We start from the raw sequence: 57671 nt of genomic DNA on the forward strand, positions 1-57671 counted from the left end.
CGTTGAAGTAGGAATGAAACATAGAAGTTTGTAACTTTTTATAAGTTTTCAGTAACGGTGGATCGGTATGGACATTGCAACAATGGTTGCAATCAATAATCTGAATATGATGACAATGATGCAGGCCATGCAGCAGAGACAGAATGTAATTACGATTTTAAGCAATGGAAAGGAAGAGCGGATTATGGAAGGTTCAATGTTAGATCAGTATATGGGAAAAAGTTGTACAGTAAGTCTTTTTAACGAAGTAGGTGCAATTAAAGGAACACTTATGGAAGCTGATTCCCAGTGGATCAAAGTGGATGCAGGGAAAAAGGGAATACAGCTGATCAACCGGAATATGGTCAGAAATATTACATTTGATAACAAATAAAAATATGCTATACTGTTCTTGAACTTTGAGTAAGGAGGAACAAACAGATGGGAAATGTACACAGTATAGACGTAGAAGAGGATCAGTTTGCATACCGTTATGATACGCAGCTTTTGATTGACAGAAGAGATGAAGATCTGGATGAAGATGAGATTGCAGAATATATATCCGAACATTTTGAAGGAAACTGTCTGATCGCGGTAGGAGATGAAGATCTGATCAAAATTCATTTCCATACAAACGAGCCATGGAAGATTCTGGAATATTGTAATAGTATTGGCGAGATTTACGATATCGTAGTGGAAGATATGATCCGGCAGTCAGCTGGGCTAAAAGGATAGTATGTACCTGATATCACTTTATTTTGACGAAGGGACAAACAAGAAGATCCAGTTATATATGGAACAGATTGCGCAAAGAACGGGCAATATGGCGATGATTGACGGAAAGGTTCCGCCACATATTACCTTGTCGGCATTTGATATGGCAGAAGAAGAGAAAGCAATCGCCGGCTTTACGGCAATGGAACAGGAATTTGAAAAAGGACAGATTTTCTGGTGCTCGGTAGGGATGTTTCTGCCACATACAATTTATTTGTCACCGGTTTTAAATGCATATCTTCAAAAGCTGTCAGAGTCTGTTTTCTCAAAGATCAGATATCTGGAGGAGGTACGGATCCAGATCAGATACCAGCCGTTTTCCTGGTTCCCGCATACAACACTGGGAAAAAGACTGAACCAGGCGGAAATGCGGGAGGCATTTGTTGTGATGCAGAACCAGTTTGCACCGTTTACAGGTGAAGCGGTTGAGATTGGGCTTGCGAGGACGAATCCATACAGGGATTTATGTAAGATAAAGTTAAAATAAAAAGAAGATTTTCGCGGATCTGAATCGACACGTGAAAATCTTCTTTTTCGCTATCAGAGGAACTATCCGAGCACAGTTCTACTAAAGTTTTCCCTCTGGAACCCTGGAAATGATCGTCCGGTTGATCCGTACCAGGAAGAAGGAGGATACCATAAGTGAAATGACCTCCGCAATCGGGAAGGACCACCACACTACATGAAGACCGCCAAGCTTTGCAAGGATATATGCGGCAGGAATCAGTACAAATAACTGACGCATAATGGAGACGATCATACTGAAAAATGCTTTTCCAAGAGCCTGAAATACTGTTCCTGATACAATACAGAACCATGCGATCAGATAGTGGATTCCGATGATCCGCAGGGCAGGAACTCCGATGGTGAGCATCTCGTCCGATGCATTGAACATACCTAAAAGTATCTGTGGGATTCCTTCAAAGCAGAGGAATCCGATGAAGGTGAGGCAGAAGGCAACCAGCATACTGAGCTTGATCGTCTTGAGCATACGTTTTCTCTGACCGGCACCATAATTGTAGGCAATGATCGGAGTAATCCCATTGTTGAGACCGAATACCGGCATGAAGAAGAAACTCTGTAGCTTAAAGTAAACGCCGAATACAGCAGTTGCGGTTGATGAAAACTCGATCAGGATGCGGTTCATGCAGTAAGTCATAACCGATCCGATGGACTGCATAATAATCGTTGGAATTCCAACTGCATAAATGGTGCCGATAATATGGAAATCGAGTCTGAACCCATGAAACTTCAGTTTCACATCATGATTGTACCGGTGGTTACAAAATCCGGCGACAAGTGCGGCAACGCATTGTCCGATCACGGTTGCAACAGCAGCTCCGGTCACACCCATTTTTGGAGCTCCGAGAAGTCCGAAGATCAGGATTGGATCAAGAATGATGTTAGTGATTGCCCCTGTCAGCTGGGAAGTCATACTGAAGATGGTTCTTCCGGTTGAAGTAAGAAGACGCTCAAAGAAGACCTGTGCAAGCAGCCCGAAAGAAAAAATTATGACGGTGCTTAAGTACTCAATTCCGAGTTTCATAATCTCCTGGTCAGCATTTCCAATCTGACTTGCGTAAAAAGGACGGACGATCGTAAAGCCAAGAATGAAAAATACGAGATAGCTGAAAAAATATAAAACGGCAGCGTTGCTTGCAGTTGCATTTGCTTTTTTGAAATTTTTCTCTCCAAGTGATTTGGAAAGGAGTGCATTCATGCCGACACCGGTTCCGGTTCCAACTGCAATAAGCAGTGTCTGGAGTGGAAAGGCAAGTGAAACGGCGGTCAGTGCATTTTCCGATAATTTAGCGACAAAAATACTGTCTACGATGTTGTACAAAGCCTGTACCAGCATAGAAATCATCATAGGCAGAGACATATTAAATAATAGTTTTCCGATGGGCATGGTACCCATTTTGTTTTCTGCAGGTGCAGATGTATTTTCCTGATTCATTTTCTCATTCCTTTCTGTTCTGATAAAAGAGTAAAAATATTGTAAAAACAGCCACTAAACACATATGATATAGGAAAATACGAAGATAATCAAGTGGAATAAGGGAGTATAAATTGACTTCTTTCGGACAGACGGGTATAATTCTTGTTATATGGAGAAATAGGAAAGGGATATACTAGAATGAGTAATACAAATCAGAAAATCGAAACTTTAAATAAACTGCGTACTACAGAGGCAATTTATGTACTGATGTCATCCTGTACAAGAATGCCATATGTGGTCTGCGACCCGGAGACATTTGATGATGAGATCCTTCTTTACTACACAGAAGCGGAAGCGAAAGAAGAGGCTATGAAGCTTCAGAAGGAGGGAAATCCAATGCAGCTTGTCAAGGTGGATGAAAATTCCCGCCTGTCATTTTTTACCGGGTTGTTTCCGATGGGAGTCAACTGTATTCTGGTGGACAAAGGGTTGGACGGACAGATTACTGTGCAGCTTGACGAATTGATCACGAGACCGAAGGATGAAGAACTGCCAGAAGGAAAAATACGTGTAGAGAATCCGGAACTGGTGCTGACTGCAGCGTATTTTATGCAACAGATGAGAAAGCCGGATAAACCGGAGATGACGGATGAGTTAAAAGAACTGAACGAAGAAATGCTTGCCCATTATCAGGAGGGGCGTTATATTGTGACTGTTCAGGAGGACAAAGGAATTCCGATTTTGAAACAGAAAGATGGGAAAGTGTATCAGCCAATCTTTACGGATGTGCAGGAAGTTAAGAAATTCCAGAACCTGAACAAGGGTGTGACATTGAAAACCGCTGTTGTAGAAGGAAGTAAGATTCCGGAAATTCTTTCACCGGAAGCATTTGGCGTTGCAGTCAATCCGTTTGGGGTGAACCTGCAGTTGCAGATAAACAGAAAACCGGCGAAAACGAAAGAAAACGAAAATAAAACACAAGAATAATCGAAAATAAAAAAGAAAAAATGAAAATTGCAAGAGGAATCCTGATCTGCGGAACAGGTATCGGGGTAAGCATTGCTGCCAACAAAGTTCCGGGAGCTTATGCAGCACTGGTTAACAATGTATATCAGGCTCAGAGAGCACAGCTCAGTAATAATGCCAACATTATCACACTTGGTGCACAGGTTACAGGAATTGAGCTCGCAAAATGCCTCGTAAAAGAGTACTTAAGCGTAACTTTCGATCCGGAATCCCGTTCTATGCCAAAGGTGGCAAGAATTACAGAATACGAAAAAGAAGGTAAATAATCTGAGTTATTCAGAAAGCGTAAAGGGCAGTCCATCAAGGGCTGCTTTTTGCTATAGAAAAACACGATAAGGATATACAATTATAGTATAAATGTATTTGAGATAGAAGGGAAAATGTGATAACATTAGATAGCAAAATTCAAAAAGGGGAAAAGGAAAAAGAGATGAAAAACAAGAAGCTATGGATATTTGGGGGAATCATCCTTTTGATTGTGATCCTGAATCATATTTTTGACTGGTCTTCTTACATAAGTACTGCAGAAAATCTTGAATTTATGAAGCGGATAGTGCAGAATAATCTTCCTCTGGCAATTCTATTGTATATGGTATTGACAGTTGTTGGGTGTGTGGTGCTTGCGCTTCCGGGAGTGACGTTTGCGATACTGGCAGGACTTCTCTTTGGACCAGTAATCGGTACGATTTGTTGTTCTCTGGCAACAACGATCGGGGCGGTTCTTGCATTTATTGCAGGACGTTTTTTCTTGAAAGACAGTATTGGACCAGTGGTTGCAAAAAACCGTATCTTGAAAAAATGGTTGTTTGACGATACTGGCTGTAATGAATTATTTGTTCTTATGATTACACGTCTGGTTCCGGTATTTCCATTTAATCTGCAGAATTTTGCGTATGGTATTACAGATATCCGTTTTAGTACGTATGCAATTGGTTCGTTGATATTTATGCTACCTGGTACAGCGATGTATACGGTTGGTACAGCAGGCCTTGCGGATAAGGAGAATAGGTTGCTTTATATTGGAATAGCAGTAGTGCTGGCAGTTGTAGTCACGATAATCGGGATAATCCTGAAAAAGCGTTACCTGAAAGATGACCTGGAAGAAAATAAGGAATAAGGAGTAAAAAGTATGGAAAAAAAGAAAAATATTTGGGTGGGGAAAATAGTAGTGATCGTTTTGATTATTGTATCAATCGGAAGTTATTATGTATTTCCGTCCGTAAAACATGTGATGAATCAGGTATTTAAGATGTTTGCTAGTGGAGACTTTGCAGTGGTCAGAGACTTTGTAGCATCTTATGGGGCATATGCGGCATTGATTTCATTTTTGCTTATGATTTTTCAGTCGATTGCAGCGCCACTTCCGGCATTTCTGATTACATTTGCAAATGCGAATCTTTTTGGATGGTGGCAGGGAGCTATTCTGTCATGGAGCAGTGCGATGGCAGGAGCAGCGGTATGCTTTTTCATTGCAAGAATACTTGGACGTGATGTGGCAGAAAAGCTTACGAGTAAAGCTGGAATGCAGCAGATAGATACATTTTTTGAAAAATATGGAAAGAATACAGTTCTGATCTGTCGTTTGCTTCCGTTTGTTTCGTTTGATATTGTAAGTTATGCAGCAGGACTTACTTCGATGTCGTTTATATCTTTTTTTGTGGCAACTGGTGTAGGACAGCTTCCGGCAACGATTGTATATTCTTATGTTGGAGGAATGCTGACAGGAGGAGCGAAGCTTCTGGTGACAGGACTGCTGATCCTGTTTGCTCTGTCGGCACTGATTTTTATGGGGAGAAAGATCTACATGGACAGACAGAATAAAAAAGCAAAATAAATGATATAAAAAAGTCATTATCTATGGATAGGATAATGACTTTTTCTGTACAATCTTTAGAAAAAATTTACACAATCTTTCTTGAATCCCATTTCATCAGGTACTATAATGGACGTTATTAAGGAAATTTGGAGGATGCTATGCTGTTTCAAAATACAGGACTGACCAGGGCGATGTATCAGTTTTTTCAGACACTCATTTATGTTGCCCCTGCCACACTATTTGCTGTTTCGCTGCATGAATTTGCACATGGATATGTGTCATATAAACTCGGGGATATGACACCAAAATATGACGGAAGACTGACCTTGAATCCATTTAAGCATCTGGATGTGTGGGGAACGTTATGTCTGCTTGTCTTTCATGTGGGATGGGCAAAGCCGGTAAGGATCAATACCAGGAATTATAAGAATAAAAAAAGAGATACAATTCTTGTGGCAGCAGCGGGAGTAGTCATGAATTTCCTGCTTGCGTTTGTCTGTATGATTCTGCACGGGCTTTTGTATAAGTATGGATCGAGTGGGTTGATTCTGAATTATCTTTATGTGCTTACTTATTATGGAGCAGTGCTGAATATTGGACTTGGTGTGTTCAATCTGATTCCGATTCCGCCCCTTGACGGATCGAATATTCTTGCTGAGATTTTTCCGAGGGTAGCAGAGTTTTACTGGAAGATCCGACCGTATAGTATGTGGATTCTGCTTCTGTTACTTGGAACAGGAATTCTGGATGTGCCGATCAGTCTGCTGAATTCTGTAGTAATCAATGGAATGTGGAGTTTTGTGAAAGCAATTCTGAGAGTTGGATTTGTGACGACCGGTGGAGGAACGGTGATTTAAGAGAAAGGTGAAAAAGAGCCGGGAAACGGTGTAAGTGAAAATAGAAAATTGCGTATAGGAAAATGCAGGTAGTCGAGAGGATTACCTGCATTTTTTGTATACATTGTAAAACTGAAAAGAAATAAGGAAATATTACGAAAGACATTCAATAAAAATGTCTTTCGTATAATATGTAAGGCATTTAGAATGGAACATCCATTTCATTTTCGGATGTATCGCTTTTGGATTCATCAGACGCATCAGGGGTGGAAGACTTTGGAAGTCCTCCGGATACGGCAGTCTTTGCACTGATTCCGTTGATCTCAACGCGGTCGTCAACGACAATGACCAGGCATTTCTGACCATCGATAATACGTGTTTCTACAAGATCCGCGCATTCCGGGTTTACCTGAATGGTGATGTCCGGAGTTTTGATCTCGAATTTTTTGAGGTTTGCAATATTGGAGGCAAGGAGTGTACTGTGCTCTCCGGCAGCAGAATCGTACTGCTCATCGAATGTTTCCAACTTTTCTTCTTCGACACCGCTTTTGGCAAGGAGGTATTTAACTTCTGCTTTGTCAAGGGCAAGTGGTTCCGGATTTTCAGAATTCTGTTCAATCATTTCATTTAAGTTTTCGTGGATATTTTTGACCGTATCGTAGTCGCAGTCATCACCGAGCGTTTCTTCGATTAGTGTACGGAAAGTATCCTTCTGATCTCCGGCGGTGAGTGGCGGAACACATCCAAGAAGCAGATCGGTCAGACCGTTTCCGAGATTCTCTGCATTTTTTGAATAATAAAGCAGATTGTGAATATCGGTGCTGCGGTCATTAAAAGCAGGGAAGAGGAAACCGGCATCCGGCATCTCTACGATCCAGTCACGGATACGCTCATGGAAGCTGTTTTCTTCTGCGTGATAACTGAGTCCTGGCTTGGAAAGCTTGACCGGACAGAAGGTACACATGATGTAATCATAGACTTCATCGGATGCATCGAACATTTCACTTCCGTCCGTTGATTTTCCCGGAATATCGTAGGCTGCATGGATGAGCAGGATCAGATAGTTCTCGGCATAATCATAGGAATCGATGACGCGATTATAGAATTCTTCCAGAAGAGCGTCGTCAGTAAGCCGGCTGTTTCTTAATTTGAGAAGAAATTCCTGTGTACCACCTTCCGATTCGGTCTCCAGAGGAAATTCCATATTCAGAAGATTTTTTCCGATCGTACCAGACAAGGACTTTCTGAAAATGTCAAAATACTTGAACATTTCCTCTTCCGGAAGAGAAAGGAAAGCATCTTTCATCTCCGTTTTTTTCTCTTTTTCACCATCTACATAGCATCCGCAGATACGGGTGATCGCACAGTTGGATGGTGTGAACTGCTTTTTGATTTCAGTAACTTCTTTTTTATTCATAGTAAGTAAATCCCCTTTTGGTAATTGTGATTTTGTAAAAGACTGATGCTTATGAATTATAACATATTTTGAGGAAGAGTGTGATTAGGAGAGAAAAATATTTGATTATTTCCAGAACAATGTATATACTAAGTATATACATTATATGGAGGTGAATTTTATGCAAACACAGGTAAAAGCATGGGGAAATAGTCAGGGAATCAGACTTCCAAAAGATATTTTACAAGAGGCCAATGTAGAAATAAATGATATGCTGGAAGTAAAAGTATCGGATGGTATGATTATGCTTGTTAAGACCTTCAGGCATCAAAAATTAGAAGAAAGAGCTGAAAAGTTTGGTGGTAAGTTAAATCTTGATGGAGAATATGAATGGGATAAGCCGGAAGGAAGAGAGGTGTGGTAGAAAATGGAGATACAGCAGGGGGATGTTTTAAAAGTGGAAAAAATTAAGGATCCTGTATTTGTTGCAAGTAAAAATTTTTTTAATCAGTCGGGAGAAATAATTGGCTGTCCAATATTAGGAGAGAGTACAGAAAGCCCACTTCACATTTATGTTGAAATGGATGAAAATAAAGGTTATATCCAATGTGAACAAATGAAAATGTTAGACTTGAGAGTCAGGGGGTATAAAATAATAGATCGTGTAAAAATGGCAGATGTAATTAATGTAACAGACGCAATACAGAGTATATTCGACTATATATAAATGCAGGGAACCAATCCGGAACCCTGCATTCATAATATCTGTTATTAAGCCATCATTCCTGTGAGAATATCATTCACAAGCTTTCCGTCAGCTTTTCCTTTTACTTTCGGCATCAGTTCTTTCATGATACGTCCTTTATCCTTTGGTGTCGGAGCATCAATTCCAAGACCGGAAAGGACACCTGCGATCACTTCTTTGATCTCAGCTTCGTCCATCATCTTCGGAGCATACTGTTCAAGAACAGCGATACGTTTCTCGCATTCTTCAATAATGTCCGTACGATCAGCAGGAGTCATCTCCAGAGTTTCTTTTGTCTGTTTGATCTCTTTTAAGATAACCTGAACTTCTTCTTCTTCGGTAAGATCGGCACGTTTGTCGATGGCTTTGTTCTTAAGGGCTGCAAGAAGAGCAGATAATGTCTCTTTTGTGTCCTTATCCTTTGCTTTCATGGCTGCGACCATAGCGCTTCTTACTTCATCAATTTTACTCATTGTATATTCCTCCAAACTTGAGGCAAAATGCCTGTCTGCACTTTATTGTAGCAGATGGGAAAAGAATTTTCAATCTCTGGAAGAGGAAAACTTGGGTGGCTATTTTTCAAAAAGTGCGGTATACTGATAGGAATGAATTAGGGATAGATGAGAGGTTACGCGATAGGATGAGTGGCTGTACATTATGTCCGCGGATGTGTGGGGCGGACAGGGAGAATGGGAAGACAGGTTTTTGCGGAGAGACAGGGGAGATCCGGGCGGCGAGAGCGGCGCTTCATATGTGGGAGGAGCCCTGTATTTCCGGAAAGGAAGGATCAGGGACGGTCTTTTTTACGGGATGTACTTTAAGATGTGTGTTCTGTCAGAACCATGAGATTGCGGGAAGCAAGGTTGGCAAAGTGATTTCAGAAGAGCGGCTGGCGGAGATCTTTCTGGAACTTCAGGGGAAAGGTGCGAATAATATCAATCTTGTGACGCCGACGCATTTTGTGCCGCAGATCATCCGGGCGCTTCAGAGTGCGAAGGAGCAGGGGATGTATTTGCCGGTTGTTTATAATACAGGCGGTTACGAGAGAGTGGAAACCTTGAAAATGCTGGATGGTCTGGTGGACATTTACCTGCCGGATTTCAAATATTTAAATACAGATCATGCGAAAAAATATTCGATGGCGGAGGATTATCCGGAGGTTGCGAAGGCGGCTATTGCTGAGATGGTAAGACAGGCAGGGAAGCCGGTATTTGATGAGCGCGGAATGATGAAGCGTGGCGTGATCGTGCGTCATCTGCTTTTGCCGGGATGTCTTGCGGATGGAAAAAGAGTGGTGAAATATTTGCATGAAACTTATGGAAACCGGATTTATATGAGCCTGATGAGCCAGTATACGCCACTTGAGAGTCTGGATGCGGCAAAATATCCGGAGCTGAATCGAAAAGTGCCGGAGTATGCGTATGAGAAACTGGTGGACTATGCGATCTCGCTTGGTGTGATGCAGGCGTTTATACAGGAAGGGGATACGGCAAAGGAGAGCTTTATTCCACCGTTTACACTGGAAGGAGTATAGGAAAGGAGATTGATATGAAAAGACAGGTGACAATGGAAGAAATTTCAGATGGAAAATTATATGCCAGCAATGATCTGGTAAAAGCAGACTGTGGCGATTGTGAGGGATGCCACGCCTGTTGTACGGGGATGGGAAGCTCGATTGTGCTGGATCCGCTGGATATTGTCCGGATTTGCAGGGGAACAGGAGCGGCTTTTGAGACTTTGCTTGCAGGAAAGATTGAACTGAATGTGGTAGACGGAATCATTTTGCCGAATCTGAAGATGGCAGGAGCGGAAGATGGCTGTGGTTTTCTGACTGAGGAAGGAAGATGTGGAATTCATCCATTTCGTCCGGGAATCTGTCGGCTTTTCCCACTTGGAAGATATTATGAGGAAAATGGTTTCCGCTATTTCCTTCAGGTACATGAATGTCAGAAAAAGAATCGGGCGAAAGTAAAGGTCAAAAAATGGCTTGATACACCGGATCTGAAAAAGTATGAAGCGTATATTGCCAGATGGCATGGATTACTGATTCAGTTACAGGAATACATTGCAGCACATCCGGAGAGTGCGAAGGCGGTCAGCATGGATGTACTGAAGAGATTTTACCTTACTCCGTATCGGACGGAAGAATTTTACAGTGAGTTTTTCCGGAGAATAGACGAGGCAAAAAAGGCATATTGTTAAATACAATTGAAATAATCGGCAGCCAGGGAGTATTGAGCTGTCAGAAATTCTGGAAAGGTGCCACGGAAACCGGAACCTTGCGGCAAAAGAGCTGGGGATCAGTACGACGACGCTCTGGCGGAGGATGAAGAAATATGGCGTGGAAGCAAAGTATGATGAATAGCTGATGAGAAATAAAGAATAAAAAAAGATAGGACAGACTTTTTAATACCCGTTGTGAGGGTGAAGGAAAGGCTGTCCTGTTTTTTGACGAAAATCTGTAAGTAAACTTATCTGTCAAGAATATTTTCTTATATAGGCAAAACTGTACACGGATATGGAAGATATGTGCACAGGAATCCGTGTCTGGGATTTAAAAATATCACAACTGCAAGGCAAGATATAAAAGCACCGCATCCTTGAAAACACGCGGATTCAGCCCGCATTTCTGGTAAATATGATTCAACTTGTACTGCACTGTGTTTTTGTGAAGAAACAACTTCTGGCTGGTTCCGAGAAGAGACATATTTGCTTCAAAGTAAGTCTGAAGCAGATTTCTTTCTTCATCAGAAAGTGCAGAGATCGTTTTTTGCAGATAAGCATTTTTTTCCTGCTCCGAGATGGAAGAGAGCAGAATTTCCAGTGTCATATCATCGAAAAAAGCAATCCCGTTTTCCGAACTCCGGCAGTATTTCAGCGCAGTGAGTGCAGACTGGTAAGAAAGAGAAAGCTGGAAAAGCTGACATTTCTTTCCGACTGCAATGGAGAGCAAAGCTCCACAGTCTGCGGTAAAATCAGCCAGTATCTGATAGAGAGCGGCTTTGCCGGAGTTTTCCAGCACGGCAAGATATTCATTTGGATAATAAAAGGTATAAAGAGTAATACCAAGCGTGCCGAAAAGTCCGATGATCTTCTGTTCAAGGGAAGAAGAGTTGTTGTGTCCATCCGGTGATGACTGGATGATTAGAAGCCGTTTCTTTGTCCCTGGATTTACCTGAAGATCTGAAAGGCAGGTGTCCAGATAATCCGGATCAGCAATCTCATTCCGGATCAGGGCATCGATAACAAAGTGTTTTTTATCTTCCAGAGAGCGGCTCAGTCGGTTCAGCTCTTTTTCACGGATCAGCAGATGGGTAATCCGGTCGGCAAGATGGACGTACTGGCGGACCTGGTCCGGTTCTCCGGTAATTCCGATCACTGCAAGAAAACTGCCGTGATAATAGAGTGGCATATTGATCCCTTTTTGTGTTCCGGGAAAATCATCATCTGAAAAAACTTCGATTGTCTGTTCTGTCTGGGCGGCTTTGTGACCGATGGCATGAAACGTACCAATCCGGTCGGCGTTGGTACTTGCAAAAATCATTCCCTGCTTATCGATAAAATTGATGTCCTGTCCGCAGGTGTCTTTGATCGTGTTTACTACCTGAAAGGCAAGTGATTTGTCTAACTTCATTTTAAACATCCTCCGATTCTGGAAAAGAAGTTGCGGGAATGATGCAGATGCTTATCCAGTATTTAACAGGATAAAGAGAACGGTATCATTACCACTTATTTAAGAATTGTAGCATTATTTGGAGAGAGGAACAAGGTCGAAAGGTACAAGGGGAAGATTGCATAAAAGAAGAACTGGAAAATGTATATGATTCACAAAAATGCAATATATGAATGAAAGATTTCAAAATATGAAATAAAACAATTGCTGAAAAAGTATAGATTGACAGAAAAATATCATGTTGAAATGAAAATGAAATGATTTTGAAAACTTCATTACGGTATATGAAAAATTGTAAAGAATACATAAAAAAAGTACATAGGTATTGATGAAAGAGTCAATAGAATTTATGTCTTTTTTTTCGTACAATAGCATTGTCAGATAAATGACAGCGCGCTGACATAATGAACGAGTAGAGGAAAGATTAGTAAAGAGGTAACCAAATATGAGCGAATCAACTAGAATGATGCTGGGACTGGCAATCGGTAAAAAGAAAGAAGAATGGGCACTTGCAATTCAGTTTGGAAAGTGTCCCTTTATGGATAATATGTAGGCAATTTGCGTTATGGAAGTTGCCTGCATATTTGTCATTGCTTAAAACTACATAGACGGATTGTTTACGGCAAAACTTAATCTGCAATATTTGCGATCACTGAGAGGTTTGCAGAGTCATCCAGAGAAATGGTAACAGAAGAACTGTTATCAATGGTTCCGGAGAATGTGTTAGAAAAGGATGTTCCCTTTGCAACTTTTCCGAAAACATGGATAGAATAAACACTGGATCGAGGAAGTTCTACGGTTTCGGAAGAACCGGTCTTCACAAGTGACAGCTTTTCATTTGATGAAGAATCATTGTTACAGATGAAATGAAGATCTGTCAGGTCGTAGATCGTTGTGTTATTGATGGTAAGTATTTTTGGCTGACTGGACAGATCTGTGCCGGTTGTTTTTCCACAGGCAAGGACGGTTAGTCCGATAAACATGGCTGCGACCACACAGATGATCAGTGTAGGAAAAGAAGAAAATCATAAAGAAAAGAGAGTATTTCTGTAAAAACTATACAAAAACACTCTCTGAAATTTGTAAATAATGTTAAAACTATAACAGACGGAATACCTGTTCTACAGCTGCTGTCATATTTGATTTTGCATTTTCGGGATCCATTGCTTCGGCTAGTGTTGTGATCCCACGGACGATCGGGAAGAATGCATCGATTCCGGCCGCATTGCAGGCTGTTGCTTCCGGGGTGACGCTTCCGGCAAAAGCAACGACTTTGGAGCCGTATTTTTTTGCAAGTCTTGCCACACCGACAGGAGCTTTTCCCATAGCGGTCTGGTGATCGAGGCGTCCCTCGCCGGTAACAGTGATATCTGTATCTTCTAATTCTTTTTCCAGTTCGACAGCGTTAAGAATCAAATCGATTCCAGGAGTCAGCGTAGCATTTAAATAACTGAGAAATGCAAAGCCAAGACCACCTGCAGCACCAGCACCTTCTGCAGATGCATAATCATTATGAAGAAATTTGGAGGTAACAGAAGCATAATGATTCATTGCCTGATCCAGTTCTTCTGCTATTTCCGGTGTGACACCTTTTTGCGGACCATAAATATAGGTAGCTCCGTTCTTTCCGCAAAGTGGATTAGTTACATCACAGGCAATATGAAAATTGCATTCTTTGAGAATTGGGTTAGCTTTTTCTTTTATAATAGAAGATACCCGTTCAAGCGCCTGTCCGCCTTCGCCGATATCCTGTCCATTTTCATCGGAAAATTGATAGCCAAGTGCCTTAAGCATTCCAATTCCACCATCATTTGTTGCGCTTCCTCCAATTCCAATAATGAAATTGCGGATACCGCGTTCCATGGCATCTGCGATCATTTCACCGACACCGTAAGTGGTTGCAGTAAGTGGATTTTTTTCAGATTCTCTTACCAGGATAATTCCGGCAGCGGCAGCCATTTCGAGGATGGCAGTATTTTTTTCTGCCAGATATCCGTAATGTGCATTTACCGGAGTACCAAGAGGACCAGTCACTGTAAGATCAATACGCTCACCACCAAGTCCTGCAATCAGGGCATCTGTGGTGCCTTCACCACCATCTGCAAGTGGTTTTACGACAACATTCGCATCCGGGTGTGCTTTTAAGATTCCTTCCTTTGCAGCCATTCCGGCTTCAATCGAAGTGAGACTTCCTTTAAATGAATCAATTGCAACTACAACTTTCATAATTTCTAATCTCCTTATCATTGAATTTATTTTATAATAAATCCAGTGTATCATGGATTGAAGAAAAAAAGAATGTTATAAGAAATAATAAAAAGAATAAATAAACATAAAAATATGTCCCTTATAACATTTGCAAAAAGTGGGATATTTCCTATAATATGATGTAAGTGTCAAAAGTATCAATTGCGTTTGTGCTCGCACAAATAAGCAATGAAGCAATCCGGTTACATCAGTGAGTGGCAAAATTTACTTTTGACACTCATATCATAAGATAGTAAAAACAGACAGTAAGGAACAGAAAAACAAAATGCAGGGAGTGGAAATCATGAATAAAAAGGAGATAAAACTGAGTAATGGATGTGATTGCCATTCCAAGAAGTGGAAAGGCAGAACATGTACTGCAGAACTTGGAGGCGGGAAAGGTTCATTTGACAGAGGAGGAATATGCCAGATTAGATGCTGCTTTTCCGGCACCTCGGAAAAAACATATCTTGATATTGTGTAAATCCAAGTGGAATGTGGACGGTGAGATACAAATTAAAAAAATAGAGAAAGACCACATTTATAGATAAACAAAATAAAACTTATTGAAAATTCAAAAAATTGTTTTGCATTCTTGTTCTTTTTATGATATTGTCTTTAGAGGTACAATAATTCAGGGAGGAACAAGAAATGAATAATTACATGTATCTGGTCCCGAGTGCAGCTGTTATTGCTTTATTATTTGCAGCATATCTTGCTGGTAAAGTAGGAAAACAGGATGCAGGTACGGACCGCATGAAAGAGATTGCAGGCGCAATCGCGGAGGGCGCAAGAGCTTTCCTCATGGCTGAATACAAGATTCTGGTCATTTTTGTAGTAGTACTTTTTGTACTGATCGGATTTGGTATCAGCTGGGTAACAGCAGTATGCTTTGTAATTGGAGCACTTTTCTCAACAGTTGCAGGATACTGTGGTATGACAGTCGCTACAAAAGCGAACGTAAGAACTGCTAACGCAGCAAAAGAAAGCGGAATGAATAAAGCATTATCAATCGCTTTTTCTGGCGGGGCCGTTATGGGAATGTGCGTAGCAGGTCTTGGAGCACTTGGCGTAAGCCTTGTGTACATTGTTACAAAGAACGTAGATGTGCTTTCAGGATTCAGCCTTGGTGCATCTTCAATCGCACTTTTCGCCCGTGTTGGTGGTGGTATCTACACCAAAGCAGCAGACGTTGGTGCAGACCTTGTTGGTAAAGTAGAAGCAGGTATCCCGGAAGATGATCCGCGTAACCCGGCTGTTATCGCTGACAATGTAGGTGATAACGTAGGTGACGTTGCAGGTATGGGAGCTGATCTTTTTGAATCTTATGTTGGTTCACTTGTATCAGCACTGACTCTTGGAGCAGCAGCAGGAGCTGTATCCGGAGTTCTTTATCCGCTTGCGATCGCAGGATGTGGTCTGATTGCTTCTATCATCGGAACCTTCTTTGTGAAAGGTGATGAGAATTCGAATCCACAGAAAGCTCTCACAAAGGGAAGCTATGCAGCTTCTAGCGTAGTTATTGTTGTAGCACTTGTACTGAGTAATGTACTCTTCGGAAAGATGAGTGCGGCAATTGCCGTTATCGCAGGTCTGGTTGTTGGTGTGATCATCGGTAACATCACAGAGTACTACACATCAGCAGACTACAAACCGGTTCAGGGAATCGGAGAACAGTCAGAGACTGGTGCAGCTACTACAATCATCAGTGGTCTTGCGGTAGGAATGAAATCTACAGCAATCCCGCTTCTCCTGATCTGTGTAGGTATCTTTGTATCTTACTCAGTTGCAGGACTTTACGGAATCGCACTTGCAGCAGTAGGTATGCTTTCTACAACAGGTATCACAGTTGCCGTTGATGCATACGGACCGATTGCAGACAATGCAGGTGGTATCGCAGAAATGTCAGGATTGGATGAATCTGTTCGTGAAATCACAGATAAGCTTGACTCAGTAGGAAATACAACTGCAGCTATGGGTAAGGGATTCGCGATCGGATCAGCAGCCCTTACCGCACTTGCACTTTTCGTATCTTATGCACAGGCAGTTGGTCTTGAAGCAATCAACCTTCTTGACTACAGAGTAATCATCGGTATCTTTATCGGTGGTATGCTTACATTCCTCTTCTCAGCATTTACTATGGAGTCTGTATCAAAGGCTGCATACAAGATGATCGAAGAAGTAAGACGCCAGTTCCGTGAAAAACCGGGCATTATGAAAGGTGAAGAAAAACCGGATTATACATCATGCGTTGCAATCTCTACCACAGCAGCTCTTCACGAAATGCTGCTTCCGGGTGTGATGGCAGTCGTAGTACCGTTGATCGTTGGTATCGTTCTTGGTGTGGAATCCCTCGGTGGATTACTTTCCGGAGCACTTGTTACAGGTGTACTTATGGCAATCTTCATGTCCAACGCTGGTGGAGCATGGGATAATGCTAAGAAATACATCGAAACAGGACATCATGGCGGAAAAGGAAGCGAAGCTCACAAAGCAGCAGTTGTTGGTGATACAGTAGGTGATCCGTTCAAGGATACATCAGGACCGTCTATCAACATCCTGATTAAACTTATGACAATTGTTTCACTTGTATTTGCACCGTTATTCTTATCAATCGGTGGATTACTGTAAGAATTGAATAAAGTAAAAGAAATCCTTCATTTGCGGGAAACCGCAGATGAGGGATTTTTTTGTAAAAGGCACGAATTATTTGATTTATAAATAAGACGAGCAAATTATAGTTAAATACGATAAGACAATCTATAGAAATAGGACTGGTTTGATGTTAGAATGAAAAAGTGATGTAAGATGACAAAGGAGAGAGAAAAATGATAGAAGAAAGTATGATTCGGGAAAAATTTATAAAAGGATATGATTGCTCTCAGGTCGTTCTGTCTTATTTCGCAGAGAGACTTGGGATTACGGAAGAGATGGCGAATAAAGTCTCGGCTTGTTTTGGAGGTGGAATGATGCATGGGGATACATGCGGTGCATTTACCGGAGCAATCATGGTTGTTGGATTAAAATATGGACACTGGGATGTGAATACTCTGCTTCGGCAAAAAGAAGAAATGATGAACAAATATGCAGAATTTAGAGCATTGTTTCTGGAAAAGTTTGCAACAAACAGTTGCAAAGAGTTACTAGGCTATGATGTATCGCTTCCGGAACAGCTTGAAGAAGCACTTTCGAGTGGCAGAATGCTGGATTTTTGTCCTAAAGTAGTGGGAAGTGTGATTGAAATGTTGGAGGAAATATTATAGATGAAAGATGCACTTATTTTATTTACGAGGGTGCCGATACCAGGACAGACAAAGACCAGGCTGATGCCTTTTCTAACTGGGGAAGAGTGCGCGCGTCTGCATGCCTGCTTTGTAAAGGATATATATGAAAAAGCAAAGCAGGTGGATGCGGATATTTTCGTGTTTTTTACACCAAAGGATGAAAAGAAGCTACTACAGCAAGTTCTTGATAATGAGACAGTATGTCTTCCACAATTTGGTGATGATCTTGGTGAAAGGATGAAGAATGCGATTGGAATCGTACTGAGAATGGGGTATGAGAAAGTAATTCTGATCGGGACAGATATTCCGCAGATTCACCCGGAAACACTGAAAAATGCATTTGATAATCTTGGGGGAAAAGATATTGTGATTCATCCTACATTTGATGGAGGGTACTATCTGATCGGAATGAAAAAAGAATATGATTCTATATGGAAAATTGAACGATACGGAACGAATACAGTTATTTATGATACCTTACAGCACATGAGAAATGAGAAGCTCTCTACGGCGGTAGGTCAGATGTATTATGATGTGGATGATAAGGGAGATTTGTACCACCTGTATGAGGATATTGAAAAGGGAGCAATTTGTAACTGTCCAATTACGATTGATTATCTGGAACTGGGACTGAAAGGAAAGCTGGATAAAAATTATGAATAAGTGGGATTTGGATGCATGTATCCATTGTGGAAAATGTACCAGAAGTTGTCTGTTTCTGGAAAAATACGGAATTGATCTGCCGGTATTAAAAGAAAAACCGGAGCTGGCATATCATTGTTTCTTGTGTGGAACCTGCGGGTGTGTCTGTCCAAAAGGAATTGATGGAAAAGAGATTGCACTTGACAGTCGGAGAAAATTGGTTGAAGACGGAGGTGGGAAGCTTCTTGATAATTCATATGACGGACTGCTCTTAGAAAAGAATCCGTACAAATTTGCAAATTACCGCCATTCAAAAAAGAAAGCAGTTTTTTTTACGGGATGTAATTTTCCGTCTTTTTTTCCGAAAACGACAGATAAGTTGGTGGAAGAATTCGCAAAATATGATGTGGGAGTTGTATATGACTGTTGTGGGAAACCGATTGAAGAACTGGGACTTGTTTCAGAGGCAGCGGGGATCATTGAGCGAATCAACTGGAAATTAAAAGAGTCAGGAGTAGAACAGGTGATCATGGCATGTCCGAACTGCTATTATTTTTTAAAAGGACGACTGGATGCGGAGATTATCAGTGTTTACGAAAAAATGGCAGAGCTTAAAATTGGAAATATTTATCAAAAAGATAGGATTCCAATGTATTATCCATGTCCGGACCGAAAAGACAGAAAGTTTGAATATGATATGAAGCCATTCCTTGTCGGAAAGGTAGAAGATGCATTCAGAGATGTACAGTGTTGCGGGCTTGGTGGATGCGCAGCTGGAAAAGAAGCGGATGTGGCACAGGCACTGACAGACCGTGTAAAAGCATCGAGGGAGCCGGAACTTTATACATATTGCGCTTCGTGCATCTGTAGTTTCAGAAGGAGAGGATATGAAGATGCAAAGCATTTGCTACCGCTTATTATGGGAATCGATGAAAAGGTACCTCTTGGGAAAACACCTATTTTGAATCGGGCAAAATGTAAATTTAAATAGGGGAGTCGTGGGAAAAGAATGACGATTAAAGAATTAGAGGAATTTCGGATGATTTGTCAAAGAGGAAGTCTTGCGAGGGCTTCAAAAGAGCTTTTTATGTCACCACAGGGACTCAGCCGTGTACTGAAAAATCTGGAAAATGAACTGGAATGTACGTTGCTTGACAGGGTTGCCTCCGGGATAGAACTGACAGAGAGCGGACAGAGGCTGTATGATTATGCGAATACGGTTCTTAGCGAATATGACAAATTGAAAAAAGAAATTGATATGATACGTGCGAGTGAGGAAGGGACAGTAGAACTTCTGGTTGCCTATGATATCCTGCGTTACCTGACGCCAGACTGTATTCTGGAATTTCAGAAGAAATATCCGAATGTGACATTTTCTTATATGGAATATCCGGATCGGATCGTAGAGAAAATGCTGCTTGACAAAGAAGGGAATGTGGCATTGTCGATTGGACCATTTGCAGGAGATTGTTTTGATATGAAAAGTTTAAAAAAATGCAGTCTGGGGCTTCTGGTCTATGAAGAACATTCTCTGGCGAAAAAAAGAGAAGCAACTATTCTGGATCTGGAAGGCGAGCCTCTTTATCTTGAAAACAGCAGTTTTAAACTCAATGAGTTTATTCAGAGCAGATGCTGGAACCGGGGATTTGAACCGGATATTGTATTTGAGACAAATGGATTTGATCTCTGCTATAAAATGTGCCGGCTGAAGAGAGGGATTTCTGTGACGATTGACTTTGTCCATGAAGATATGAATACAGAGGGGCTAGTCATGATTCCTTTCGCAGAAGATGATATGATCTGGGAAATCGGTCTTCTTACGCTGAAGGACAGAGCAATGGAATCATCGGTAGAAAAATTCTATAAGTATATAGAAAATTACAATAGCTAAACGAAGTGTTGCGGGGCAACAACAAAGCAGGAATGAAAAACAGCGTGCTTTTTGTTAATAATTTGTTATAATGAAGGACGGAGAAAATGAAGGAGGAAAATTTTAATGAAAAAGAGAATTGCAGCGCTGCTTTTAAGTACTGTGATGGCGTTTTCCTTAACAGCATGTGGAAACAGCGCAAAGACAGAAAAAGCAGACAACAAAGAAACCAAGCAGACAACCGAAGCCGTAGAGGATATGAGCTTCGATGAAATGGTGGATGCAGCCAAGGGTACAACCGTTACATTTTACGGATGGGGCGGAGATGATAGCTTAAATGACTGGCTTGACAACTACTATGCACCGCGTCTGAAAGAAAAATATGACATCACACTGGAACGTGTACCGATGGATATTGATGTGATTTTAAGTCAGCTTTCCGGTGAAATTTCAACAGATAAAAAAGATGGCGATATCGATATGATCTGGATTAATGGAGAAAACTTCAAGACCTGTAAAGAAAACAACATGCTTTACGGACCGTTTGCAGAAGAACTTCCGAACTTCCAGTCTTATATTGATACAGATGATGAAGAGACAAATGCAGACTTCTGCTTTCCGATTGAGGGATATGAAGCTCCATACGGAAAAGCACAGCTTGTTATGATCGCAGATACAGCAGTAACACCGGATCTTCCGACAAACACAGATGAGTTCATGGAGTTCTGCAAAGCGAACAAAGGAAAAGTAACTTATCCTGCATTACCTGACTTTACAGGAAGTGCATTTGTTCGTAATGTGATTTACGATATCTGCGGATATGAACAGTTCATGGATATGGAAGCTGATAAAGAGACTGTAAAAGCAGCAATTGAGCCAGCTCTTGAATATCTGCGTGAACTGAATCCATACCTGTGGAATGAAGGAAAGACTTTCCCGAAGGATTCTACGGCACTGACCAATATGTACTCTGACGGAGAAGTTGTAATGGATATCTCTTACAGTGCATATTCAACAGCTACCAATATTGAAAATGGTACTTACACAGAAACATCTCAATCCTTCCAGTTCGATAAAGGAACAATTGGAAATACAAATTACATTGCAATTGCAGCAAATTCAGGAAACGTAGCAGGAGCCCAGGTAGCAATCAACGAGATGATGGATCCGGAAGTACAGGCAGATCGTTTCACAGAGATCCGTACCATTCCGGTTGTAGATTACAAAAAATTAAACGATACACAGAAAGAAGCATTTGATAAAGTTGAAATCGGTAAGGGAGTAATCTCTCAGGATGAACTTTTATCAAAACGTCTTCCGGAAATGCCTTCCGCACTTGTACCGATCATCGAAGAGATCTGGGCAGAGGAAGTAGTAGGAAAATAAAATGAAGAAAAAAATGACACCTTATATACTGTTGGTGCCGCAACTTATATTAGGCGTAGTTTTTATTATTGGTCTGGGAACTGGAATCATCCAAAGTTTAGGGGTGATTCCAGCTTTTGGGTTAACGGAACCGACGCTGAAATATTATAAGGAGGTACTGACAAGGCCGGATCTTTTGCAGTCATTAAAATATAGTATGTACATTGCATTTATGTCGGCTTTTCTTGCCACAGTAACAGGAACATTTCTGTGTGCAGTTCTGGTGAGTGCCGGAAAAGTGCGCGGAATCATTATGCGGATCGTTCAGATTCCGATCATTGTTCCCCATGTTGTTGTGGCACTCTTTATTGTAAACATTCTTTCGCAAAATGGAATCCTTGCGAGAATCCTTGCAAATGCAGGACTGATTACGGATCAGCAGCAGTTTCCGATGCTGATCTATGACAGATATGGACTTGGTGTAATTCTTGCCTATCTGTGGAAGGAAATTCCATTCATAATCTATTTTGTGATTGCTCTGATGGCGAATATCAATGGCAGTCTTGGAGAAGCAGCGGCCAATCTTGGAGCGAATAAACTTCAGACCTTCATGAAAGTAACGCTTCCTTTATGTATGAATACAGTGCTCAGTGGTTTCCTGATCATCTTTGTATTTGCACTTGGAGCATATGAGCTGCCGTTCATACTTGGAGCAACGACACCAAAGGCGCTGCCGGTTCTGGCTTATCTGGAATATACCAAGCCGGATCTGCGGGCGCGACCGTATGCGATGGCGATCAATGGAATCCTGATCGTGATCTCTCTGATTGCAGCAGTTTTATATTACATATTACTTCGCCGGAGCACGAAGAAGCTGGCAGGTTAGGAGGAATAGGAAGATGAAAAGAAAAAAGAACATCTGGGAAGGCCTGATCATAGGCATTTTTATTTTCCTGGTTATCGTACCGATCCTTACAATCCTTGTCTGGGTGGGAACTGAGAGATGGGCGTGGCCGTCGCTCATACCACAGAAATTTTCTATGAGAGCGGTGAATGGAATACTGAGAAACAGGCAGCAGCTTGTGCGACTTTGTATGTCCAGTCTTTTCATATCGGCTTCGGTCGCGTTCCTGTCGGTTGTGATTGGAACAATGACGGCGAGGGCGCTGGAATGCTATGACTTTTTTGGAAAGCGGCTGTTTTCATTTATGTCGATGCTTCCGTTTCTTGTTCCGGGAACCGTGTTTGCGATGGGGGTTCAGATTACCTTTATCAAATGTGGATTAAGCGGAACCGTTCAGGGAGTCATTATTGTCCATCTGATCTGTTCTCTTCCGTATGCAGTTACGCTGATGCAGGATGGAACAAGAGCAATTGGGGTAAAGCTGGAGGAGCAGGCAAGAGTTCTGGGGGCTGGTGCGCTTCAGGCGTTTTTTAAAGTGACACTTCCGAATCTGTTTCCGGTCATGCTTTCTGCGTTTTCGATGGCATTTGTTGTTTCGTTCAGTCAGTATTTCTTGACGTTGATGATCGGCGGGGGAAATGTCAAAACATTTGCAATCGTCATGGTTCCATATCTCGGAAGCGGAGAACGTAATTTTGCCAGCATTTACAGTGTGATATTCCTGGTGATCATGCTTCTGGTGTTTGGAATACTGGAATGGATCGTGGGACGTTTTACAAAGGCACAGGAAGTAGAATATTATTAGGCAGGAGGAGCACATGAGTCTTACAATTAAAGAACTTTGTGTAGATTTACAAAAGACAAGAATACTGAAGAATATAAATCTGGAGATTAGAACGGGAGAATTTGTTTCGCTTCTTGGCGCCTCAGGCTGCGGAAAGACAACACTGTTAAAAAGCATTGCAGGTCTTCTTGAAACGCAGGAAGGGGATATCCGGATCGATGACACATCGATTACAAATCTTGCACCGGAAAAAAGAGGAACCGTGATTGTTTTTCAGGATCTCAGACTGTTTCCGCATATGACGGTAGAACAGAATATCAGCTTTTCGATGGATCTGAAAAAAATCCCGAAAAAAGATAAGCAGGCGCAGGTAGGAGAACTGTTAAAAGCTGTCCAGCTGGAAGGATTTGAGAAGCGTAAGATCCGGGAAATGTCCGGTGGACAGCGTCAGAGGGTCGCGCTGGCAAGAGCGCTTGCGGCAGATCCGAAAATTCTTCTTCTTGATGAACCATTTTCAAGCCTGGATGAGAATCTGCGGTGCGAGATGGCAGATCTGGTAAGAAAGCTGCATCATGAGATGGGGCTTACGGTCGTTATGGTCACGCATGATAAAGAAGAAGCGATGAAAGTGTCTGACCGGATCGCTCTGATGAAAGCTGGAGAAGTGCTTCAGCATGATAAGCCGGAGAGGATGTTCTACCATCCAGAGTCCAGAGCGGTGGCAGATTATATGGGACAGACAAATTATATTTTTGGGAAAGTGGAGAATGGCAGATTCGTAAGCCGGGCAGTTTCATTTGAGACGCAGAAAGCGGAAGGAGAGTATGAACTGATGGTCAGACCATCGGCGATCACGCTGACCGTAGATGAGACGGAAAGAATGTATCAGATTGAAGAAGTTATGTTTGAGGGGGAAACAGCAGAAATCCTGTTGAAGTATGCAGATGGAAAGCTGACAGTATGGATGCTTCACCGTGACTGGATGAAACTGGGGGTAAAAACAGGAGAACTGGTTGGCATCAAAATTGATGAAAGACAGGGGATTTTGTTTCAGAAGTGATAAAAGGAGAATGGTATGCGAAAAATAATTCATGATTGTGACTGTACGTTTGGAATTAACGGGTGTGATGTAGATGATGGACTGGCACTGCTGTATCTTCTGGGGGATCCGGAAGCAGAGGTCCTGGGAGTGACGACAACTTATGGGAACAATACGCTAGAGAAGGTTTACGAAAATACAAAGAAGTTTGTAAAGAAAATCGGGCATGACGAGTTGCGCGTTTACAAAGGTGGAGCAACACCGGGAGAAACCGAAAGTGAAGCGGCACATTATCTTGCCGAGATGGCAGAAAAATATGCCGGGGAGCTGGAAATTCTGGTGACGGGTTCCGTGACAAATCTTTATGGAGCCTGGAAACACAATCCTGAGTTTTTTCATCAGGTGAAGAGTATCGTATTGATGGGAGGAACAACAGAACCACTGATCTTTGCAAAGCGGGAAATGGATGAACTTAATTTCTCCTGTGATCCGCTGGCAACTTATACGACACTTACCAGTGGAACGGATGTTGCGGTTATTACGGGTAATAATTGCCTGAAGGTACTTTTTACAAGAGAAGAGTATGAAAGAGAACTTTCGGATCTGAGTAAGGGAGTTGTAAGGCTGATCAAGAATGAGACGGATTACTGGTTTGACAATAACTGGGATGAATATGGAATTCCCGGATATTATAACTGGGATGCGATTGCTGCGGCTTACTTGATGCATCCGGAACTTTTTGAGATACAGAGAGTGGACATGCAGCTGTCAACAGAAAAGCTTACAAAGGGAAGATTGATTTTGGCAGAGGATGAAACGAAAAAGAACTGCACCCTCAAGATCCCGGTGATCAGAGATGCGGACGAGTTCCGTAGAAATCTGTATGATACCTGGATGAACGTAGAAATTGAAACCGTGAAGTAGAGATGAAAATATCAATTATTATACCAACATACAATGAAGAATCGACAATTGAAAGGCTGATGGAGACACTGGAGCCGCTGAATGAAAGATGTGAGATTCTGTTTGTAGACGGGGGAAGCACGGATGGAACACTGGCACTTTTGAAGGACCGGTATCCGGTGATTCAGTCCCCGAAAGGAAGGGCAAAGCAGATGAACATGGGAGCGGAAGAAAGCAGTGGAGATGTACTTTTTTTCCTGCACTGCGACAGTGAAGTTCCACCTACAGCATTAGAAGAGATTGAGACTGTAATGAAAAAATACCGGGCAGGGTGTTTTGGAATTGCATTTCATTCATATAACTTTTTTATGTTCACCTGCAGGGTGATCTCCAATCACAGGATTAAAGACAGAAAAGTAATGTTTGGAGACCAGGGGATTTTCATTGACCGGAAGTTGTTTTTTGAAGTGGGAAAATTTCCGGAGATGCCGATTCTGGAGGATTATCAGTTTTCACTGATCCTCAAAGAAAAAGGGATTCCGCTCGGGATGACAAGACACAGGATTTATACTTCAGACAGAAGATTTGGCGGAAATACAATCGAAAAGCTGAAAGTAATGTGGCTTATGAACCGGCTGAGAGCCATGTACCGGGATGGTGTTCCGGCAGAAGAGATTGCAAAATTATATAAGGATGTCCGTTAGGGAGTCTGCTTTATGCAGACTCCTTTACTTATTCGGAAAATCAATAAAAGAAATAGAGAAAATCAATGATAAGTGTAAGGGATTTGATTGAATAAAGACTGAAAAAATAATATAATTATAATTTAAAGGGGAAGAAAATATGTCAGTTTATATTCAAAATTTTGTCAAATTTAAGCCGTTTTTAAAAGAACTGGTTTCAAGAGACGTGAAGGTGAAATACCGGCGTTCCATACTGGGGGTTTTATGGACACTGCTGAATCCACTTCTTATGATGACGGTTTTATCCATCGTTTTCTCAAATCTGTTTAAATTTGATATAGAGAATTTTCCGTTGTATTTGTTATGTGGGCAGGTTATTTTTAACTTTTTCAATGACGCTACGACAAATGCAATGTCAGCAATTATCGGGAGTGCATCTCTGATAAAGAAGGTGTATGTACCGAAATATGTATTCGTGATGTCAAGGGTGTGTTCCAGTCTGATCAATCTGATGGCATCCTGTGCAGCGTTATTTCTGATTATGATCGGTATGCGTGCGGAGCTTCACTGGACAATGCTTCTTTCAGTTGTGCCACTTTTTTTGCTGGTGGTTCTGGCTCTGGGGATTGGACTGATTCTGGCGACGATTGCGGTGAAATACAGGGATGTTCTGCACTTGTATTCGGTGCTGATGGCAGTGCTGATGTATCTGACACCGGTTATCTATCCAATGTCGATTCTGCCGGAATGGTTATACCATCTGGTAATGATAAACCCTCTGACCAGTATTCTGATCATGTTCCGGAATGTTGTGATCTATGGCAGACTTCCAGGTCTGGTGATGCTTCTGGTGACAGCAGCAGAAGCTGTACTGTGTCTTGGAGTGGGATGCTGGTTTTTTTATAAGCATCAGGATGGTTTTATCTTTGATTTGTAGGAGTAAGGATGGAGAAAAAAGTAATTGTAAAAGTAGAAGATGTTTCCATCAAATTCAGTCTGGCATCAGAGAAATTTGATGGATTTAAGGAATATTTTATACAGAGAGTAAAGAAAAAGATTACCTATCAGGATTTCTGGGCACTGCAGGATGTGTCGTTTGAAGTCTATAAAGGAGAAACACTGGGACTGATCGGTGTAAACGGAAGTGGAAAAAGTACGATGTTGAAAATCATTGCCGGTGTCATGAAACCAACCTGTGGCAGCGTTAAGACTTCCGGTGTGATCGCGCCGCTGATCGAACTGGGAGCAGGGTTTGATTTTGACCTGACTGCAAAGGAGAACGTATTTCTGAACGGGACGCTGCTTGGATATACCAGGGAATATCTGGAGAAGCACTATGAAGAGATTGTAGAGTTTTCAGAACTGTACCAGTTTATGGATGTACCGGTGAAAAATTTTTCATCGGGAATGTTTTCGCGTCTCGCGTTTGCGGTAGCAACAATCGGACAGCCGGATATTCTGATCGTGGATGAGGTATTATCGGTAGGCGATTTCCATTTTCAGCAGAAATGTGAAGCAAGAATTAACCGGATGAAGGAGAATGGAGCTACGATTTTGTTTGTTTCGCATAATATGGAGCAGGTGAGAAATCTGTGCAGCCGAATTGTATGGCTGGAACATGGAAGAGTTCGCAGTATCGGGGATGCAGATGAGTTGTGCAGAGAATATCAGGAAGCAGAATAAGAGGGAAAAATGAAAAAAATAAAAAAGATGGCAGCAGTTATTATACTGATTCTGATTGCATTTATTTATGGACATATTCATAAGACCCATGCGATTTATGACCGGACGGTTGAAAATGATCAGTATATCATGCTGGACGGATCACAGAGTCAGATAACACAGGAGTTTATCTGTGAGGAAGATTCGCTGGATGGAATTCAGGTGAAATGCCAGAATTTGCAGGAAGATCCAGAAGCAGAGATCCGAATTTATCTTCAGGATTGTGAAAATGGAGAAACGGTTGCGGAATCTGTGAAGAAGGTGGGAGATATAAAAACGGGCAAATTCAATGAATTTTCGTTTGATACGGTAACCAGATGCAGGGGGAAGGCGTATAAAGTAGTATTTGAAAAAGATTCTATTGCACTTTATACGGAAAAGACATCAGAGGAAGGAACAAATTTGAAAATAAATAGTGAAGAAAGTGAAGGAACTTTAATTTTAAAGACGGTTACATATCGGTTCGATATAGAAACATTTTGCGTATTTCTGCTGCTAGTATTGTATATCTGTGTTTTCTTTCAGTTTTTGAACTGGTTATTTTCCAGATAGTGTGGAAGTGAGAGGATTTGAAAAATGGAAAATGCTTTTTATATCGCAACATGTCGGTTTCATGTAAAAGAAAAAGACAGATTACTTATTACGGGATATTTTCTGGATAACAGACCAGATGGAAACCGGATTGAAATCCGGCTGGATGGAAAGAAACTATTTTATACAACGGATGGAATCCGTCTTCATCCGTTGAAGTTCCGTAAGATAAGAAAAAGACTTATAACCAAACAGTTTTTTCTTTGGATACATCTTCCGAAAGACTGGAGAGAAGCGTCCAGACTGGAAGTATTGCAGTCGTATCGTGGAAAAGAAGAATTGATGAAGACCTTTGCAGTCAGTGAATTGAAGAATCTGGAGAAATGGCTGGCAAACAGCATAGATAAGGTGAATACTGAAGAAAAAGGATTTTCAGTCGAGGGATGGTATTATAGAAGGAAAAATGCATCGATTCGGTTTCTGGATGAGAATCAGAATGAACTGGAGATGAAAGAAGAAAAAATCCGGCGTCTGGATGTGCTGCGAGAGTATCCGGAATGTAAAAAGGAAGAGATTGCCGGGTTTAAGGCATTTTATGAGGAAGGTATTCCGCGAAAACTGGAAGTATGCTTTGAAGAAGAAGAGAAAAATGCGGAAGAGATCATGAATCTCAAAAGAAAACTGCGACGTCAGAAAATGCTGGATGATTTTCGCAAAGTCAGAATCTATTATCGTCAGTTTGGAATCCGTGCAGCGTTTATCAGGGCGGGTGACAAATTGAGTGGGAAAAACGGTACAGAGTATGAAGAATGGCTGCGAAGACATGAGCCGTCCAGGATCAGACTGTACCGGCAGAAGAGAAAGCAATTTACCCGGATGCCGAAGATTTCGATTGTTGTTCCTCTTTACCGGACACCGGAAAGATATCTGCGGGAAATGCTGGATTCTGTAAGAGGACAGTCCTATCAGAACTGGGAGCTCTGTCTTTCAGATGGAAGCGGGGAAGATTCGTCGATTGCAGGGATTCTGGAAGAATACACAAAGAAGGATAGCCGAATCCGGGTGAAGGACAATAAAAAACAACTGCATATTTCGGATAATACAAATGTGGCACTGGATATGGCAACGGGAGATTATATCGCTTTTATGGATCATGATGATCTGCTGACACCGGACGCATTGTATGAGTGTGTGGCAGAATTGAATGAATATCCGGATACAGAGCTTATTTATACGGATGAAGATAAGATTACGATGGATGGAGAAGAGTATTTCTTCCCTCATTTCAAATCGGATTTTAATCCAGATATGCTTTGTACAACAAATTATTTCTGTCATCTGGTGGTTGTTAAAAAGGAATTATATCAGGCGGCAGGAAAGTTGAACGGCGAATACGATGGTGCACAGGACTATGATTTTGTACTCCGGTGTGTTGAGAAGACCGATAAGATCCGGCATATACCGAAAATCCTATATCACTGGCGAGCATGCGAAGGATCTACAGCAGGCAGTGCAGACAATAAATCCTATATTGTGGATGCAGGTGCAAAAGCGGTAAGAGCGCATTACAGAAGAATGGGAATTGAAGCAGAAGTCATTCCAACGAAGTATCCGGGAATGTACCGGACGAAATATCCGGTAAAACAAACACCTAAGATATCGGTTATTATTCCAAACAAAGATCACACAGATGATCTGATCAAATGCCTGCGATCGATCCGGGAAAAAAATACCTATGAGAATATAGAAATTCTTGTTATAGAAAATAACAGCCAGAAAAAGAAAACGTTTAAAGATTATAGAAGGATCATGCATGAGTATCCAAAAGTTAAGGTTCTGTACTGGAAAGGAGAAGGATTCAATTATCCGGAGATCAATCAGTATGGAATTGATCATGCGACCGGCGAATATCTGCTGTTTCTGAACAACGATACAGAAATGATCGGCAATGACTGTATTAAAGAAATGTTGAGCTATTGTATGCGGGAGGATGTAGGTGCTGTCGGAGCGAGAATGTATTACGAAGATGGAACGCTTCAGCATGGAGGAGTGATCATCGGACTTGGAGGAGTGGCAGGACATGCATTCCTTGGCATAGACGGAGATTCGCCGGGATACTTTGCGAGGGCGCAGGTGGTCCATGATCTGAGTGCGGTGACCGCAGCCTGTATGATGATGAAAAAACGGGTGTATGAAGAAGTTGGAGGATTTGACTCGAAGTTTGCGGTGGCATTTAATGATGTAGATCTGTGCCTGAAAATACGAAAAGCCGGATATCTGATCGTATATGATCCATATGCGGAACTGATTCATTATGAATCCAAGTCAAGAGGATATGAAGATACGGAAGAGAAAATCGAACGTTTCCACGGAGAAGTAAATCTGTTTCAGACAAGGTGGAAAGATTTCCTGAAAAAGGGTGATCCATATTACAGTCCGAATCTGACACTGGATCATAATGATTTTGGACTGAATCATCTGGCAAAAGTGGAGAGGAGATAGGAGATGTTCAATAAAATGTCTCTGTATCGGGTAAAAAAAGGATTCGTATATCTGCGGTACTTTGGACCAAAAGAATTTCTGATACGATTAAAAGAAAGAATCCGTATTCAGAAGATTGATTATGAAAAATGGTATGAGAATCACAGACGAACAGAAGAGGAATTGGAAAGTCAAAGGCAGGAAGCATTTGCGTATGCACCCCTGATCAGTATTGTCGTGCCGGTATATCAGGCACCGGAAGAATTTTTGAGACAGATGATTCTGTCTGTATGCCGTCAGACGTATAAAAATTGGGAATTATGTATGACTGTTTCAGATGAAGAGAGACACAGAATGGAAGAAATTCTGGAAGAGGATGAGTTCAAAGAAAAAGCGATTCACCTGATCGGTATTTCAGAAAACAGAGGAATTTCTGAAAATACAAATGCAGCGATAAAGGAAGCTACCGGAACATATATCGGTTTTTTGGATCAAGATGATCTGCTCGCGCCGGATGCATTGTACGAGATGGTAAAGAAGTTGAATGAGTATTCGGAGGTCGGACTTCTTTATTCAGATGAAGATAAAGTGACGGCAGATCTGAAAAAACATTTTCAGCCGCATTTTAAACCAGATTTTAATCTGGATCTGTTGCGAGCCAATAACTATATTTGTCATTTTTGCGTGATAAAAAAAAGTCTAATTGAAGAAATAGGTGGATTAAGAAGTGATTTTGACGGAGCACAGGATTACGATCTCGTTTTCCGCTGTGTGGAAAAAACGATAATGGCGCATGTGCCGAGGATTCTTTATCATTGGAGGGTACATCAGGTTTCTACTGCGGACAATCCAATCAGTAAAACTTATGCATTTGAGGCTGGACAGCGTGCCATAGAAGCACATCTGCTAAGATGTGGTGAACATGCAGAAGTTTTACCGGAACTGGATAGAGGGTTTTATCGTGTCCGGTATAAGATGCAGGGGAATCCAAAGATTTCCATTCTGATTCCCAATAAAGATCATATAAAAGATTTGGAGAAATGTCTACAATCGATTTCCAGATCGGATTATAAGAATTATGAGATCATAATTATCGAAAATAACAGCGAAAAAGCGGAAACATTTGCTTATTATAAAACAATAGAGTCAGACCGGATCCGGATTCTGAAGTGGGAGGGATCATTTAATTATTCGGCGATCAACAACTACGCAGTAAGCGAGACTGATGGAGAATATCTGGTACTTCTGAATAATGATACAGAAGTGATTGGAAAGGACTGGCTAGGAGAAATGCTTGCGAACTGCCAGAGAAAAGAAGTCGGGATTGTCGGAGCAAAGCTTTATTATCCAAATGGTCAGGTGCAGCATGCTGGAGTCATTGTTGGGATTCGGGGAATTGCTGGTAATATGTTCCGGGGACTTCCAAAAGGTTATTCCGGGTATCTGCACAAAGCAAGTACTCAGCAGGATTTGTCAGCGGTGACCGCAGCCTGTATGATGGTAAAGCGTTCTGTATATGAAGAAGTGGGTGGATTTGAGGAGCAACTTGCAGTGGCGTTCAATGATATTGATTTCTGTCTGAAGGTACGCAGATGTGGATATCTTGTAGTGTATGATCCTTATGTGAAACTGTATCATTATGAATCCAGATCGAGAGGGGCAGAAGATAATGAGGAAAAGATCAGAAGATATCAGTGTGAGATTGATTATGTACGCCGGAACTGGTCTGAAATCATGGAAAAAGGAGATCCGATGTACAATCCTAATCTTACGCTGGTGAAGTGTGATTATTCTTTGCGTGAAAAAGAAGATGGATAGAGAAAAGATGGTGGTATTTTGATAAAGAACAATCAGCGGATGTTAAATAAAGCGCAGGTATGTATGGATGCGGGAATCATTGGTGCTACATATTTTTTCTCATGGTATCTGAGATTTAAAAGTGGGCTTTTTGTGCAGGACGCAGGAGTTCTGCCGGCGAAAACGTATTTTTCAGCTTTGTTTTTAATAATCCCTGGATATCTGCTTTTGTATAGTATTTTTCAGCTTTATATGCCGAGGAGGGTAAAAAGTTACCGTAAGGAGCTGATGGATATCATCCGTGCCAATGGAATTGGATTTATGATCTTTATCCTGGTACTTTATTTTATAAAGCAGGAGCATTTTTCAAGACAGATGCTGTGTATTTTCTTCTTTATAAACATCTCGCTGGAATTTGCTTCGAGATATCTGCTTCGCACAATTTTGTGGAAAATGCGAAAGCAGGGACTGAATCAGAAACATATCCTGATGATTGGAGAGAGTCAGATGGCAGAACAGTATATGGACAGGCTGAGAGAGAATCCAAAGTGGGGATATCAAGTGTTTGCCCATCTGAAAGATGAAGAGAAACTGGAAAGAATACTGGAGGGGAATGAACTGGATGAGGTTGTGATTGCGCTTCGTGCGGAGGATTATGGAAAACTGGAGCGGATTGTGGATGTCTGTGAGAAGGCAGGGGTACACACGAAAATGATTCCTGATTTTGGAAATGTGATTTCTACCAGGCCTTATATTGAGGATGTGCAGGGGATTCCGGTGATTCATGTCCGCAGAGTTCCACTGAATATCATGCGGAACAGGGTGGCAAAGAGGGCAGTTGATCTGATAGGGGCAACGGTTGCAATCATTCTTTTTTCACCGGTCATGCTGCTTACTGTGCTGGTGGTTGCCTTGACAGAGGAAGGGAGTGTGATCTACCGGCAGGAAAGAGTTGGACTGCATAACCAGGTATTTTATATGTACAAATTTCGGTCTATGATCATGCAGGATGAAGAAAAGGAAAAAGCAGAATGGTCTACCAGGAATGATCCGAGGATTACACCGGTTGGAAAGCTGATCCGCAGAACAAGTATAGATGAATTGCCGCAGCTTTTTAATGTGCTGAAAGGGGAGATGAGTCTGGTGGGACCAAGACCGGAAAGACCGCAGTTTGTGCAAAAGTTCCGGGATGAAATTCCACGTTATATGGTAAAACATCAGGTACGTCCGGGAATGACTGGATGGGCGCAGATCAATGGCTACCGGGGAGATACTTCCATTGAGAAGCGGATCGAATATGATCTTTACTATATTGAGAACTGGACAATGATATTTGATATGAAAATATTGATTCTGACAATTTTTAAAGGATTTTTTGACGGAAGATGAAGATAGATGTGATCATACCGGTCTACAGACCGACAGAAAAACTGCATAAAGTATTGTACAGGCTCTGCAGACAGACGCACCTTCCGGAGCAAATCATTCTGTTACACACCAGGGATGGGATAAAGCTGGATGTTTCGGTTTGTAAAGACCGGGTTTCTGTTACAGAGATTCCGATTTTGGAAAAAGAATTTGATCATGGAAGAACCAGAGAGCAGGGAATCTGGATGTCAGATGCAGATATTGTGGTCATGATGACCCAGGATGCAGTTCCGGCAGATCCGTTTCTTTTGGAAAAGCTTTCAGAAGTATTAAATGAGCATCCGGATGCTGTGGCAGCTTATGCCAGACAGATACCGGGTCAGAACTGTGGCCTGTTGGAAAAATATACGAGAGTTTTCAATTATCCCCCAAAAAGCCAGATTAAATCGCAGAAGGATTTGCCAAAACTGGGAATAAAAACTTATTTTTGCTCCAATGTGTGTGCTGCTTATCGGAGAGGAGTCTATCTGGAACTGGGAGGATTTCCGCATCCGGCCATCTTCAATGAAGATTTGATCTTTGCAGCAGGAGCAATCCAAAATGGATGGAAGATTATTTATAAAGCAGATGCACGGGTGATTCATTCTCATGAGTATACTTACAGAGAGCTGATAAGGAGAAATTTTGACCAGGGTGTATCGCAGGCATGTCATCCAGAAATATTTGAAAAAGTAAAGTCAGAGAAAGAAGGCATACACCTTATTTGCACACTTGTGAAAAAGCTTTTAAAAGAAAGAAAATATTTGCAGATTATACAGCTGTTTGTGGAAAGCGGGTGCAAATATCTGGGCTACCAGATGGGAAAACATTACCGACAATTACCGGAAAGTTTCATCATGAAACTGACAATGAATCATAATTACTGGAGAGGAAGGAATGATGAGGATGCTTAAAAAAATTGCAGGATGGTCATGGAAGAAAAAGATAATAGTGATTATTTGCGTAGTGTTGACACTTGTTCTGGGGGCGGCAGGTGCCGTATTCGGATATGCTGCCAGTAAAGTGAACAAAATTCAGAAGATTGAAGTAAAAAAAGAAACGTTGAAAGAGTCTATTACAGAAGAGGTGGAGCATAAAAGCGGATATCTGAATGTGGCAGTATTCGGGCTGGATTCTAGGGATGGGTCACTAGATAAAGGAAATCGAAGTGATACGATCATGATCGTAAGTTTGAATCAGGAAACTTATGAAGTGAAAATGGTATCGGTGTACCGTGATACTTTTATGCGGCTGAAAGATGGAAGTTATAATAAGGCGAATGCAGCCTATTCTTATTTCGGACCGGATGGGGGTGTTGCTCTTTTGAATGAGAACATGGATATGAACATTGAGAAGTATGTATCTGTGAACTTTAATGCCTTAGTCGATGTAATTGATGCGGTGGGAGGAATGGATCTGGAGCTGACTGATGCAGAAGTAGTCCACATGAATAATTATTGTGTGGAGACTTCTGAAGTAACCGGAAAAAGTTATAAGAAGATTGAGCCGGAAGTCGGAGGTAGCTATCATCTGAATGGAGTACAGGCGGTTTCTTATGCGAGAATCCGTTATACAGATGGTGGAGACGCGCAGCGTACAGTGCGTCAGAGAATCGTCCTTCTGAATATCATGCAGAAGCTGCAGCAGATGGACCTGACGACGATCAATAAGATTGCTGACAGTGTTTTTCCACAGATTGCAACCAATTTTTCTTTTACTGAAATTCTGAATTATGCGAAAGATTTTCAAAAATATAGAGTAGGTGAAACACTTGGATTTCCAAATGTAAGATATTCCAAAATGCTTTCTAGAGTGGGAAGTACAGAAATTGCAGATACACTGGCATCCAATGTTGCCGAGGTACATCAGTTCCTGTTTGGAGATACAGATTATCAGGTATCCGGGACGGTGAAAGGAATTGATGATGAAATAAACGATGCGCTTTCCAGTGGAAAATATGAGGAAGCAGACGAAACTGAAAAAGAGGATGAAAAATCGGAAGATAAGACATCTGAGGAAACAAATCATACAGAAACAAATATAAAAGTAACGGAAGATGGAAATGCAGGAACGGATTCCGGCAGTTCATCGGGAGACAGTGGTTCGGGTTCGCAGGCAGTGACAGAACCGCAGCAGCCGGATACAGAAGCACCACCGGATTACTATGAGGAAGATTACTATTACGGTGATGATTAGAGGAGGAAAAAGGAAATGAGAAAAAGAACAAAGTGGTTATGCAGTGTATTGCTTGTTGCAACAATTGGTCTGACAGGATGTGGACAGAAACAGAAGACAGAAAGTAGGGCAGAGAAATCTGATGAAAATCATTTTGTAGGAGAGTGGATTGTTGAGCCGGAGTATGCAATCAGCAAGGTTGGAGATGAAAATACGCTGTTTGTAGATGGAAGGGGAGAAAAAAAGGCAATCCTTGGAACTGTAAAAGGTGCAATTGCTACAGTATGGCAGGACTGGAGTATTACAGAAGGAAAGCAGGGAGATGAGAAATGGGGGTGCATCCAGGAGCCGGAACAGCTGGAAGAGACTCTTGGCAATCTTGGAATTACAAAGGATAAAGAAATTATTCTGATCGGTGAGACCCTAGATGGATGGGGAGATGATGCGAGACTTCTCTGGGAACTCCGGGCAGCCGGATATGAAGATGTGAAGATGGTAGATGGCGGATGGAAGGCGTTGAAAGACAGTGGAATCAAGACACAGTTCCTCGCATCCAAACCGGAACCGGCAGAAGTAAAAATCGATGAAATTGATTATTCCCATGTGATGACAACCGAAGAATTACAGAAGAATTATGACGAGTACAAAATTGTGGATGTGCGTACTGATGAAGAATATGAAGGAGCAATTCTGTATGATGAAGCAAAGGGAGGACATCTTCCGGGAGCAATTCATATCCGGTACACAGATCTGTTCAATGATGCAGGATATCTGAAATCCAATGAAGAACTGACAAAAATGTTTGAGGATGCCGGACTGTCTAAAGATGATGAGATCGTCACTTATTGTACAGGAGGAATCCGCTCGGCATATACACAGCTGGTAATGGAAATGTGTGGATTTGAACATACATACAATTATGATCAGTCATTCTGGAGATGGACTGTTGTTGGAGATGTAGAATAATGGTTAGCGTTTTGATGTGTACTTATAACCGGAGATTTTGCCTGCAACAGGCGATTGACAGCGTACTTTGTCAGACGTATCCGGATTTTGAATTTGTCATCGTAGATGACGGATCGACCGACGGAACAGAAGAACTGATTAAAAGCTATCAGGATCCACGGATCAGATATTTTAAACTGGATCAGAATTCGTTTTACTGTTATGCGGCAAATCATGGGCTTGATCACTGCCAAGGAGACTATGTGGCATTTATGAACAGCGATGATGCATGGCTGCCGGATAAACTGGAAAAACAGGTGTCAGTTATGGAACAGAACCGAATGCTTGGTGCATGTTTTACAAGAGTGTATCTGGTAGATGAGAGCGGCAATGAGATATCGGAAGAATGCAGAGATATGGCAGCACTTTTTGACAGAAAGTGTACGACACAGAACGAATATCTGCATACGCTTCTGCAATCTGGGAATTTTCTTTGTCATCCTTCGGCGCTGGTCAGAAAATCCGTTTTGGACAAGATTGGATATTTCAATCTTTTGTATCGTCAGCTGGCGGATTATGACCTGTGGCTTCGGCTTGTAAGTGAGTCAGAGATCACGATTTTGGAGGAACGGCTGATTCGGTTTCAGTGGGATATAAAAGGGAAAAAACAGATCAGCATGTCGACAAGAGAAAATTCGGTGCGTTCATTTAATGAATCTGTTATGATCCGAAAAAACTACATTGAAAAGATGTCTGAAAAAAATTTTTTCCAGTTTTTCAGGGGAGATTTTCAGAATCCGGATTCTACATCACATTTACAACTGGAATTTGAAAAGGCATTCTGGCTGATGAAATGTACAACTAAAGAGCCAGGACTGAAAGCGGCAGGGATGGAAATGCTGGAGAGGGCTATGAGAGAAGAGAATGCAATGGAAACTTTAAGAGCGCATTTTCATATGGATATTTTTGATTTGTATCAGTGGACTGGAGAGCATATGTATAAGACGCCATGGCTTATAAGTGAAATTGAAGAAGGAAGCCAGCAACTGGCGTATTATAAAGATATTATCAGACAGAAAGATGAGTATATCGGGCAGCAGAAAGAACAGCTTGAAAAACAAAATGCAGCGATTGAACAGCAGCAGGAATATATAGAAGGACAGCGAAGGCAGACCGCGCATTATGAAAAACAGCTGGATGAACTTGGCAGACGGATGGAACAGAAAACAGGGCAGCTTAAGAAATATGAGGATAAGATCAGAGAGCAGGATGAAATGATCCAGATATATGCAAATTCAACCAGCTGGAAAATAACAGAACCGATGAGAAAAATCATGCGTCTGCTGAAAAAATAATTTATAGAAAAGATGAATATACTTAATCCGGGATAAGGACAATCAATTAGTGAATAGATTGCAGATATGTTATAGTTAGAAGAAAGAAGATTAGACGAGGAGAAAAGATTATGAAAAGAACAGCATTATTTCTTGCAGGAATTCTTGCGCTTTCGTCATTTTCAGGATGTGGTGCAAAGAATTCGGAATCAGACAGCAGTGAACCATTTGAAGGAAAGTATGTAGTAACCGCCGACTATGTGAAAGAAAATCTGGACGATATCATCGTAGTGGATGCAAGAGGTGAAGATGAGGCGAAAAAAGGTACTGTAAAAGGTGCAGTGGCAACGACATGGCAGTATCTGGCAACCTGCGAAGACGGGGAAGCGGGGGATGCAAACTGGGGATGTATTCTTGATACAAAGCGCCTGAGCGAAAGATTAGGAGAGCTTGGGCTGGCAAAAGATAAGGAAATCGTGCTTTTTTCAAATGCGGAGAAAGGCTGGGGAGAAGATGGCAGGATTGCATGGGAGCTGATCGCGGCAGGCTATGAGGATGTGAAAATCGTAGATGGCGGGATCAAAGCACTGAAAGCAGCAGGAGTTGAGACTGTCAAAGGAGCAGCAGAGCCGAAACCGGTATCGGTAGAAATTGATTCGATTGATGAAACGCATGTGATCAATACGGATGAGCTGAAAGAGATTTATGACGACTGTAAAATTGTGGATACCCGTACAGATAAAGAATACAATGGAAAGACAATGTATGGGGAGGCAAATGGGGGACATCTTCCAGGGGCAATCCAGATCCGTTATACGGATTTATTTAACAGTGACAGTACATTAAAGAGTAATGAAGATCTGACCAAGATGTTTGAAGATGCAGGACTTTCAAAAGAGGATCATATTATTACTTACTGTACCGGAGGAATCCGTTCAGCTTATATGCAGCTTGTAATGGAAATGTGTGGCTTTGAAAATTCAGAGAACTATGACGAATCTTTCTACAGATGGTGTGTGGAAGGAAATCTGGAGAAATAAAAGAGAAGCAGATCAACGAGATCTGAACATCGTATGAATATGAATGGATTTGAAAAAGCGGGACGTTGGCAATTTAGTCAGCGTCCCGCTTTTGTAACCTTTTTGGGAATAATTATTATTTTACAATTTTTTTCTTACCGAATGCAATGATTGCGCCAAGAGCAGCGAGCATTGCAACTGCGAGAGAAGCGATAGGAGCGGTATCTCCTGTCTTTGTTGTAGCAGCAGTAGTGGTTTTACCGTTATTCTGGTTTTTATTGCTATCTTTGCCATTGTTGTCTTTCTTTGTATCAGGATCAGCGACAGGATCTGTTACAAAATGCTTCTGGATCACTTCACTTTTTGCACCGTTTTCGATGGTGAATACGTTAGTGATTCCGGCTTCTTTGAGAAGCTGAGTTGCTTTTGCAGCACCTCTTGCTCCACTGTTGCAAAGAACGTAAATTGTTTTTCCTTCAAAATCTGCTTTGTGAGCAGCTACATATTCTGTAAATGCTTTTGCAAGATCATCCGGAAGTTTGTTATCTTTGTCAAAAAGTGGAAGGGAAAGGGATCCCTTTAAGTGTCCTTTGGTGTAAGATTCTGTAGAACGTACATCAAGGATCAGGTAATTCTTTGTATCAGACATTTTGTTGATCACATGAGTATCAGATACATAAATGGAAGCAGCTTTTACATCTTCATTTTTTGCACCACCAGTGATGGTATGAACTTTTGCAAGATCATATCCGGCAGCTTTTAATAAAGCAGTAGCAGCTCTTGCACCACTTGCACCACTGTTGCAGAGAAGATAGAGTTCTTTTTTCTCAAGAGTGGCTTTGTTGTCTGTTACATATTTTGTGAAATCTTTGGAAAGCTGGTCATCTGTAGTTTTGGCAACTCCGTTTGCATTGAATACAGGTGTTGACATAGAGCCTTTTAAGTGTCCACTTCCATAGTTACCTGTCGCACGGACGTCAAGGATTACTACGTCGTCTTTTCCGACAGCAGCAACAGCTGTTTTTCCGTCTACGGCATTTCCGTCTGTTCCAGACATTGCGTACAGAAGTTCCAGACCTTTTGCACCGTTTTCAATGGTGTATACTTTACCATCTTCTTTGATGCTTGTGTTATAGCCAAGTTTGTTAAGAAGCAGAGTTGCTTTCTGCGCACCTCTTGCACCACTGTTGCAGATAATGTAGATTGGTTTGTCTTCTGTTATTTTTGAAGGAATTTCTTTTATGAAAGCATTTTCAAGCGCTTCCGCTTCAGCAGTGTCAAGTTTGTTGTTATTATCAAACAGAGACTGAGAAATAGATCCCTTCAAAGTACCTGTCTTTGTCTGTGCGTTTGAAGAACGTACATCAATAATGTATGCACTTCCGTCTTTTGCAGCGGCAATAGCATCAGTTCCGCTTACGAATTTGTAGCCGTCTACAGTTACAAAAGCACTTTTTACTGTTTCATCGCCTGCACCACCGGTAATGGTGTAGATTGTGTTCTTGTCAACACCGTTGTCTGCAAGTAATGCAGTGGCGGCTCTTGCACCTCTTTGGCCGCTGTTACAGAGGACGTATACTTTTTTGCCGGTAAATGTAGAAAGATTGGCTTTCACATATTCAGCAAAAACTTTTGCATATTTGTCCTGATTTGTTGGAGCAACAATCTGCTTGCCTTCTTCATTCAAATAGAAAACAGGAAGGGAAATAGAATTTTTCAGATGTCTCTCTGCATAGTTTTCTGTTGTACGAACATCGAGGATTACTACATCAGATGAATCAACAGCAGCTACGGCTTCAGCACCGGTTACAGCGTTGTTTGTTCCAAGGAAAGCGTAGCGTACTTCAAGGCCTGTTGCTCCGTAAGTAATAGTGTGAATGTTGTCAAGAGAATATCCTGCAGCGTTTAATAAAACGGTAGCAGCTTTTGCACCTGCGTTTCCACTGTTGCAGAGAACATAGATTTCTTTTCCTTCAAGAGCGGAATTTCCGGTTACAGTTTCTGTGAAAGCTATAGCGGTAGGTTTATCGGAACTGTTAACAACACCATCTGAAGTAAATACTGGTGCAGAAATAGAACCTTCAATATGTCCCTTGTTGTAGTTTTCAGGTGTGCGTACATCTACGATAACACCAGAGCCGGCTTTTGCATTTTCGATGGCTTTTGATCCGTCTATAGGATTACCATCTGTGCCAAGTTCCGTGTAGCGACCAGCGATATCAGTAATAACATCCGAAGTTTCTTTAGAATCATCAGCTTCAGTAGAAGCTTCTTCTTCAGAAGATTCCCCTTCAGGAACTGTTACTTCTTCCTGGTTTTCCTGATCTTCAGAAACAGTAGTCTGCACATCACTTTCTGTAACGGCATCAGCAACCGGATCAGCGGCAAAAGCTGTCAAAGAGCCGTTCGCAAGTAATGCGAAAGACAGAAATACTGGTAATAATTTTCTTTTCATTTTTCCTCCTTACTCTCAAAAATAGGTTACGATTACATTGTAACAGTTTTTACAAAAATTTCATAATTGTTTTAATCTATATATAAAAACGGAATAGATAAAATCTATAGGTATAATTGAGAGATTTTATTAAACTAACTGCTGTTTCGTGGTAGAATAAAAAGATAAAAGTAGAAAAAAATGCAGGTGGAATAGAAGGACTCTGCGTGATCGAACCGTCGGTGCATGGTGATCAGCGTGGATATTTTATGGAAACTTATAATCAGAAGGATATGGAGGAAGCCGGACTTACGATGAAGTTCGTACAGGATAATCAGTCCGGTTCTGGAAAAGCAGTGCTGAGAGGACTTCATTTTCAGAAGAGATATCCGCAGGGAAAGCTAGTCCGGGTGATCCGGGGAACCGTATTTGATGTGGCGGTGGATATCCGGAAAGGAAGTGCCACCTATGGAAAATGGTATGGAATTGAACTGTCGGAAGAGAATAAAAAGCAGTTTTACATTCCGGAAGGATTTGCGCATGGATTTCTGGTGCTGAGCGACCAGGCAGAATTCTGCTACAAATGTACGGATTTTTATCATCCGGATGATGAGGGCGGGATTGCCTGGAACGATCCGACGATCAACGTTGCATGGCCAGAGCTTGATGTGCCATACAGAATGAGTGAAAAAGATAAAAAGTGGGGAAGGCTGGGAGAATAAGATGGAAAGAATTCAGGGATTAAAAGAATATGTACAGACAGAACATTATCTGGAAGGAATCGGGATCGGGAAAGAAGAGCAGAAGGAAATTCAGATTGCCTATCAGCCACTGGCACAGGGCGAATATAATATCAACTACTGGTTCGTACACCCACTGACCGGAAAGAAACTGGTGCTTCGTGTCAATACAGGAAGCCAGATGCATCTGGAAAATCAGATTGAATACGAATATCATGCATTGGAGCTCCTGGCGGATTCAGGACGGACGCCAGTGCCGGTTTTTGTAGATGGAAGTAAGAAGGAACTGCCGTATGGTGTGATGGTTATGGAGTTTCTGGAAGGGAGTGCACTGGATTATCGGAAGAATCTGATGGAAGCGGCAGAATGTCTTGCGGATATCCACAGTGTTCCGGTAAAAGAAACGGATGGACTGATATCGCCATCGAATCCACTGCAGGCGATTCTGGATGAATGTAATCAGATGGTGCAGACATACTACGAGTCTGATCTGGGAGAAGAAAAGAAAAAAGTACAGATCCGGCGTCTTCTGGAGCTGGGACAGGAGAAGATCAATGAGATCCGGGATTATAGTGGATACAGATGCTGTATTAACACAGAGCTGAATTCGGGAAATTTCCTGATGAATGGCGCAGGAAAAGACAATTATCTGGTTGACTGGGAAAAGCCGCTTTATGGTGATCCGGTTCAGGATCTGGGGCATTTCCTTGCACCAACGACAACTTTCTGGAAAACAGATGTGATTCTGACAGAAGAAGAGATGGCTGATTTTACAAGAAAATATATCCAGGCGGTAAATGGCAGATTTGATGTGAGTGGAATCGAAGAACGTCTGAACATTTTTATTCCGATCACGTGTCTCAGGGGAATTACATGGTGTGCAATGGCGTGGGTAGAATATCAGGAGCCGGGAAGACTGATCCGCAACGAAGAAACATTTAAAAAGATGGAAGACTATTTAAACAGGGATTTTCTGGATATGATCGAAGAAAGATATTATAAATAAAGATTTCAGGGATACGGAGTAATAAAATTCTGCGTATTTCCACATACTACCCATATCGAATAAAATATGGAAAATATGTGGAACACAGGAGGAATAGAATCAATATGAAAGCTACAGGAATTGTCCGCCGGATCGATGATCTTGGCAGAATTGTCGTTCCGAAGGAAATCAGGCGCACGCTACGTATCCGTGAGGGTGATGCACTTGAAATTTTCACCGACCGGGAAGGAGAAATCATTCTCAAAAAATACTCACCGCTTGGGGAAATGGGAAATTTTGCAGACCAATATGCGGAAAGTCTGGCACAGACGCTTGGATATTTGGTGTGTATCACAGATACAGATCAGGTGATTGCAGCAGCAGGACCGGGGAAGAAAGAATTTCAGGAACAGCTGATCACAAGACAGCTTGCGGAAGTGATCGCAAGAAGGGAGCAGTTTCTGGCATCCTCTATGGATCGGAAGTTCACGGTCATCGTGTCGGGACAGAATGCAGAACTGAAATGGCAGGTGGTAAGTCCGATCATCTGCGCCGGAGATGCGATCGGTTCTGTCGTGATCCTGGCAAAGGATGGCAGGAAAAAACCCGGTGAGTTGGAACAGAAGATGATACTCTGCGCAGCAGGATTTCTGGGACGACAGATGGAACAGTAAAGGAATATTTCATAAGAATCTCTCATAGTATAAAAGGACAGGAGGGGTTCTTATGGAAAAAAAGCTGTTTGGAAATATCTGTTTTACAAGACTTGTGAAAGCACTGATGCTTTCTTACTTTCTTACGATGCTGATGCTGCTCGGGCTGTCCTTTGGGCTGTATAAGTTTGACTTAAGCGAGAAAACAGTCCGGATCGGGATCCTTGCGGTTTACATAATTTCCACATTTGCCGGTGGATTTGCCATGGGAAAAATGGGGAAGACAAGGAAATTCCTGAGGGGATTTATGCTTGGAATGCTCTATTTTCTGCTACTGCTTGCAATTTCAGCAGGGATCTACCGGAGCGTGCAGGGGGGAATGCAGATGATGATCGCCTGGATCCTCTGTGGGGCAGGCGGAATGCTCGGTGGTATGGTGTCCTGAAGGGGCGGAGATGGGGACTTTTATTTTTAAATCCGGGGGAAGCAGAAGCTTCGGAAGGAGCAGTAATGACTCCGGGCACTTGCATGAATGTAAGGATTGTAAAGAAAAACTGGATTTTGCCCATTTGTTTCAGATTGGATTTTTGCGTTGACGGTATCAAGGAATATGTGCTATACTGTATCACATAATGAGCAAAGAAGGAGGATATTACAATGAAACACATTAAAACATTGAATACACAGACTCTGAACAATACAGTAAAGAAGGGCGGATGCGGAGAATGCCAGACATCCTGTCAGTCAGCATGCAAGACTTCTTGTACAGTAGGAAATCAGACTTGCGAACACAGCAAATAAGAGATATTTGTAAGTGTAGTGAATAAGTATGACAAGCAGGCAGCGGCTTTAAAGCCGCTGTCATTTGACGTATGAGGAAAAATTTGAAAAATAAGGATAGAAAGGGGTACCGGTTGTGATTCATCAGTACCAGAACAATGGATATAATATTGTACTTGATGTCAACAGCGGATGCGTTCATGTAGTGGACGAGCCGGGGTACGAAGTTATTGCATGTCTGAACCGTATGAACGAGAATCAGACAGTGCAGACGCTGAAAGAAGAAAGTACATGGAACCAGCTGAAAGATGAGCTGGAAGGGAAATATTCCGAAGAAGAACTCAGAGATATATTGGATGATGTGACAGAGCTGACTGCAAACGGACAGCTTTTTGTTGTTGATACATATGAACCTTTTATCGGGGAGGTTATCAAGCGTAAGACGGTTGTGAAGGCACTCTGCCTGCATATCGCACACGACTGCAATCTTGCCTGCAAATACTGTTTTGCAGAAGAAGGAGAGTATCACGGAAGAAGAGCGCTTATGACTTATGAAGTTGGTAAGAAAGCCCTGGATTTCCTGATCGCCAATTCCGGAACAAGAAGGAATCTGGAAGTTGATTTCTTTGGCGGGGAGCCGCTGATGAACTGGCAGGTTGTCAAAGACCTGGTCGCATACGGAAGAGAACAGGAGAAGCTTCATGACAAGCATTTCCGTTTTACTGTAACTACGAATGGTGTACTTCTGAATGATGACATCCAGGAGTTTATCAATAAAGAAATGGACAATGTAGTCATCAGTCTTGACGGACGTAAGGAAGTTAATGACAGAATGCGTCCTTTCAGAAACGGAAAAGGAAGCTATGATTTGATCGTTCCGAAGTTCCAGAAGCTTGCAGATTCACGTAATCAGGAACGCTACTATATCCGCGGAACATTTACCAGAAACAATCTGGATTTTTCAGAGGATGTGAAGCACTTTGCAGAGCTTGGCTTCAAGCAGATGTCGATCGAACCGGTTGTCGGGGATGAATCTGATCCGTATGCAATCCGCGAAGAAGATCTTCCACAGATCTTTGATGAGTATGACAAGCTTGCAAGATATATCATCGAGAAAGATAAAAAGGGAGAAGGATTCAATTTCTTCCACTTTATGATCGACCTGGAAGGAGGACCGTGTCTGTACAAACGTCTGTCCGGATGTGGTTCGGGAACCGAATACCTTGCTGTTACGCCATGGGGAGATTTCTATCCGTGTCACCAGTTTGTAGGTGATGAAGATTTCCTGATGGGAAATGTAAACGAAGGGATTACAAGACCGGAGATCGCAGATGAGTTCCGTTGCTGCAACGTATATACAAAAGAAAAATGTAAGAAATGTTTTGCAAGATTCTACTGCAGTGGTGGATGTATGGCAAACGCATACAAGTATGCAGACGGATTAAATGATTCTTATGATCTGGGATGTGAGATGGAACGTAAGCGCGTGGAATGCGCGATTATGATAAAGGCTGCAATGGCAGACGAAAACTAAGAAAGGGACTTGGACATGAAGAAGAGTAAAGGAATAGTAAGCCTTGTTCTGATTGCTGCACTTTTAGGACTTCTTGGATTTACCTGCTGGCAGGGATTTGGTTCCTCCCACACAGGTTCTGCAAGAAATATTAATCTTGGTCTTGACCTTGCCGGTGGTGTCAGCATCACTTATCAGGCAAAAGACAAGAATCCTTCCGCAGAAGATATGAAGGATACCATCTACAAGCTGCAGAAGCGTGTAGAGCAGTACAGCACAGAGGCGAGTGTATATCAGGAAGGAGACGACCGGATCAATATTGAGATCCCGGGCGTATCAGATGCGAATAAGGTACTGGAAGAACTTGGAAAACCTGGATCACTGGTGTTCCAGGATGCAGATGGCAACACTGTTCTTGAAGGAACAGATGTTAAAAATGCAGAGGCTCAGACACAGGAGAACTCTACGACTAAGAACAAAGAATATGTCGTAGCTCTGCAGCTTACCAAAGAAGGAACAACCAAATTTGCAGAAGCAACAGCAGCAAATGTAGGAAAACAGATTTCCATTATTTATGATGGACAGACAATCAGTTCACCAAGAGTTAATCAGGCAATCGAAGGCGGAGAAGCCGTTATCACAGGGATGTCAAGCTATGAAGAAGCAGACAATCTTGCAGCTACCATCCGAATCGGTGGACTTTCTCTGGAACTGGAAGAACTTCGCTCTAATGTAGTAGCTGCACAGCTCGGAGAAGAAGCAATCAGCACAAGCTTAATGGCTGGTGCCATCGGACTTGCCATCATCTTCGTATTTATGTGCTTCGTATATCTGATTCCGGGACTTGCAGCAGGTCTTGCACTTCTGATCTACACAGGACTGATCCTGGTGCTTTTAAATGCATTTAATATCACGCTTACCCTTCCGGGAATTGCAGGTATCATTCTTGGAATCGGTATGGCAGTCGATGCCAACGTTATCATTTTCGCCCGTGTGCGTGAAGAAGTGACAACAGGTATCAGTGTTAAGACTTCCCTGAAGAATGGTTTCCACAAAGCACTGTCTGCGATCGTTGACGGTAACGTAACAACTCTGATCGCTGCAGCTATTCTCTGGTTCAAGGGTTCAGGTTCTGTAAAAGGATTTGCACAGACACTGGCACTTGGTATTGTTGTGTCAATGTTTACGGCACTTGTTATTACCAGAATCATCATTTTCTCTCTGTATGCGATTGGTCTTCGTGATGTGAAATTTTATGCGAAGAAATTCAAAAAAGAAAGAAAAATTATCGACTTCCTCGGAAAGAAAGCCATTTTCTTTGCAATATCAATTGCTGTGATCGCAGCAGGTTTTGTGACAATGGGAGTCCAGTCGGGAAAAGGTGAAGGTGCGCTGAACTACAGCCTGGAATTCAAGGGCGGTACGGCTACAACCGTAACATTTGATAAAGATTACTCGATCAAAGAGATTGATTCAAAGATCGTTCCGGTTGTAGAAGATGTGACCGGAGATCACAATGTACAGGCACAGAAAGTAAAAGACAGCAATCAGATCATCATCAAAACACAGACGCTGAATCTTGACGAAAGAGAAGCACTTAACAATGCGCTTGCTGATAAATTTGGTGTAGACACATCGACAATTACAGCAGAAAATATCAGTTCTACGGTAAGCTCCGAGATGAGACAGGATGCGATCATTGCAGTTATCATTTCAGCGATCTGTATGCTGATCTATATCTGGTTCCGGTTCAAAGATGTACGTTTCGCATCAAGTGCGGTTCTTGCTCTTTTACACGATTTGTTATTTGTGCTTACATTCTATGCACTTGCAAGAACATCTGTCGGTAATACATTTATCGCATGTATGCTGACAATCCTTGGATATTCTATCAATGCGACGATCGTTATTTTCGACCGTATCCGTGAAGAGCTTCGGGTCATGAAGAGAAACGATGATCTGAAAGCGCTTGTAAACAGAAGTATCACTTATACACTGACAAGAAGTATTTACACAACATTTACTACATTTGTCATGGTAGCGGTTCTTTATATCATGGGTGTAAGCTCTATTAAAGAATTTGCAGCACCTCTTATGGTTGGTATTGCAGGTGGCGGATATTCATCTGTATGTATCACCGGTGCATTATGGTATGTAATGAAAACAAAAATCGGCGGCAAAAAAGCAGCGAAAAAGAAATAACTGACAGAAAATGAGGTGTCGGAGGAGAATCCTCCGGCATCTTTGTATTATCTGACTACCAAAGAAAGGAAAAGAGAAAATGGAGAACTGGGTACTTCTGAGAAAAGGAGCGGATTTTCAGCATATCAGTGAGAAATTCCATATCAGTCCGCGAGTGGCTTCCCTGATAAGAAACCGGGATGTGATCGGGGATGATGCGATCGAGAAATATTTAAACGGTACGATCGCCGATCTGTACGATGGAATGCTGATGAAGGATATGGACAAGGCAGTAGCGGTTCTTGGAGAAAAGATAAAAGAAAATGCAAAAATCAGGATCATCGGAGACTATGATATTGATGGAATCCAGTCGACCTATATTCTTCTGGAGGGATTCCGGATGCTCGGAGCTGATGTGGACAGTGACATTCCGGATCGTATGAAAGACGGGTATGGTCTGAACCGGAACCTGATCGACCGGGCGCTGGAGGCCGACGTGGATACGATCATTACCTGTGATAACGGGATTGCGGCGGCAGAGGAGATCGCCTATGCAAAAAGTATGGGAATGACGATTGTGGTGACGGATCATCATGAGGTCCCGTATACGGAAATTGGCGCGGGACGAAGATATATTCTGCCGGAGGCAGATGCGGTTGTGGATCCGAAGCAGGAGGACTGTACTTATCCGTTCAAAGGGCTGTGCGGGGCTGCGGTTGCTTACAAGCTGGTGGAGGCTCTGATGGAAGCCATGGGAAAAGATGCGGAAGATGCAGATTATCTGATGGAAAATGTGGCAATCGCAACGATCGGTGATGTTATGGATCTGGTGGACGAAAACCGTATTTTTGTTAAACAGGGACTGGATATGCTGAAACGGACGGAGAATCTGGGACTGAAGGCGCTGATGGAATGTACTGGTGTGAATGTAGATAAGCTGTCTCCGTATCACATTGGATTTGTGATCGGCCCGTGTATGAATGCCAGTGGAAGACTGGATACAGCAAAGCGTGCCCTGGAGCTTCTGGAGGCAAAGAAAGTGGCGGAGGCGGATCTGCTGGCAGGTGATCTGAAAGCACTCAATGACAGCCGGAAGGATATGACGGCGCAGGCGGTAGAAGAGGCGTTTATCCAGGTGGAGAACAGTGAACTTAAGGATGCAGACGTGCTGGTGGTCTACCTGCCGGAATGTCATGAAAGCCTTGCCGGGATTGTGGCAGGAAGGATCCGGGAAAAATATTACCGTCCGGTCTTTGTGCTGACGAAGGGCGCGGAAGGTTTAAAGGGCTCAGGAAGATCGATCGAGACCTGGCACATGTATGAAGGACTGAACCGGGTAAAGCATCTGTTGTCAAAATTTGGCGGGCATAAGATGGCGGCAGGTCTCTCCATGCCGGAGGAGAATCTGGAACAGTTCCGTAAGGAGATTAACGAAAAATCCGGGATCACACCAGAGGATCTGAATGAAAAGATTGCCATAGATATGCAGCTCCCGTTTGAATGTGTCAATGAAAAATTTATCGGAGAGCTTGCGGTTCTGGAACCATTTGGCAAAGGAAATGCACGTCCGGTCTTTGCAGAAAGACAGGTACAGGTGGAAAGTGCGAGAATCCTTGGCAAGAATAAAAATGTGCTGAAGTTGCAGGTGAAGGATCTTCACGGTACAAGGATGGATGCCATGTATTTTGGAGATGTGAATACCTTTGTGGAATATGTGCGTGAAAAATTTGGAGATATTGCCTGTGAGTGTCTACTGCACGGACATGGGCATGGAATTGTTATGGCATTCACCTATTATCCTGATATCAATGAGTATCAGGGAGTCCGTACGCCACAGATTGTGATCCAAAATTATAAATAATTTGAAAAACAGCAATTTTATGCTATACTAATAAATATTGCATATATTTGTAGGTAAGGTGGAGAAGAAAGATGAAAAAACTTGAAGAATATGTTGTCAGCATTCCGGATTATCCGGAAAAAGGAATTATTTTCAGAGATGTAACCAGCATTCTTGAAGATCCGGAAGGGCTTCAGCTTTCCATTCGGGAACTGCAGGATAAGCTTGAAGGCATGGATTTCAACATCGTGATCGGACCGGAGTCCAGAGGATTTATTTTTGGAATGCCGATTGCATATAATCTGCAAAAAGCATTTGTGCCGATCCGTAAAAAAGGAAAGCTTCCTTGCGAGACAGCATCGATCAAGTATGATCTGGAATATGGAAGTGCAGAGATCGAGATCCACAAGCGTTCGATCAAACCGGGAGACAAGGTTGTGATTGTAGATGACCTGATGGCAACAGGCGGTACGGCAGAAGCAATGATCAAACTGATCGAAGGACTTGGCGGTGAGGTTGTAGAAGTTCTCTGCCTGATCGAACTGATGGGATTAAAAGGACGGGAAAAACTGAAAGGATACAAAGTAGATTCCGTAATCCAGTATCCGGGAAACTAATGAGAAAGAAGGGAAGGCTATGGCAGACGATATCGGAATCCAGCAGGAGATGCTGATCGAACCAACACATAAAAAACTGGAGATCGTAGATGGTCATGCGGTAAAGGATGTGGAAGATTATCAGAATCCGGAACTGCTCTATAAAAGTCTGATCGAGCGAGTCAGAAAGTACCATCCTTCGGCGGACGTCTCTATGATCGAAAAAGCATATCATATTGCAAGAGATGCGCATAAAGGGCAGACACGGAAATCCGGAGAAGAGTATATTATCCATCCTCTGTGGGTAGGAATCATTCTGGCACAACTGGAGATGGACAAAGAGACGATCGTTGCCGGCATCCTTCATGATGTGGTAGAAGACACGGTGATGACGGACGAAGAAATCCGTCAGGAATTCGGAGATGAGGTGGCTCTTCTGGTAGATGGTGTCACAAAGCTGGGACAGCTTTCCTATTCAGCGGATAAGTTGGAGGTCCAGGCTGAGAATCTTCGTAAGATGTTCCTTGCGATGGCAAAAGATATCCGTGTTATCATCATCAAGCTTGCCGACCGTCTGCACAATATGCGTACCCTGCAGTATATGCGACCGGAGAAGCAGTTGGAAAAAGCAAAAGAAACCATGGATATCTATGCTCCGATCGCACAACGGCTTGGTATTTCCAAGATCAAGACAGAGCTTGATGATCTGGCACTCAAATATTCCCAGCCGGAGGTTTTTAACGATCTAGTAAAGCAGATCAATGCAAGAAAAACGGAAAGGGAAGAATTTGTCCAGCAGATTGTGGATGAGGTTTCCACGCATATGAAGAATGCGAACATTGATGCAGAAGTGAACGGACGTGTGAAGCATTTCTTCAGCATTTATAAGAAGATGGTGAACCAGGATAAGACGGTGGATCAGATCTATGATCTGTTTGCAGTCCGTATTATCGTAGATTCTGTAAAAGACTGTTATGCGGCGCTTGGAGTTATCCATGAGATGTATACACCGGTACCGGGACGTTTTAAAGATTATATCGCAATGCCGAAGGCAAATATGTACCAGTCTCTGCATACGACTCTGATGAGTTCGATCGGTCAGCCGTTTGAGATCCAGATCCGTACAAAAGAGATGCATAAAACTGCTGAATACGGTATTGCAGCACACTGGAAATATAAAGAGTCTGAAGATGGAAAGAAGAGCGTTGAAGCGAAGGAAGAAGAGAAACTGAGCTGGCTTCGTCAGATCCTGGAATGGCAGCGAGACATGTCAGACAACCGGGAATTTCTGAATCTTCTGAAAGGAGACCTGGATCTATTTGCAGAGGATGTATACTGCTTTACACCGAACGGAGATGTTAAGAACCTGCCGAACGGTTCTACGCCGGTTGACTTTGCCTATGCGATCCATACTGCGGTCGGCAACAAGATGGTAGGTGCCAGAGTCAATGGCAAGCTGGTCAATATCGATTATAAGATCCAGAACGGGGACCGAATCGAGATCCTGACTTCGCAGAACTCCAAAGGACCGAGCCGTGACTGGCTGAGTATCGTCAAGAGTACCCAGGCGAAGAACAAGATCAACCAGTGGTTTAAGAAAGAATTCAAAGAAGAAAATATTGTACGTGGTAAGGAAATGCTCGCCGCATACTGTAAGGCAAAAGGATTTGTACTCTCGGATCTGATGAAACCGAAATATATGCAGATCGTGCAGGAAAAGTACGGCTTTAAGGACTGGGATTCGATCCTTGCAGCACTTGGACATGGCGGATTGAAGGAAGGTCAGATCGTCAACCGTCTTGCAGAAGAATACAGTAAGGATCACCGAAAAGAACTGACTGACGAAAGTGTTCTGGAAAAGGTTGCGGAAGCGGCAAAGAACAAGGTGCATATCACCCGATCCAAGAGTGGTATCGTGGTCAAGGGAATCGACGATATGGCAGTGCGCTTTTCCAGATGCTGCAATCCGGTGCCGGGAGATGAGATCGTTGGTTTTATCACCCGTGGACGTGGAATGTCGATCCATCGGACGGACTGTGTCAATATCATTCATCTGTCAGAAACGGAAAGAGCGCGTCTGATCCCGGCAGAATGGGAAAAACCGGAGGAAGGTACAGACACCGGAAGCTATCTGGCTGAGATCAAGATGTATGCAAATGATAGGCAGGGACTTTTGATGGATATGTCCAAGGTGTTCACGGAGATGAATATTGATGTGAAGTCTATGAATGTAAGAACCAGCAAACAGGGAACAGCAACAATCGAAGCCGGATTTATTGTCCGGGGAAGAGAGGAGCTTGGAAAAGTGATCGGAAAGCTCCGGCAGATCGTCGGCGTGCTGGATATAGAACGAGCAGTGGGGTAAAAAGAAATGAAAATCGAAAAATTTGTAACAGGAATTATCAGTACCAATTGTTACATTGTTACTAATGAAGAAACAAAAGAGACCGTGATCGTTGATCCGGCAAACTTGTCAAAAGCGATGATCGGTTATATCGAAGAGGAAGAGCTTGTAATTAAGGCAATTCTTCTGACTCATGCGCATTTTGATCATATCATGGGAATCGATAAAGTGATCGACCGGTATGGAGAAATGCCGGTTTACGTAGAAGAATCTGATCTGGAGCTTCTTCACACACCGTCTATGAATGAGTCAACGGTATATACAAATGGCTACAGCTACCCGGGTGGAGACGTGATCCATGATGGAGATGTGCTTCATCTGATCGGAGAAGATTTCCGGGTGATCCATACACCGGGACATACCCAGGGCGGCGTATGCTACTATGTAGAAAAAGAGGGAGTACTTTTCAGTGGAGATACATTGTTCTGTTGTTCAGTCGGAAGAAGTGATTTTGCAACCAGCAGCACTTCTGCACTGATTCGTTCAATCAAGGAAAAGCTGTTCCTGCTTCCGGATGAAACAAAGGTATTCCCGGGACATATGGGCGCAACAACGATTGGCAACGAAAAAGTGAACAACCCGTATGTATAGAGGAGCAGAGAAATGATTCGGATCAGCTGTAAGAATGAACGTTTCACCTACGACATGTATCATATCGTAAAGTCATTTCTTCCTGATGCCGAGATCAGCCAGAAGGTAGATCCAGAACAGGAACTTCTGATCGAGATGACCGCAGAAGAGGAACCAGATCTGGAAGAGCAGGCATGTGATAAAAAGGTCCGGTGGACCTTTTTTCATTGCAGGGAGGCTGAAATCGCAGACATCAGCGAAAAAAGAGAACAAAAGCGTTATATCAATAAAAAATTATATCGGACCCTGGTCAAAAAGACCGGAGAAGAACATGCATGGGGGAATATGACAGGTGTCCGCCCCACAAAGATGATCATGGAAAGACTGGAAGAAGGTTCTTCTGAGGAAGAAATCATCCGGTATATGCATGATACCTATGTGGTAAGCGAGAAAAAAGCAATGCTTGGTATCGAGATTGCAAAGCGGGAAAAAGCCCAGCTTGACAAGCTGGATTATGAAAATGGATACAGTCTTTATATCGGAATTCCGTTCTGCCCGACAACCTGCAGTTACTGCTCCTTTACTTCTTATCCGGTTGCAAAATGGCAGAATCGGATGGATGAATATGTAGATGCACTTTTAAAAGAGCTTGCATTTATTGCGGAGGTTTCAAAAGAAAAGCATCTTAATGCGATTTATATGGGAGGCGGTACGCCGACAACCTTGAGTGCACAGCAGATGGACCGGGTTTTGAGTTTTCTGGAAGAACATTTTTCTTTTGAACATCTGAAAGAATATACGATCGAAGCCGGAAGACCGGACAGCATTACTGAGGACAAGCTGCGAGTGATCCGGAAGTATGGAGTTGGCAGAATCTCCATCAATCCGCAGACCATGCAGCAGAAGACACTGGATGTGATTGGAAGACGTCACACAGTGGAAGATGTAGTCCGCATTTTCCATCTGGCAAGAGAACTGGGATTTGACAATATCAATATGGATCTGATCGCAGGTCTTCCGGGAGAACATCCGGAGGAGATGGAAGATACTCTTCGTCAGATCAAAGAGCTTGCACCGGACAGTTTGACGGTCCATGCACTTGCAATGAAACATGGTTCGAGACTGACACGCGAACGGGCTGCAAGCGCAGAAAAACAGAATTACAAACAGATGGCAAGAGAGCTGGAAGAGATGATCGATATGGCACGTAAGGCGGCCGGTGAGATAGGGCTTTATCCGTATTATCTCTACAGACAGAAGAATATTGCAGGAAATTTTGAAAATGTAGGTTACGCAAAGGTTGACAAAGCGGGAATTTACAATATACTGATTATGGAGGAAAAGCAGTCCATCGTTGCTGCCGGTGCAGGCGCATCGACTAAGGTGGTGCTTCCGTATGAGATTCCGGCGCCCGGAAGTAAAAACGGGCGGATGACGAATCTGATAAGAATAGAAAATGTCAGAGATGTGGGAGAATATATTTCCCGGATTGATGAGATGATAGAGCGAAAAGGAGAATGGTTATGGCATTAAAGAAAAAACCGGTTACCGGCATGAAAGACATGCTCCCGAAAGAAATGGAAATCAGAGATTATGTGATCCAGATGATCAAGGATACCTATAAGACATTTGGATTTACTTCCATAGAGACACCGTGTGTGGAACACATTGAGAACCTGTGCAGCAAACAGGGTGGCGACAATGAAAAACTGATCTTCAAGATTCTGAAGAGAGGGGAAAAACTGAAAATTGCTGAGGCAAAAGAAGAGATCGATCTGGTAGACGGAGGACTTCGTTATGACCTGACAGTTCCGCTTGCAAGATACTATGCAAATCATGCAAATGAACTGCCGTCACCGTTTAAGGCACTTCAGATTGGCAATGTATGGAGAGCAGACCGTCCACAGAGAGGACGTTTCCGTCAGTTCATGCAGTGCGATATCGATATTTTAGGTGAGCCGGGTAATCTTGCAGAGATCGAACTGATCCTTGCAACTACGACCATGCTTGGAAAGATGGATTTCCACAATTTTACGGTATGTATCAATGACCGTAATATCTTAAAGGCGATGGCTGCATTCAGTGGATTTAAGGAAGAAGATTTCGACGAAGTATTTATCATCCTTGATAAGATGGATAAGATCGGCAAAGAAGGCGTAGGCGAAGAACTGGTTGAGATGGGTTATACAAAAGAAAATGTAGATACTTATCTTGGACTCTTTGATGAGATCAACCCGGATGTTGATGGAATCCGTTTCTGCAAAGAAAAGCTGGCAGGATTCCTTGATGAGAAGACAGCTGACAGCATGGAAATGATCATTTCCAGCGTAGAAAGTGCAAAAGAGGCAGATTTCAAAGTAAAATTTGATCCGACGCTGGTACGTGGACAATCTTACTATACAGGAACCATTTTTGAAGTAACGATGGATGAATTTGGCGGCTCTGTTGCAGGTGGCGGACGTTACGATAAGATGATCGGTAAATTCACAGGGCAGGACACACCGGCATGTGGATTCTCAATCGGATTTGAGCGTATTGTCATGCTGCTTCTGGAAAATGGATATGAGATTCCTTCCAAGCGCCAGAAAAAAGCATATCTTCTTGAAAAGAATATGCACAAGGAGGGCATCCTCAAAGTACTTGAGATGGCAAAAGCTGACCGCGCAGCCGGGAAACAGGTTCTGGTGGTCAATATGAAGAAGAACAAGAAATTCCAGAAGGATCAGCTGATCGCAGAAGGATATGAAGATATCACAGACTGCTACAAAGATTCCGTTATGGATTTATAAGGAAAGAGAAACGCAGGAGGAGAAATTAGAATGGCAGAGTCAATGACAGGACTGAAAAGAACACATCGGTGTGCAGAGCTTTCAGAGGCAAACATCGGTGAAAAAGTAACCATCATGGGATGGGTACAGAAGAACAGAAATAAAGGTGGACTGGTTTTTGTAGATGTACGTGACCGTTCCGGACTGATCCAGGTTGTTTTTGAAGAGGGAAGTACAGATAAAACGCTTCTTGAGAAGGCAGCAAAGCTTAGAAGTGAGTTTGTTGTAGCAATCGTGGGAACTGTTGAAAAACGTTCCGGTGCAGTTAATGAAAATCTTGCAACAGGTGCGATTGAGATCAAACCGGAAGAACTCAGAATTTTATCTGAATCTGAGACACCTCCGTTCCCGATCGAAGAGAATTCCAAGACAAAAGAGGAAGTACGTCTGAAATACCGTTTCCTCGATCTTAGAAGACCGGACATCCAGAGAAACCTGATGATGAGAAGCCGTGTGGCTACCCTCGCACGTCAGTTCATGGCAAAAGAAGGATTCCTTGAGATCGAGACACCGTTCCTGATCAAGAGTACACCGGAAGGTGCAAGAGATTACCTGGTACCGAGCCGTATTCATCCGGGAAGCTTCTATGCACTTCCGCAGTCACCGCAGATCTTCAAACAGCTGCTGATGTGCTCCGGATATGACCGCTATTTCCAGATCGTAAAATGTTTCCGTGATGAAGACCTTCGTGCAGACCGTCAGCCGGAATTTACACAGATGGATATGGAACTTTCTTTTGTAGATGTTGATGATGTCATTGATATCAATGAGAGACTGCTTGCACATCTGTTCAAAGATGTACTGGATATCGATGTACAGCTCCCGATTCAG

56 protein-coding genes and 1 pseudogene (1 of these 57 running past the window's edge) are annotated in these 57671 nt (G+C 42.4%); 50 read left to right on the forward strand and 7 right to left on the reverse strand.

The genetic code is table 11. The annotated features are described in order from the left end of the window. Window positions 1–67 precede the first annotated feature (67 nt). The 3 genes from PGU50_RS10315 to PGU50_RS10325 are packed head-to-tail and all read left to right on the forward strand — an operon-like array spanning window position 68 to window position 1240. Entirely contained in the window at window positions 68–373 is a 306-nt protein-coding gene (locus tag PGU50_RS10315) for a hypothetical protein (protein WP_117555854.1), read from the forward strand. 47 nt (window positions 374–420) lie between these two features. Beyond that, window positions 421–714, forward strand: a complete 294-nt coding sequence (locus PGU50_RS10320; protein ID WP_055158424.1) for a hypothetical protein — start codon at window positions 421–423, stop codon at window positions 712–714. A 1-nt stretch (window position 715) separates the two neighbouring features. Further along, complete coding sequence (locus tag PGU50_RS10325) at window positions 716–1240, forward strand: 2'-5' RNA ligase family protein (protein WP_117834349.1); 525 nt, start codon at window positions 716–718, stop codon at window positions 1238–1240. A gap of 81 nt (window positions 1241–1321) precedes the next feature. Here the strand turns inward: PGU50_RS10325 and PGU50_RS10330 are convergent, their stop codons facing one another. Next, window positions 1322–2710: an MATE family efflux transporter gene (locus PGU50_RS10330; RefSeq protein WP_270246904.1), complete on the reverse strand. Its 1389-nt coding sequence runs from the start codon at window positions 2708–2710 to the stop codon at window positions 1322–1324. Window positions 2711–2890: 180 nt separating this feature from the next. On the opposite strand from PGU50_RS10330, the gene PGU50_RS10335 reads away from it, so the two are divergent. The 5 genes from PGU50_RS10335 to PGU50_RS10355 all read left to right on the forward strand — a co-directional run bounded on the left by PGU50_RS10335 (window position 2891) and on the right by PGU50_RS10355 (window position 6391). Next, a complete protein-coding gene (locus PGU50_RS10335; protein ID WP_215634100.1) occupies window positions 2891–3679 on the forward strand; it encodes an SseB family protein in 789 nt (262 codons plus the stop codon). Between the two features lie 20 nt (window positions 3680–3699). After that, a complete protein-coding gene (locus tag PGU50_RS10340) occupies window positions 3700–3984 on the forward strand; it encodes an RpiB/LacA/LacB family sugar-phosphate isomerase (RefSeq protein WP_082421164.1) in 285 nt (94 codons plus the stop codon). A gap of 164 nt (window positions 3985–4148) precedes the next feature. After that, complete coding sequence (locus tag PGU50_RS10345) at window positions 4149–4835, forward strand: TVP38/TMEM64 family protein (RefSeq protein ID WP_117555980.1); 687 nt, start codon at window positions 4149–4151, stop codon at window positions 4833–4835. 12 nt (window positions 4836–4847) lie between these two features. After that, complete coding sequence (locus PGU50_RS10350; RefSeq protein ID WP_055158415.1) at window positions 4848–5552, forward strand: TVP38/TMEM64 family protein; 705 nt, start codon at window positions 4848–4850, stop codon at window positions 5550–5552. A 140-nt stretch (window positions 5553–5692) separates the two neighbouring features. After that, on the forward strand, window positions 5693–6391 hold the full coding sequence (locus PGU50_RS10355; protein ID WP_270246905.1) for a site-2 protease family protein: 699 nt from the start codon (window positions 5693–5695) through the stop codon (window positions 6389–6391). 181 nt (window positions 6392–6572) lie between these two features. Here PGU50_RS10355 and PGU50_RS10360 read toward each other — a convergent pair whose 3' ends face one another. Continuing rightward, window positions 6573–7787: a DUF4317 domain-containing protein gene (locus PGU50_RS10360; RefSeq protein ID WP_270246906.1), complete on the reverse strand. Its 1215-nt coding sequence runs from the start codon at window positions 7785–7787 to the stop codon at window positions 6573–6575. A gap of 160 nt (window positions 7788–7947) precedes the next feature. Between PGU50_RS10360 and PGU50_RS10365 the strand changes: the two genes are divergently transcribed. Next, complete coding sequence (locus tag PGU50_RS10365) at window positions 7948–8190, forward strand: AbrB/MazE/SpoVT family DNA-binding domain-containing protein (RefSeq protein WP_044998617.1); 243 nt, start codon at window positions 7948–7950, stop codon at window positions 8188–8190. A 3-nt stretch (window positions 8191–8193) separates the two neighbouring features. After that, window positions 8194–8493: a type II toxin-antitoxin system PemK/MazF family toxin gene (locus tag PGU50_RS10370; RefSeq protein WP_055158410.1), complete on the forward strand. Its 300-nt coding sequence runs from the start codon at window positions 8194–8196 to the stop codon at window positions 8491–8493. Window positions 8494–8537: 44 nt separating this feature from the next. Here the strand turns inward: PGU50_RS10370 and PGU50_RS10375 are convergent, their stop codons facing one another. Next, window positions 8538–8984 carry a GatB/YqeY domain-containing protein gene (locus PGU50_RS10375; protein WP_008369771.1) on the reverse strand — a complete coding sequence of 149 codons (447 nt, stop codon included), beginning with the start codon at window positions 8982–8984 and terminating at the stop codon, window positions 8538–8540. Window positions 8985–9151: 167 nt separating this feature from the next. Here PGU50_RS10375 and PGU50_RS10380 point away from each other — a divergent pair, with 167 nt between their 5' ends. The 3 genes from PGU50_RS10380 to PGU50_RS18155 are packed head-to-tail and all read left to right on the forward strand — an operon-like array spanning window position 9152 to window position 10876. Beyond that, window positions 9152–10045 (forward strand): radical SAM protein, encoded by an 894-nt coding sequence (locus PGU50_RS10380; protein WP_227119684.1) that lies wholly within the window; start codon window positions 9152–9154, stop codon window positions 10043–10045. 14 nt (window positions 10046–10059) lie between these two features. Next, a complete protein-coding gene (locus tag PGU50_RS10385) occupies window positions 10060–10713 on the forward strand; it encodes a YkgJ family cysteine cluster protein (RefSeq protein ID WP_270246908.1) in 654 nt (217 codons plus the stop codon). 49 nt (window positions 10714–10762) lie between these two features. Next, a complete protein-coding gene (locus PGU50_RS18155) occupies window positions 10763–10876 on the forward strand; it encodes a helix-turn-helix domain-containing protein (protein ID WP_243034366.1) in 114 nt (37 codons plus the stop codon). 198 nt (window positions 10877–11074) lie between these two features. Here PGU50_RS18155 and PGU50_RS10395 read toward each other — a convergent pair whose 3' ends face one another. The 3 genes from PGU50_RS10395 to PGU50_RS10405 form a co-directional block, all read right to left on the reverse strand. After that, the gene (locus PGU50_RS10395) at window positions 11075–12145 is read right to left on the reverse strand and encodes a CdaR family transcriptional regulator (RefSeq protein WP_330583852.1); all 1071 of its coding nucleotides are present in this window, start codon (window positions 12143–12145) and stop codon (window positions 11075–11077) included. 668 nt (window positions 12146–12813) lie between these two features. Beyond that, a complete protein-coding gene (locus tag PGU50_RS10400) occupies window positions 12814–13167 on the reverse strand; it encodes a DUF5300 family protein (protein WP_270246910.1) in 354 nt (117 codons plus the stop codon). Window positions 13168–13282: 115 nt separating this feature from the next. Continuing rightward, window positions 13283–14410, reverse strand: coding sequence for a glycerate kinase family protein (locus tag PGU50_RS10405; protein WP_270246912.1), 1128 nt, complete (start codon window positions 14408–14410; stop codon window positions 13283–13285). Window positions 14411–14735: 325 nt separating this feature from the next. On the opposite strand from PGU50_RS10405, the gene PGU50_RS10410 reads away from it, so the two are divergent. The 23 genes and pseudogenes from PGU50_RS10410 (at window position 14736) to PGU50_RS10520 (ending at window position 39337) form a co-directional block, all read left to right on the forward strand. Further along, window positions 14736–14915 (forward strand): hypothetical protein, encoded by a 180-nt coding sequence (locus PGU50_RS10410; protein WP_270246913.1) that lies wholly within the window; start codon window positions 14736–14738, stop codon window positions 14913–14915. Window positions 14916–15082: 167 nt separating this feature from the next. After that, on the forward strand, window positions 15083–17062 hold the full coding sequence (locus tag PGU50_RS10415; RefSeq protein WP_270246914.1) for a sodium-translocating pyrophosphatase: 1980 nt from the start codon (window positions 15083–15085) through the stop codon (window positions 17060–17062). Window positions 17063–17259: 197 nt separating this feature from the next. Further along, window positions 17260–17694: a C-GCAxxG-C-C family protein gene (locus tag PGU50_RS10420; protein ID WP_270246915.1), complete on the forward strand. Its 435-nt coding sequence runs from the start codon at window positions 17260–17262 to the stop codon at window positions 17692–17694. Continuing rightward, entirely contained in the window at window positions 17695–18378 is a 684-nt protein-coding gene (locus PGU50_RS10425) for a TIGR04282 family arsenosugar biosynthesis glycosyltransferase (protein ID WP_022221077.1), read from the forward strand. Next, a complete protein-coding gene (locus tag PGU50_RS10430; protein ID WP_195488118.1) occupies window positions 18371–19348 on the forward strand; it encodes a (Fe-S)-binding protein in 978 nt (325 codons plus the stop codon). Before PGU50_RS10425 ends, PGU50_RS10430 begins: the two co-directional genes overlap by 8 nt. Window positions 19349–19366: 18 nt before the next feature. After that, window positions 19367–20248, forward strand: a complete 882-nt coding sequence (locus PGU50_RS10435) for a LysR family transcriptional regulator (protein ID WP_055158573.1) — start codon at window positions 19367–19369, stop codon at window positions 20246–20248. A 105-nt stretch (window positions 20249–20353) separates the two neighbouring features. Further along, the gene (locus tag PGU50_RS10440) at window positions 20354–21613 is read left to right on the forward strand and encodes an ABC transporter substrate-binding protein (protein ID WP_270246916.1); all 1260 of its coding nucleotides are present in this window, start codon (window positions 20354–20356) and stop codon (window positions 21611–21613) included. A gap of 1 nt (window position 21614) precedes the next feature. Beyond that, window positions 21615–22478, forward strand: coding sequence for an ABC transporter permease (locus PGU50_RS10445; protein ID WP_055158570.1), 864 nt, complete (start codon window positions 21615–21617; stop codon window positions 22476–22478). A 13-nt stretch (window positions 22479–22491) separates the two neighbouring features. After that, window positions 22492–23301 (forward strand): ABC transporter permease, encoded by an 810-nt coding sequence (locus PGU50_RS10450; protein ID WP_270246917.1) that lies wholly within the window; start codon window positions 22492–22494, stop codon window positions 23299–23301. Window positions 23302–23314: 13 nt separating this feature from the next. Then, window positions 23315–24340: an ABC transporter ATP-binding protein gene (locus PGU50_RS10455; RefSeq protein WP_270246919.1), complete on the forward strand. Its 1026-nt coding sequence runs from the start codon at window positions 23315–23317 to the stop codon at window positions 24338–24340. Between the two features lie 15 nt (window positions 24341–24355). After that, window positions 24356–25243, forward strand: a complete 888-nt coding sequence (locus tag PGU50_RS10460) for a nucleoside hydrolase (RefSeq protein WP_270246920.1) — start codon at window positions 24356–24358, stop codon at window positions 25241–25243. A 5-nt stretch (window positions 25244–25248) separates the two neighbouring features. Next, window positions 25249–25926 (forward strand): annotated as a pseudogene (locus PGU50_RS10465) (TIGR04283 family arsenosugar biosynthesis glycosyltransferase); the annotation flags it as partial. A gap of 139 nt (window positions 25927–26065) precedes the next feature. Beyond that, the gene (locus PGU50_RS10470; protein WP_270246921.1) at window positions 26066–26842 is read left to right on the forward strand and encodes an ABC transporter permease; all 777 of its coding nucleotides are present in this window, start codon (window positions 26066–26068) and stop codon (window positions 26840–26842) included. An 8-nt stretch (window positions 26843–26850) separates the two neighbouring features. Then, complete coding sequence (locus PGU50_RS10475) at window positions 26851–27588, forward strand: ABC transporter ATP-binding protein (protein ID WP_270246922.1); 738 nt, start codon at window positions 26851–26853, stop codon at window positions 27586–27588. Window positions 27589–27597: 9 nt separating this feature from the next. Continuing rightward, the gene (locus PGU50_RS10480) at window positions 27598–28179 is read left to right on the forward strand and encodes a hypothetical protein (protein WP_055247767.1); all 582 of its coding nucleotides are present in this window, start codon (window positions 27598–27600) and stop codon (window positions 28177–28179) included. A gap of 24 nt (window positions 28180–28203) precedes the next feature. Beyond that, the gene (locus PGU50_RS10485) at window positions 28204–30660 is read left to right on the forward strand and encodes a glycosyltransferase family 2 protein (RefSeq protein ID WP_270246924.1); all 2457 of its coding nucleotides are present in this window, start codon (window positions 28204–28206) and stop codon (window positions 30658–30660) included. Window positions 30661–30663: 3 nt separating this feature from the next. Beyond that, window positions 30664–32457 (forward strand): glycosyltransferase family 2 protein, encoded by a 1794-nt coding sequence (locus PGU50_RS10490; protein ID WP_270246925.1) that lies wholly within the window; start codon window positions 30664–30666, stop codon window positions 32455–32457. A gap of 18 nt (window positions 32458–32475) precedes the next feature. After that, window positions 32476–33825: an undecaprenyl-phosphate glucose phosphotransferase gene (locus PGU50_RS10495; protein ID WP_270246927.1), complete on the forward strand. Its 1350-nt coding sequence runs from the start codon at window positions 32476–32478 to the stop codon at window positions 33823–33825. Next, entirely contained in the window at window positions 33822–34757 is a 936-nt protein-coding gene (locus PGU50_RS10500; RefSeq protein ID WP_270246928.1) for a glycosyltransferase family 2 protein, read from the forward strand. The genes PGU50_RS10495 and PGU50_RS10500 overlap by 4 nt, the downstream gene beginning before the upstream one ends. After that, entirely contained in the window at window positions 34750–36039 is a 1290-nt protein-coding gene (locus PGU50_RS10505) for an LCP family protein (RefSeq protein WP_270246929.1), read from the forward strand. Before PGU50_RS10500 ends, PGU50_RS10505 begins: the two co-directional genes overlap by 8 nt. Window positions 36040–36054: 15 nt before the next feature. Then, window positions 36055–36984, forward strand: a complete 930-nt coding sequence (locus tag PGU50_RS10510; RefSeq protein WP_270246930.1) for a rhodanese-like domain-containing protein — start codon at window positions 36055–36057, stop codon at window positions 36982–36984. After that, a complete protein-coding gene (locus tag PGU50_RS10515; RefSeq protein WP_270246932.1) occupies window positions 36984–38318 on the forward strand; it encodes a glycosyltransferase in 1335 nt (444 codons plus the stop codon). Before PGU50_RS10510 ends, PGU50_RS10515 begins: the two co-directional genes overlap by 1 nt. Before the next feature lie 110 nt (window positions 38319–38428). Continuing rightward, window positions 38429–39337 (forward strand): sulfurtransferase, encoded by a 909-nt coding sequence (locus PGU50_RS10520; RefSeq protein ID WP_270246933.1) that lies wholly within the window; start codon window positions 38429–38431, stop codon window positions 39335–39337. A gap of 115 nt (window positions 39338–39452) precedes the next feature. Here the strand turns inward: PGU50_RS10520 and PGU50_RS10525 are convergent, their stop codons facing one another. Next, the gene (locus tag PGU50_RS10525) at window positions 39453–41771 is read right to left on the reverse strand and encodes a rhodanese-like domain-containing protein (RefSeq protein WP_270246935.1); all 2319 of its coding nucleotides are present in this window, start codon (window positions 41769–41771) and stop codon (window positions 39453–39455) included. Window positions 41772–41977: 206 nt separating this feature from the next. Between PGU50_RS10525 and rfbC the strand changes: the two genes are divergently transcribed. The 14 genes from rfbC to aspS form a co-directional block, all read left to right on the forward strand. Further along, a complete protein-coding gene (gene rfbC / locus PGU50_RS10530) occupies window positions 41978–42472 on the forward strand; it encodes a dTDP-4-dehydrorhamnose 3,5-epimerase (RefSeq protein ID WP_442872532.1) in 495 nt (164 codons plus the stop codon). A gap of 1 nt (window position 42473) precedes the next feature. Further along, window positions 42474–43496: an aminoglycoside phosphotransferase family protein gene (locus tag PGU50_RS10535; protein WP_117823002.1), complete on the forward strand. Its 1023-nt coding sequence runs from the start codon at window positions 42474–42476 to the stop codon at window positions 43494–43496. 104 nt (window positions 43497–43600) lie between these two features. Next, window positions 43601–44149, forward strand: coding sequence for a stage V sporulation protein T (gene spoVT, locus PGU50_RS10540; RefSeq protein ID WP_022220492.1), 549 nt, complete (start codon window positions 43601–43603; stop codon window positions 44147–44149). Window positions 44150–44201: 52 nt separating this feature from the next. After that, window positions 44202–44573: a TIGR04086 family membrane protein gene (locus tag PGU50_RS10545; protein ID WP_008369690.1), complete on the forward strand. Its 372-nt coding sequence runs from the start codon at window positions 44202–44204 to the stop codon at window positions 44571–44573. 212 nt (window positions 44574–44785) lie between these two features. Then, the gene (gene scfA, locus PGU50_RS10550; protein ID WP_008369659.1) at window positions 44786–44929 is read left to right on the forward strand and encodes a six-cysteine ranthipeptide SCIFF; all 144 of its coding nucleotides are present in this window, start codon (window positions 44786–44788) and stop codon (window positions 44927–44929) included. 115 nt (window positions 44930–45044) lie between these two features. After that, window positions 45045–46442, forward strand: a complete 1398-nt coding sequence (gene scfB / locus PGU50_RS10555; protein ID WP_117823004.1) for a thioether cross-link-forming SCIFF peptide maturase — start codon at window positions 45045–45047, stop codon at window positions 46440–46442. A 15-nt stretch (window positions 46443–46457) separates the two neighbouring features. After that, on the forward strand, window positions 46458–48623 hold the full coding sequence (secD, locus tag PGU50_RS10560; protein WP_270205700.1) for a protein translocase subunit SecD: 2166 nt from the start codon (window positions 46458–46460) through the stop codon (window positions 48621–48623). A 79-nt stretch (window positions 48624–48702) separates the two neighbouring features. Continuing rightward, complete coding sequence (gene recJ, locus PGU50_RS10565) at window positions 48703–50463, forward strand: single-stranded-DNA-specific exonuclease RecJ (protein WP_270246937.1); 1761 nt, start codon at window positions 48703–48705, stop codon at window positions 50461–50463. A gap of 71 nt (window positions 50464–50534) precedes the next feature. Continuing rightward, window positions 50535–51059: an adenine phosphoribosyltransferase gene (locus tag PGU50_RS10570; protein ID WP_022221132.1), complete on the forward strand. Its 525-nt coding sequence runs from the start codon at window positions 50535–50537 to the stop codon at window positions 51057–51059. 19 nt (window positions 51060–51078) lie between these two features. After that, the gene (locus PGU50_RS10575) at window positions 51079–53403 is read left to right on the forward strand and encodes a RelA/SpoT family protein (RefSeq protein WP_181988839.1); all 2325 of its coding nucleotides are present in this window, start codon (window positions 51079–51081) and stop codon (window positions 53401–53403) included. Window positions 53404–53409: 6 nt separating this feature from the next. Beyond that, window positions 53410–54033 (forward strand): MBL fold metallo-hydrolase, encoded by a 624-nt coding sequence (locus PGU50_RS10580; RefSeq protein WP_008369645.1) that lies wholly within the window; start codon window positions 53410–53412, stop codon window positions 54031–54033. A gap of 12 nt (window positions 54034–54045) precedes the next feature. Next, the gene (hemZ, locus tag PGU50_RS10585; RefSeq protein ID WP_270246939.1) at window positions 54046–55545 is read left to right on the forward strand and encodes a coproporphyrinogen dehydrogenase HemZ; all 1500 of its coding nucleotides are present in this window, start codon (window positions 54046–54048) and stop codon (window positions 55543–55545) included. Then, window positions 55530–56801, forward strand: a complete 1272-nt coding sequence (gene hisS, locus PGU50_RS10590; RefSeq protein WP_055156792.1) for a histidine--tRNA ligase — start codon at window positions 55530–55532, stop codon at window positions 56799–56801. Before hemZ ends, hisS begins: the two co-directional genes overlap by 16 nt. A 30-nt stretch (window positions 56802–56831) precedes the next feature. Then, window positions 56832–57671, forward strand: the 5' portion of a protein-coding gene (gene aspS / locus PGU50_RS10595; RefSeq protein ID WP_270246940.1) for an aspartate--tRNA ligase. Its footprint extends 960 nt past the window's final position; the window shows 840 of its 1800 coding nt (coding positions 1–840); the start codon lies at window positions 56832–56834; its stop codon lies beyond the right edge, outside the window.

The sequence above is a fragment of the Coprococcus sp. AM11-30B genome, from assembly GCF_027674365.1.
In the GTDB taxonomy this organism is placed as follows: domain Bacteria; phylum Bacillota; class Clostridia; order Lachnospirales; family Lachnospiraceae; genus Allocoprococcus; species Allocoprococcus comes.

Coding starts and splice junctions, on each gene's coding strand:
- PGU50_RS10315 (WP_117555854.1), top strand. CDS start 68: ATGGACATTGCAACAATGGTTGCAATCAATAATCTGAATATGATGACA.
- PGU50_RS10320 (WP_055158424.1), top strand. CDS start 421: ATGGGAAATGTACACAGTATAGACGTAGAAGAGGATCAGTTTGCATAC.
- PGU50_RS10325 (WP_117834349.1), top strand. CDS start 716: ATGTACCTGATATCACTTTATTTTGACGAAGGGACAAACAAGAAGATC.
- PGU50_RS10330 (WP_270246904.1), bottom strand. CDS start 2,710: ATGAATCAGGAAAATACATCTGCACCTGCAGAAAACAAAATGGGTACC.
- PGU50_RS10335 (WP_215634100.1), top strand. CDS start 2,891: ATGAGTAATACAAATCAGAAAATCGAAACTTTAAATAAACTGCGTACT.
- PGU50_RS10340 (WP_082421164.1), top strand. CDS start 3,700: ATGAAAATTGCAAGAGGAATCCTGATCTGCGGAACAGGTATCGGGGTA.
- PGU50_RS10345 (WP_117555980.1), top strand. CDS start 4,149: ATGAAAAACAAGAAGCTATGGATATTTGGGGGAATCATCCTTTTGATT.
- PGU50_RS10350 (WP_055158415.1), top strand. CDS start 4,848: ATGGAAAAAAAGAAAAATATTTGGGTGGGGAAAATAGTAGTGATCGTT.
- PGU50_RS10355 (WP_270246905.1), top strand. CDS start 5,693: ATGCTGTTTCAAAATACAGGACTGACCAGGGCGATGTATCAGTTTTTT.
- PGU50_RS10360 (WP_270246906.1), bottom strand. CDS start 7,787: ATGAATAAAAAAGAAGTTACTGAAATCAAAAAGCAGTTCACACCATCC.
- PGU50_RS10365 (WP_044998617.1), top strand. CDS start 7,948: ATGCAAACACAGGTAAAAGCATGGGGAAATAGTCAGGGAATCAGACTT.
- PGU50_RS10370 (WP_055158410.1), top strand. CDS start 8,194: ATGGAGATACAGCAGGGGGATGTTTTAAAAGTGGAAAAAATTAAGGAT.
- PGU50_RS10375 (WP_008369771.1), bottom strand. CDS start 8,984: ATGAGTAAAATTGATGAAGTAAGAAGCGCTATGGTCGCAGCCATGAAA.
- PGU50_RS10380 (WP_227119684.1), top strand. CDS start 9,152: ATGAGTGGCTGTACATTATGTCCGCGGATGTGTGGGGCGGACAGGGAG.
- PGU50_RS10385 (WP_270246908.1), top strand. CDS start 10,060: ATGAAAAGACAGGTGACAATGGAAGAAATTTCAGATGGAAAATTATAT.
- PGU50_RS10395 (WP_330583852.1), bottom strand. CDS start 12,145: ATGAAGTTAGACAAATCACTTGCCTTTCAGGTAGTAAACACGATCAAA.
- PGU50_RS10400 (WP_270246910.1), bottom strand. CDS start 13,167: ATGTTTATCGGACTAACCGTCCTTGCCTGTGGAAAAACAACCGGCACA.
- PGU50_RS10405 (WP_270246912.1), bottom strand. CDS start 14,410: ATGAAAGTTGTAGTTGCAATTGATTCATTTAAAGGAAGTCTCACTTCG.
- PGU50_RS10410 (WP_270246913.1), top strand. CDS start 14,736: ATGAATAAAAAGGAGATAAAACTGAGTAATGGATGTGATTGCCATTCC.
- PGU50_RS10415 (WP_270246914.1), top strand. CDS start 15,083: ATGAATAATTACATGTATCTGGTCCCGAGTGCAGCTGTTATTGCTTTA.
- PGU50_RS10420 (WP_270246915.1), top strand. CDS start 17,260: ATGATAGAAGAAAGTATGATTCGGGAAAAATTTATAAAAGGATATGAT.
- PGU50_RS10425 (WP_022221077.1), top strand. CDS start 17,695: ATGAAAGATGCACTTATTTTATTTACGAGGGTGCCGATACCAGGACAG.
- PGU50_RS10430 (WP_195488118.1), top strand. CDS start 18,371: ATGAATAAGTGGGATTTGGATGCATGTATCCATTGTGGAAAATGTACC.
- PGU50_RS10435 (WP_055158573.1), top strand. CDS start 19,367: ATGACGATTAAAGAATTAGAGGAATTTCGGATGATTTGTCAAAGAGGA.
- PGU50_RS10440 (WP_270246916.1), top strand. CDS start 20,354: ATGAAAAAGAGAATTGCAGCGCTGCTTTTAAGTACTGTGATGGCGTTT.
- PGU50_RS10445 (WP_055158570.1), top strand. CDS start 21,615: ATGAAGAAAAAAATGACACCTTATATACTGTTGGTGCCGCAACTTATA.
- PGU50_RS10450 (WP_270246917.1), top strand. CDS start 22,492: ATGAAAAGAAAAAAGAACATCTGGGAAGGCCTGATCATAGGCATTTTT.
- PGU50_RS10455 (WP_270246919.1), top strand. CDS start 23,315: ATGAGTCTTACAATTAAAGAACTTTGTGTAGATTTACAAAAGACAAGA.
- PGU50_RS10460 (WP_270246920.1), top strand. CDS start 24,356: ATGCGAAAAATAATTCATGATTGTGACTGTACGTTTGGAATTAACGGG.
- PGU50_RS10470 (WP_270246921.1), top strand. CDS start 26,066: ATGTCAGTTTATATTCAAAATTTTGTCAAATTTAAGCCGTTTTTAAAA.
- PGU50_RS10475 (WP_270246922.1), top strand. CDS start 26,851: ATGGAGAAAAAAGTAATTGTAAAAGTAGAAGATGTTTCCATCAAATTC.
- PGU50_RS10480 (WP_055247767.1), top strand. CDS start 27,598: ATGAAAAAAATAAAAAAGATGGCAGCAGTTATTATACTGATTCTGATT.
- PGU50_RS10485 (WP_270246924.1), top strand. CDS start 28,204: ATGGAAAATGCTTTTTATATCGCAACATGTCGGTTTCATGTAAAAGAA.
- PGU50_RS10490 (WP_270246925.1), top strand. CDS start 30,664: ATGTTCAATAAAATGTCTCTGTATCGGGTAAAAAAAGGATTCGTATAT.
- PGU50_RS10500 (WP_270246928.1), top strand. CDS start 33,822: ATGAAGATAGATGTGATCATACCGGTCTACAGACCGACAGAAAAACTG.
- PGU50_RS10505 (WP_270246929.1), top strand. CDS start 34,750: ATGCTTAAAAAAATTGCAGGATGGTCATGGAAGAAAAAGATAATAGTG.
- PGU50_RS10510 (WP_270246930.1), top strand. CDS start 36,055: ATGAGAAAAAGAACAAAGTGGTTATGCAGTGTATTGCTTGTTGCAACA.
- PGU50_RS10515 (WP_270246932.1), top strand. CDS start 36,984: ATGGTTAGCGTTTTGATGTGTACTTATAACCGGAGATTTTGCCTGCAA.
- PGU50_RS10520 (WP_270246933.1), top strand. CDS start 38,429: ATGAAAAGAACAGCATTATTTCTTGCAGGAATTCTTGCGCTTTCGTCA.
- PGU50_RS10525 (WP_270246935.1), bottom strand. CDS start 41,771: ATGAAAAGAAAATTATTACCAGTATTTCTGTCTTTCGCATTACTTGCG.
- PGU50_RS10535 (WP_117823002.1), top strand. CDS start 42,474: ATGGAAAGAATTCAGGGATTAAAAGAATATGTACAGACAGAACATTAT.
- spoVT (WP_022220492.1), top strand. CDS start 43,601: ATGAAAGCTACAGGAATTGTCCGCCGGATCGATGATCTTGGCAGAATT.
- PGU50_RS10545 (WP_008369690.1), top strand. CDS start 44,202: ATGGAAAAAAAGCTGTTTGGAAATATCTGTTTTACAAGACTTGTGAAA.
- scfA (WP_008369659.1), top strand. CDS start 44,786: ATGAAACACATTAAAACATTGAATACACAGACTCTGAACAATACAGTA.
- secD (WP_270205700.1), top strand. CDS start 46,458: ATGAAGAAGAGTAAAGGAATAGTAAGCCTTGTTCTGATTGCTGCACTT.
- recJ (WP_270246937.1), top strand. CDS start 48,703: ATGGAGAACTGGGTACTTCTGAGAAAAGGAGCGGATTTTCAGCATATC.
- PGU50_RS10570 (WP_022221132.1), top strand. CDS start 50,535: ATGAAAAAACTTGAAGAATATGTTGTCAGCATTCCGGATTATCCGGAA.
- PGU50_RS10575 (WP_181988839.1), top strand. CDS start 51,079: ATGGCAGACGATATCGGAATCCAGCAGGAGATGCTGATCGAACCAACA.
- PGU50_RS10580 (WP_008369645.1), top strand. CDS start 53,410: ATGAAAATCGAAAAATTTGTAACAGGAATTATCAGTACCAATTGTTAC.
- hemZ (WP_270246939.1), top strand. CDS start 54,046: ATGATTCGGATCAGCTGTAAGAATGAACGTTTCACCTACGACATGTAT.
- hisS (WP_055156792.1), top strand. CDS start 55,530: ATGGTTATGGCATTAAAGAAAAAACCGGTTACCGGCATGAAAGACATG.